Below are 57,174 nucleotides of genomic sequence, written 5' to 3'. Positions count from 1 at the left end.
CCCTAAATACGCGGGGTTCAGGGCATCCATATTTGAGACGCCCAAAATATAGCGGCTCGACTTTGCCAAAAGACAAGGCGGCGAGCCGCAGGCAGTATGAGTAATACGGCAAGGCGAGCCAACGCAGTATTTTGGCCAAGGAAGCCGTTATCTCAGGCCTCCGGCAAGATGCCTGCCTTGACCGAGGCGGCGATCAGACGGTTGGCCAGCGCGCCGAGTTCAGGCGCGCCGCGCGTGATGGATTCGGCGCGATGGCGCACCTGGCTGGCGACGACTCCGTTGGCGCGCCAGGCGCTGCCCTCGGTCAGGGCATTGTGGATCATCGGCATCAGCCGGTCGACGGCGAGCGCGTAGCGTGCTTCCGGCGTTTCTCCCGCATCAAACTCCTCCCAGAGCGTGCGGAAATCTTGCGCCTGTGCCGGCGGTAACAGCCCGAAGATGCGCTCGCAGGCGGCCTGTTCGCGTTGCCGCTGCGTGCTGATTCCCTGTGCGTCGTAGGCAAAGGTATCGCCGGCGTCGATCTCGACAAGATCGTGGATGAGCAGCATGCGCACGGCGTGGCCGACATCGATCGGCGCAGCCGCGTATTCAGCCAGTATCAGCGCCAGGAGCGCCACGTGCCAGCTGTGCTCGGCGCTGTTTTCGCGCCGGCTGCCGTCGGCCAGCGAGTTCTGGCGCAGAACGCCCTTGAGGCGGTCAATCTCGACGATGAAAGACAATTGCCGATCCAGCGCCGAAGCGTGTTCGTCCAAAGGTGGCAGGATGGCCGGTGATTTGGGATGCGTCATGGTGTAGGGATTTTGTAGGATGCAGGGGAAGTCTTGTCCTGATATTCGCACAGGTCGGCGATGAGGCAGCGCCAGCACTCCGGCCGGCGCGCCTTGCAGACATAGCGGCCATGCAGAATCAACCAATGGTGGGCGTCCCGCCGGAATGCTTTGGGCGTCGTCTTGAGCAGCCCCTGCTCGACGGCAAGCGGCGTTTTCCCGGGCGCGAGCCTCGTCCGATTGGCGACGCGGAAGATATGCGTATCGACGGCAATGGTCGGTTCGCCGAAGGCCGTGTTGAGGACGACGTTGGCGGTCTTCCGGCCGACGCCGGGGAGCGCTTCCAGCGCCTCGCGCTGGCGCGGAACCTCGCCGCCGTGCAACGCAAGCAATGCCCGGCAGGTGGCGATGACATTTTTTGCTTTGGTGCGGAAAAGGCCGATGCGGTTGATATATTCGGCCAGCTTTTCCTCGCCCAGCGCCAGCATGGCCTGGGGCGTGGGGGCGTCGGCAAAAAGCTTGCGCGTGGCGATATTGACGCTTTTGTCAGTCGCCTGCGCCGAGAGGATGACGGCAACCAGCAACTGGAACGGCGTGGCATAGACAAGCTCCGTCGTCGGCGTCGGGTTGGCCTCGCGCAGGCGACGGAAGATTTCGGCACGCTTGGCGGCATTCATGGCAAATACCCTGGATCGAAGTTCAGGATCAGGCGCCTGGTAAGGCCGGCGCCGGTGCTGGTTGATGCCGGTGGGCGGCGCGGCGGGCTTCCAGCCAGTTCTTGGCGGCGATCAGGCAGCCAAGCAGGATAAATGCGCCGGGCGGCAGAATCGTCAGCAGAAAGCCGGGATAATCTTCCGGCAAGACTTGAAGCGGCGACAGGCCGGGAATGATCAGGTCAATGCCGGAAAACAGCGTGCCGCCGCCGATCAGCTCGCGCAATCCGCCGAGCAGGGAAAGCGTCCATAACATGCCGATCCCCATGAAAATTCCGTCGAAGAATGCTTGCAGCGGCGGGTGCTTGGAGGCATATGCCTCGATCCGCGACAGTGCGATGCAGTTGGTGACGATCAGTGGGATGAATATGCCGAGTATTTGATACAACTCGTGCAGATAGGCGTTGAAAAGCAGATCGACGATCGTCACCAGCGTCGCGAGAATCAGGATGAATATGGGAATGCGGATCTCATGCGGAATCCATCGGCGCAGGCTGGCGACGGCCAGGCCGGCCATGGCCATGGCCATAATCGTCGCCAGTGAAAGCATGGCGCCATTGACGAGATTGGTGCTCACGGCAAGCAGCGGACACAGGCCGGTGACTTGCACCAGGCTGGTGTTTTGTTCCCAGATGCCGTTGGCGGCAATCTGGCGGAATTCCTCACGGGTCATCGTGGTCATGATGTTGGTGCCTTATCGATGATGTCCAGCCGGCATCGGAGAGAACGAACACAGCGTACAAAGCGTGCAAAGCGTACAAAGCGCATAACACGCAATGCGGGTTCCGCTGCGGCGGACAGGATGCCGGGATGGGTTGCGGAAAGGGCTTCGGAAAGAGCCGATGTCAGCTTCAGTCTCATTGTCTGAACAGTGCCTCATGGTTTGCGGCGACGTACAGCGCCGCCTTGCGCACGGCCTTGATGACGGCGCGCGGCGAAACCGTTGCGCCGGCCATCGCGTCGAAGCGGCCCCCGTCTTTCTTGACGCGCCAATTGCGCTCACTTTCGGCCGCCGGGTTGGCGTTCGTAAACTGCCCGATCCACGGGCGTTTTTTGTTTTTATCCTTCTTCGGGTCAATGTAATCGCCCAGACCGGGGGTTTCCCGGTGTTGTAGGACACGCACCCCAAACAGCCTGCCATCGGGGGCGACTACCAGAAGCAGGTGGATTCTCCCGGCGTAACCATCAGGTGCGCTCGCCTGGAGTATCAAAGCGACCGGCTTGCCGTCTTTGCGGGCGCGGTATGCGATGCTGGCTTCATTCTGCCCGAGTGCCGATGTGGCGGGAATTTCGACCGTATCTTTGAGCAGCGTGTTGTCGTAGGCCGAAGTCGGGAGGATTTCATGAGCTAGACGCATGATTTTTGCGCTTCCCGACGATTCTTTGATGATGGGATGCGCCAAAGTGTACACGCCGGACAGTAACGCGGTGAACACGCTGACGAAAACCAGCAAAATGGTTGAACTATGTAGCGCTGTTTTCAGGGCGCTGGAGGGTTCGCCGGATGGGGGTGTCGGAGTCATTTTCTTAAGCCGAAAACCGGCGGTTGCGTATGCATATCGATGAGCGGTACGCAGATGTTGAGGAAGAGGACGGCGAAAGCGACGCCGTCGGGATAGCCGCCGAAAACACGGATGACATAAGCGATCAGGCCGGCGAAGAAGCCGAATAGCAACTTGCCGCGCGGCGTCGTGCAGCCGGAAATCGGGTCGGTGATGATGAAAAAGGCGCCGAGCATCGCGCCACCGGAAAAGAGGTGGAAGAGCGGGCTGGCGAAACCCTCAGCGTCAAAAAGCCAGAAGGCGCCGGCGATCAACGTAAGACCCGCAATGAAGCCCAATGGCTGCCGCCAGTCGATGATTTTGCAGCGCCAGAGCCACAGACCGCCCAGCAGATACGCGAGTGAAATCCACTCCCAGCCGCGCCCAGCGATGCTGCCAAATATTTTTTTATCCGCGACGATGGTTTCGATTGGCAGTAGAACTTTGCTGTACCTGAGCGCATTTCTCAGCTCGCTGAGCGCAGTTGCGCCGCTGAAGGCGTCGATGCGTGGCGCCCAGCCAAAAATCACCGCCAGCTGCTCGCTGAAGCTTGCTGAAAGACCGGCAGGCGGCCATTGCGACATCAGTACGGGAAAAGAGACGATGCAAACGGCAAAGGCGACCATTGCCGGATTGAACGGATTTTGCCCGAGGCCGCCGTACAGATGCTTGGCGACGATGATGGCGAAAGCCGTGCCGGCGACGATCAGCCACCACGGCGCCAGCGGAGGAAAGGTCAATGCGATCAACCAGGCGGTAACAACGGCGCTGCCGTCGCCCAGGAACAGCGCGAGCGGTTTGCCGCGCAGCTTGAGCATCAGCGCTTCCGATGCCAGTGCCGTGAGGGTGGCGAGCGTTATCTGGATGAGGATGGCCGGGCCGATCTGCCAGACGTAAGCGGCGATGCCGGGTAGCAGCGCGGCCAGCACGTACAGCATGATGCGCCGGACGCTGACGTTTTGCAGCAGATACGGTGAAGTCTGAAAATCCATCATCGCTGGGGTCCTGAATTTTCGGCGTCGGTCGCCGCAGTTTTGTCCCCGGCTGCGGCTGCCTGGGCGGCGGCCTGCCGCGCCTCGCGCATCCGCTGTGCGCGTTCCTTAGCCGCGGCGATAAGCGCCTGCTTGGCGGCTGCTTTGTCATCGGCGGATTGCTCGCCGGTCGATTGCCCGACAGCCGGTGCGTCGGATGGTGTGTCTGGCGGAGCGGACTGTTCTGCGACATGCTTGCCTGCACCATCGTAGCCGAGCGCCTGTTCGGCCGGGGCATGGGTATTGGCTGCGGCCATTTTGGCTTCGCGCATCCGCTGCGCGCGTTCCTTGGCTGCGGCGATAAGCGCCTGCTTGGCGGCCGCTTTGTCATCAGTGGATTGTTCGCCGGCCGATTGTCCGCCGGCCGGGGTGCCAGCCGCTGCAACGGGTGGCGGTGCCGCCATGTCGGGGGGCGTGGGCGGGTGAGGCGGCGGCTGGGTGTCGGTTTCCGCTTCATGCGTTGAGGCAGCTTTGGTTTGTGCGGCTTCGCGCTGTTTGCGGGCGCGCGCCATCGCGGCAGCAATGGCGGCCTTTTTGGCCGCTTCGGCATCGGTCGGTGCGCCGGCCGCCGATGCAGCGCCTGCATCTGCCGGTTTCGCCGCCATACGCGCCGCGGCGGCTTTGGCAAGCCGTTCGGCCTTCTCGGCCTTTTCACGTTCGCTGCGTTCGTTACGAAATTCAAAACGCGCCTTGGCGGCCGCAGCCTGCGCCTTTTCGCGTTCGCGCGTCCGGATTTCGTCTTTGGCGAAACGAAAGTACTGGACCAGCGGAATGTGCGACGGGCAGACATAACTGCAACAGCCGCATTCGATGCATTCGAACAGGTTGTAGGCCTGCGCTTTGTCGAAATTCTTCGCACGCGAGAACCAGTAGAGTTCAAACGGCTGCAATTCGTGCGGGCAGGCCTGCGCGCATGCGCCGCAGCGGATACAGGGCATTTCGGGCGGCGGCGGCGGGAACAGTGTCGGCGAACTGGCGATGATGCAGTTGCTGGCCTTGATCATGGGGGCGTCGAGGCCGGGCAGCTCGAAGCCCATCATCGGGCCACCCATGAGGTAGCCGGTGGTGTCCGGCCGCGGGCGGCCGAGCAGGGCGAAATCGCGCAGGGGCGTGCCGATCAGCGTTTCCCAGTTGCGCGGCGCATCGAGGTTGCCGGTCAGGGTGATGATGCGCGAGATGACGGGTTCGCCGCACGCGAGCGCCTTCCAGGCCGAATACGCCGTGCCGACGTTAAAGCACTGTACGCCCATGTCGGGCGAGCGGCGGCTGGCGGGCACTTCCTTGCCGGTGAGAACGCGGATCAGTTGTTTGGCGCCGCCTGCCGGGTACAGCGTCGGTACGGCAGTGACGCTGAAGTCGACGCCGAGTCGGGTAACGGCTTCCCGCATCGCCTGGAGGGCTTCCGGCTTGTTGTCTTCGATGCCGATGAACACCTGCTTGGGTTCGAGGAGATCACGAAAGATCGAAACGCCACGCACGATAGCTTCGGCGCGTTCGCGCATCAGCCGGTCGTCGCAGGTCATGAACGGTTCGCACTCCGCGCCGTTGATAATGAGCGCTTCCATTGCCGCCGTGCGGGAAGCGGAAAGCTTCGCATGGCTGGGAAAAACCGCCCCACCCAGACCGACAACGCCCGCGTCGCGCAGCCGTTCGCGCACGCGCTCCGGCGACAGGGCGAGATGATCGGTCGGTTGGCGGTCGATCCATGCCTCGTGTCCGTCCGGTTCGATAACGACGGAAAGCGTTGGCAGCCCGGAAGGATGCGCGGCCAGGCGTTCCTCAACGGCCAGCACGCGGCCAGAAGTGGGCGCGTGTACGGCGGCGGAAATCCATTGGTCGGCCTCGCCGATGCGCTGGCCTTTGAGTACCCGATCGCCTGTCTTGACCAGCGGTCGCGCGAAGCCGCCGATACTCTGGTGCAGCGGCACGATCAACTGCGCCGGCAGCGGCGCCTGCCCGATCGGAGCGCCTGCCGATTCTGCTTTGTGCGTCTGGGGCTTGACGCCGCCTTTGAACTTGAACAGGGAAAACATCAGGCGGCTCGCTTGACCTTGAGTTCAAATACGGGATAGCGCCGTTTCCAGGTTTCGATGCTTTCGCCGACCGCTTCCATGCGGATGCATTCGACCGGGCAGGGCTTGACGCACAGCTCGCAGCCCGTACATAGCGATTCGACAACCGTGTGCATCTGCTTGGGCGCGCCGACAATGGCATCGACCGGACAGGCCTGGATGCACAGCGTACAGCCAATGCAGCGCTGCTCGTCGATGATAGCGACCTGTTTGGGCTTTTCTTCCGCAGAGAGTGGCTTGACCTCGCGGCCTAGCAGATCAGCCAGCCTGCGCACGCCTTCCGCGCCGCCGGGCGGGCACAGATTGATGTCGGCTTCGCCGCGTGAGATTGCCTCGGCATACGGTCGGCAGCCGGGATAGCCGCATTGGCCGCACTGCGTCTGTGGCAGGATGGCGTCGATCTTTTCAACCAATGGATCGCCTTCGACCTTAAACCGGATCGAGGCATAACCCAGCGCCGCACCGAGCAGAACGGCGCCCAGCGCCATGATGAGGAGGGCGGCTAGCATCAGTGGTACTTGTCCAGACCGGCGAAGCCCATGAAAGTGAGCGACATCAGTCCGGCCGTTATCATGGCGATCGCAACGCCGCGGAAAGGCGCGGGCACGTCGGCACCATCAACCCGTTCGCGAATGGTGGAGAAAAGAATCAGCACCAGCGTAAAGCCGACGGCATTGGCGGCGCCGAAGAGCAGCGATTCGACAAAATCGTGCCGGTTGGCAACGTTCAGCAGCGGCACGCCCAGCACCGCGCAATTGGTCGTAATCAGCGGCAGATAAATACCCAGGACGCGGTAGAGCAGCGGACTGGTTTTTTGGATCACCATTTCCGTGAGCTGGACAATCGCGGCGATGGTGACGATGAACGAGATTGTGCGCAGATAGCCCAGGTCAAAGGGCGTCAGAAACCAGCGGTCGATGATATAGCTTGCACCGGAGGCCATCGTCAGCACGAAGGCGGTTGCCATGCCCATGCCCAGCGCCGTTTCGAGTTTCTTCGACACGCCCATAAACGGGCACAAGCCGAGAATCCTCACCAGCACAACGTTGTTGACGAGAACGGCGCCAACGACGAGGAATACATAATGGGTCATGGTTTGCATTGCTGCGGGAAAGGCTGGGAAATCGTCGCGCGCGGTACGATTCCGGGAAAAACTGGCGCGCGTTTTCAAAGGATCAGATTATCCCAGTTCGTCAGATCGCCTTCAACCCGCCTTCAACCCGCCTTCAACCTTGCGAAGGCGAGGGCATTCTAACGACTGGCAGTCAGGGTCAAATCGCCACCGGAGGCGAGCGCCAGACTGCTGCTGGCCTGCAGACGGCTGCTGTAGGCGAGTAGGGTTTTTTCAGCGGCAAGGATTAGATTGCCCGAAGTGTGCAGGGTGCTGGTTGAAACGAAAAAATTCGCCGGATGAGGAAGGGGCTTGTAGTATTAAACATCACTTAATCGTCGAATCAAATCAGCCTCGATCTGTTCTATGAACACGTTCTTAGTTTGACCGGGCACTCCTGCCTTAGCTGCCGAGTAATGGTGTCACCAAAGATACTGTAGCCGCGTTGTGCGGATACTGAGGATATACGCTGGCAACCGAGGGCTATGTGTGATGTCCCCGAAAAAACAGCAACGCCTTTTCCGGTTTTGCGCTGGACTTGATCTTTCCGATGTATTGATGCATAAACGACGCGGGGCGCACAAATTGTGCATAGGAAATCACGTTAATTCCCTGACTGTTTAAAGGAGAAAACAGCATGACCGAACAACCGGTATACGCCTTCAAATGCCTGAAACCAGGGGATATAGGCTGGCAAAGCGAACTGAACAAACGTATCAATGCCCCCTCCCAAATCCACCAGCAAGGCAGCCCCCTGTGCGGCCCGGCCGCCTTCATGTACTGCATCGCCCGCACCGCCCCCGAAACCTACCGAAAATACGTACAGGACCTGGCCTACCATGGCGAAGCCATGCTGGGCAGCCTACACGTCAAACCCCGCCCGGAATGCCTCAACGAAACGGCAAAAAATATCAGGGATATTGGCATTGACCCGGTTGACTGGATTGCACTGGCCAGCCTGCGCGATTCAAGCAACGACTTCCTGTCCGTTACCGCCGGCAGCAGTCTGGCCGGCATCACCCTGCCATCGACCCTGGCCGACTGGTTCAACCAGTCCGGACTCTTTTCCGGCGGCGTCAGCAAGCAGGCCAGCACCTCCTCCACCGAACACGGCCTCGATTCCCTGATCGAAGCGAACTGTCGCCATCGCAGCGGCAGTTGCGTCTGCCTGTTCCTGCGCGCCGCCATCATTGGCGGCGGCGGAAGCCTCGGGATTAACAAACTGGGCGGCAAAGACACCCCCAAAACCTGGTCGGGCGCGCCCGACCACTGGGTCGTCCTCGTTTCGGACATTCACCTGGGCCGTCAGCAGAACCTGATCCCTTTTAGCTGCAGCCTGCCGCGCACCGACGGTCTGGAAGACGAACCCCTGCGCGTACGCATCTACACCTGGGGCAGAGAGTGCCCCATGTCGGCCGGCCGGGTCGGCAACTTCCTGCCGTATTACTACGGCTTTGTCGGCGCCGCAAGGCGCTAATCCGGAGCGTAGGGCAAATGAACGAGGCAGGATGGAGGTGATGTATGCGACTCATGAAACGTAGGCTAGCGATCGGATTGATGGGAGTGATCATCGGCAGTGCGATGCTGCTTTCCGGCTGTCGTCTGGCGCAGTCGGCAGCCAATACGCAGGCGGAGGCGGCAGCGCCGGTCGCCGTGCAGGTGCCGAAAACCCTAGGGCCACGGATATTGAAGCGCTATGACAAACAATCTGGCCTCTTGACCCGCATGCGTTTTTCTCCAGACAGATCTTATTTTCTTGCTACAGGTCGTTATTCCCCATTCATTGACATCTACCGTACGGCCGACCCGCAACATGTCACCACCATTCGGCTGGAACGCGATCAATCAGGAAAACTGGAGACGGACTTCATTTCTAACGATCAGTTGTTTGCCAATCTGGAGTACGCCCTATTCCAGGTCTATCGGGTGCCGGACGGTATAAAGACCTTCGAATACCAGTTTGAACGTAACAATGATCCCATCTTCGCTAATAGGGAAGTTGCTCTGAGTGGGGAGAGCCTGCTGTACTGGCAGAGCGGGCAAACCTATACCATCCCTTGGGTGGGGCCGACTGTGGCCTATCTAGGTGTGACCCAGGATAACGCAGTGTTAACCGAGGGTGGGAATCCCTGGATTCGTGAAGAGAATCCGGTCACGGGCCGCAAAGTCGACTGGGAAACGACCGGTCAAAGGCGGGTTGAATACTTCATGAGCACGCCGGATCACCGGTATCTGGTCACGGTCAATTTTGACGGCGCCTGTGCGGTTTGGCGGCGCGGAGACAAGCCGGAATTGGTAGGGCGCTGTGGCGATAGCCAAGGCAACAAAGCCATTGAGTACGGTGAATTTTCCGGTCTGCCCGACCAATACCAGTTTGCCACGACGGCCGGGAACCGGGTGCGGGCCTATCGCATCGACCCGGCGACCGGCGTGCCGCATCAGTTCTTCGATCAGGACATGAGCGCTCCTGTCATGAGTGTGGCACTGAACGCCAACGGTCGGCTGGCGGTTTCGCTGTTCGATGAAGCCACACAAAGAACGGGGGTAGAAGTCTGGGACATTGCCGGTCGCCGGCCGATCGCCCGCTATATGACAGAGTCGAACGAACTGGCAAGGCAAATAAGCTTGAACCCCGATTTTGGGCTTTGGACTATCTTCCGGGAACTGGGCTTTTCTGCTGACGGGAAGCTGCTGCTGGCCATTGCCGGACAGTCGCTGCTTGCCTTTGATGTGCCGTGATGTACGCAGCCCGGTTTTAGGTCGACCTGCACTGGGCAAAGACACCCCCAAAACCTGGTCGGGCGCGCCCGACCACTGGGTCGTCCTCGTCTCGGACATTCACCTGGGCCGTCAGCAGAACCTGATTCCTTTTAGCTGCAGCCTGCCGCGCACCGACGGTCTGGAAGACGAACCCCTGCGCGCACGCATCTACACCTGGGGCAGAGAGCGCCCCATGTCGGCCGGCCGGGTCGGCAACTTCCTGCCGTATTACTACGGCTTTGTCGGCGCCGCAAGGCGCTAATCCGGAGCGTAGGGCAAATGAACGAGGCAGGATGGAGGTGATGTATGCGACTCATGAAACGTAGGCTAGCGATCGGATTGATGGGAGTGATCATCGGCAGTGCGATGCTGCTTTCCGGCTGTCGTCTGGCGCAGTCGGCAGCCAATACGCAGGCGGAGGCGGCAGCGCCGGTCGCCGTGCAGGTGCCGAAAACCCTAGGGCTGCGAATTGTAAAACGCTATGGCGACTGGGCACAGACTAATTCTTTGAGCCGCATCCGTTTTTCTCCCGACAGATCCCGTTTTCTTGCGACAGGCAGGGACTCTTCTGTCATTGACATCTACCGGACCAAGGGCACGGAGCGCATCGCGACCGTTCATCTGGAACGTCGCCAGTCACTCGAAATCAAGACGGACTTCATCTCCAATGATCAGTTTTATACCAATCTGGACAACGCTCGGTTCCAGGTCTATCGCGTGCCGGACGGGACCAAAATCTTCCAGCACCAGTTTGAGGATAATCCCCGGCCGATCTTTGCCAACCGGCAGGTTGCCCTGAACGAGGAGACCCTGCTGTACTGGCAGAGCGGGCAAACCTATACGATCCCCTGGGCGGGGCCAACGACGGGGTTTTTGGGGGTGACGCAGGATAACGCCGTGTTAACCGAGGACATGAACGCCTGGGTTCGTGAAGAGAATCCAGCCACGGGCCGCAAAGTCGACTGGAAAACGACTGGCAAATCCAGGGTCAGGCACTTCATGAGCACGCCGGATCACCGGTATCTGGTCACGGTCAATTTTGACGGCGCCTGTGCGGTCTGGCGGCGCGGAGACAAGCCGGCGCTGGCGGGACGATGTGCCGAAGGCATTGGCGAGGAGGACGCGGTGGAAGGCAACGTTTTCTCCGCCTTGCCCGACCAGTACCAGTTTGCCACGACGGTGGTGAACCGGGTGCGCGCCTATCGCATCGATCCGGCGACCGGCGCGCCGCATCAGTTCTTCGATCAGGACATGACGGCACGGGTCTGGTCGGTAGCATTGAATGCCAACGGCCGGCTGGCGGTCTCGCTGTTCGATGAGGGAACCCAGCGTGTCAGTCTGGAAGTCTGGGACATTGCCGGTCGCCGGCCGATCGCCCGCTATGTGTCAGACTGGGATGATCTGGTCAGGCAAACCGACGATCCCAATCCAGATTTCAGAAGCTCTGTCATTTTCCGGGAGCTGGGCTTTTCTGCTGACGGGAAGCTGCTGCTGGCCATTGCCGGACAGTCGCTGCTTGCCTTTGATGTGCCGTAAAAACTTCCGATTTTACCTGTTGGAACGGAAAAAGGGGGCAAATAGCCAACTGCCGAAAGGAAGTCGAAGGTTGTGATTGTCAATAAACAATTCATGTGAGGCTGTGATGCGAGGCAGGATTTTCTCTTTAAGGTGGTTCAGGTGTTCGAGGCGGCTGCGCGCCTTTGGCGACTGGATGTTTACTGAACTGGCAAACGATCGCCCTGCAGCCGGGTAGGGTCGATAAGCCGAGGAGTCTATCGGGCGTTGTTCTGCTTTACCGCATGTGTTGTTGTATGCGGTTGTGTATGGGAAGTATGAATTTCCGGTATGGGCTATGGATTGCTGTTTTACTGTCCAGGCTGGATTGCAGATGGCAAATGCCTGCCCGCAAACGCCCAATCCACGCGGGCTGCAGGGGTGCCTATATCGGCTTGTACTGAGGAAGTGGGCTGGCGTCGGGTACGGCGATGTCGGCAGAATGTGTGGACATCGAACGGCGCCGGACGGCGTTAAACGGAATGCGATGGCGTTGAGCACGGCATTGGGTGGGTTGGGCCGGGCTGCGCAAGCCCTGGCAGAAACGGGTGAGGCGGGGCGCCAGTTTTCGGAAAAGTAACAGAAAGCTCTGGGGCCATGCCTCAGCGGCATGGGCCGCGCCTTGCCGGCTCCCAGCCTGCACGCTGGCTAGGCGTGATTGGGCATTGCCGGCCGTTCCGCCTGTTTTTCCGGGCGATGGACGGGGAGGGTGGGTGTTATAATCACGCCCGTTTTTTTGCTCCCGCTCACGTTCCGGTTGCCGTTTCATTTCACCCATTTCTTTTTCCTTATTTTTTCCTGCTTCCGGCTGTGCCGGCTTTTTTATGGCTTTTTTCGTCCTTGGCATCAATCACCGCACGGCGCCGCTGCGCGTGCGTGAGCGGGTGGTCTTTCACCCCGAAGAGCTGCGTCGCGTGCTGGCCGATCTGACCGGCGATGCGGGCGTGCACGAGGCGGTGATCCTGTCGACCTGCAACCGGACGGAAATCTATTGTCAGGCGGAGGCGCCGCAGACGATCGGCCAGTGGATGGCGGCGGATCGGCGCGTTCCTTACCACGACATTGAGCCGTATCTTTATGTCCATGCGGAAAGCGAGGCGGTGCGTCATGCCTTCCGGGTGGCGAGCGGGCTGGATTCGATGGTCATCGGCGAACCGCAGATTCTCGGCCAGCTGAAGGAGGCGGTGCGCGCTGCGCGCGAGGAGCGGACGCTGGGGGTGGTGCTTGACAAGCTGTTTCAGCATGCTTTTGCCGTGGCCAAGGACGTGCGCTCGACGACGGCGATCGGCGCCAGTGTCGTCTCGATGGCGGCGGCGACCGTGCGCCTGGCTGAGGGCGTGTTTGAGCGCATTGCCGACCGGCAGGTGCTGTTTATCGGCGCAGGCGAGATGATTGAGTTGTGTGCGGCGCATTTTGCCGCGCGCCAGCCACAGCGCATCGTCGTTGCCAACCGCACGCTTGACCGCGGCCGTTCGCTGGCTGACCGCTTTGGCGCGACGGCGGTGCGTCTGGAGGAACTTGCCGGGCGCCTGCATGAATTCGATATCATCGTCACCTGCACGGCCAGCCAGTTGCCGATCCTTGGTCTGGGCATGGTCGAACGGGCGCTGAAACTGCGCGGCCGTGCGCCAATGTTCATCGCCGATCTGGCCGTGCCGCGCGATGTCGAGGCCGAAGTCGTCGATCTGGACAAGGTGTATTTGTACACGGTCGACGATCTGGCGCACATCGTCGAGGAAGGTAAGGAGTCGCGCCAGGCGGCGGTGGCCAATGCCGAGATGATTGTCGGCGCGCGTACCGAGCTGTTTATCAACTGGCTGGACGTCCGCGCCAATGTGCCAACGATCCGCGCCCTGCGCGACAACGCCGAGCGCATGCGCCGCCGCGAGCTGGAACGCGCGCTCAAGACGCTGGCGCGTGGCGGCGATCCGGTCGCGGCGCTCGATGCCTTGTCCCAGCGTTTGACCAACAAGCTGCTGCATGAGCCGACGCAGGCGCTGCACCGGACGGATGGCGAGCGCGGCGAGGTGCGTTCGCTGATCGCCCGGCTGTACCGTCTGCCGGTTGAATGAGCGGAATCAACCCACGAGACTGCGATGAAACAGGGGATTCTCGATAAGCTGGAAGGCCTTTCCGCTCGACTTGAAGAGCTTGACCGCACATTGGCAAGCGGCGAGGCGACGCGCGATCTGGATCATTACCGCAAACTGACGCGCGAACACGCCGAACTTGGCCCGGTCGTCGCCTTATACGCGGACTGGCGGCGGGTGCAGAATGATCTGCGCGCGGCGCAGGAAATCTTGGACGATGCGGCGTCGGACGATCCGGATATGAAGGCGCTGGCGGCGGAAGAAGTTGCCGCGGCGCGGGCGCGCTTGCCGGAAATCGAGCAGGAATTGCAGAAGCTGCTGCTGCCGAAGGATGACGACGATGAACGCAATGTGTTCCTCGAAATCCGCGCCGGGACGGGCGGCGACGAATCGGCGCTGTTTGCCGGCAGTCTGTTCCGCATGTACGCGCGTTATGCCGAGCGGCGGCGCTGGCAGGTGGAGATTGTTTCTGCCAGCGAGGCCGAGCTAGGCGGGTACAAGGAAGTCATCGCCCGGGTTGCAGGCAATGGCGTTTATGCCAGCCTCAAGTTCGAGTCGGGCGGGCACCGCGTGCAGCGCGTGCCGGAAACCGAGTCGCAGGGGCGTATCCATACCTCGGCCTGCACGGTGGCGATCATGCCAGAGGCCGATGAGCTGGCCGACGTGCACATCAATCCGAACGAAATCCGCATTGATACCTTTCGTGCCTCCGGCGCCGGCGGTCAGCATATCCAGAAGACCGACTCGGCGGTACGCATTACGCATCTGCCGACCGGCCTCGTCGTCGAATGCCAGGACGGCCGTTCGCAGCACCAGAATAAAGCGCGCGCCATGTCGGTGCTGGTATCGCGCATCCGTGCCGCGCAGGAAAGCGAACGGCACGCCCAGATTGCCTCGGCACGCAAGAGCCTGATCGGCAGCGGCGATCGTTCCGAGCGCATCCGCACTTACAATTTTCCGCAAGGGCGGGTGACGGATCATCGCATCAATCTGACTTTGTATAAGATCGACGCCATCATGGACGGCGACCTCGAAGAAATCATCAGCGCGCTGACGGCGGAACACCAGGCCGAGCAGCTGGCGGCACTGGCCGATGCGGAATGAACGGCGCAACGGCGCCGATGTCTGATGCCTGCGTGATGCTTTTCCCGTCTTCCGTAGTGCGTGAAAAATTTTCTGCTCGAACGCCTGCCTGAACTGCCTGTCCTAATCGCTCCAATCGTTTCAACCGTCCCTATCCGTTGGTATTTTTCCGGACTGCACGCGCTGTACTGTATGTCACATTCCTTGATGCCACCTGCCCAACCGCCCATCTTCTCGTTTCCGGCTGGTATTTGCCTCGGTGAAGCGTGGCGGCAGGCGGGCGCGCTGATCGGCCGCCAGGAGGCGCGCCAGCTACTCGAATACGTGACGGGCTGTTCCCATGCCGATCTGATCGCTGCACCGGAGAACGCATTGAGCGCGGGGCAGTCAGCGCAGTTTGCCGACCTGACGGCACGTCGTGCGGCGGGTGAGCCGCTGGCCTATCTGCTCGGTACCGCGTGGTTTTGCGGCCTTGAGTTTGTCGTGACGCCCGATGTGCTGATCCCGCGACCGGACACCGAAACCCTGGTCGATTACGCGCTTGACTGTGCCGCGGAGTGGCCGGCGCCGCGCATCGCCGATCTCGGTGCGGGGTCGGGCATCGTAGCGATTTTGCTGGCCCGGCGATGCCCGCATGCCCGTATCGTGGCAAGCGATATTGCCCCCGCGGCACTGGCGGTGGCGCGGGAAAATGCCGCGCGTCACGGTGCGACCATTGATTTTCGTTTGGGGACGTGGTGCGAACCATTGGCGGATGAGCGCTTTGACCTCATCGTTGCCAATCCGCCGTACATTGCTGAAGGCGACCCGCATTTGCTGTGCGACGGCTTGCCGTTTGAGCCGCGTTCGGCGCTGACCGACGGCGTGGAGGGAGGCGACGGCACGGCGTGTTTGCAGGCGATCATCACCCAGGCGGGCGCGCATCTGTCACCGGGGGGCTGGCTGCTGCTGGAACATGGTTATGACCAGGCGGACAAGGTACGCGCTTTGCTGCGTACGGCCGGATTTACGCAGGTCGCCTCCCGGCGGGATGGTGCGGGCATTGAGCGCGTCAGCGGTGGCCGCTTCGGCGCGCAGCTTGCATAGAATGGCAAGCGCACCACTTGCAAGCAAATGGGCGCTGGAGGCACAGAGGCGGCTGCTTTGAGCGCTTGGGGAAATTCTGCGGATCAGCGGTTTTATCGAGGCGTCTGGCTGTCCGGCTTATTGGAATTATCTGCGTGCCGGTGTCCCATGGTGCGCATTGCCAAGTACAATCGTCTCCTTTGCGCTGCATCCCGCATCTGGCCGCTACGGAGCGGGCGGGATAGGTGGGGATGTGAGGAGGTGAGGGTGCCCGACGGCTCCGGCACGGACTCGGCCCAATGACTATTCAAATTATTTAACCCGATCGAATCGCGGAGATTTTTATGGACGACGTACAGACTTTGATCAAAGAACAGATTAGCCAGCACCCGGTCGTGCTCTATATGAAAGGGTCGCCGATGATGCCGCTGTGCGGTTTTTCGGCGACTGCCGTGCAGATTCTGCGCGCCTGCAACCTGCCGCTTTTTTTCAGCGTCGATGTGCTGGAGGACCCGGCGATACGCGACGGGATCAAGATTTTTTCCGACTGGCCGACGATTCCGCAGCTTTACATTCGCGGTGAATTCGTCGGTGGCTGCGACATCATGCGCGAGATGTACCAGAGCGGCGAACTTCAAAAGCTGCTCGAAGGGCTGGCTGTCCCGGAGTGATCTATGGGGGAGGGTGTGCACGCAGGGTTTGATGGCACGCACATCCGGGCCGGGGCGCCTCGGCGCCTGTCGGTTGTCTCCGAAATGGCGCCGGCGTCAGGGCTTTGAAGGGTTGAGGATTGGCGTAGCGCGGTGAGTCAGCGTGCCGCCAGACGCGCGCTGGATAGCGCCAGGCGGGTGACCATGACGCTGAGAAATGCCTGATAAAAATGCATGCGGCAGGTTTCCGATGCTTTGCTGAGAATTTCACCACGGATGATGACGACCTGCGTTTCCGTCAAGGCAACGACATCGGCCGTCCGTATTTTTTCGCTGCTGATCGCAGCCATTTCGCCGAAGCAGTCGCCGTTTGTCATCAGGTTGAGAATGCGGCCGTGCTTGATAATTTTAAGTTCGCCTGAGATGAGGAAGCCGAAGAAATCGCCGTGTTCGCCGTCGCGGATGATCGTTTTGCCCGCGCGCACGGTTTCCCAGGTGGCAAAACGCAGGACTTCCCAGATTTCGACATCGGAAAATGCGGCAAAAAAAGCAATTTCACGCATGGTTTCAAACTGCTCTGTTTCGGTGAGATTGCGTTTGGTCAGCGGCAGCATCTTGTTACGGAAGGCTTGGGCGAGGGCATTGGAGAAATCACGCCAGCTTGGATAGCGGTTGTCAGCATCCCTGGCCATTGCGCGCATGGTGATTTCGTCGATGCCGGCCGGAATCCCGGCGCGGTAGTGCGACGGCGGCTTGGGGTCGGCGTTGATGATCTGGTAAATCATGTTGTATTTGTTATTGGCCTGAAAAGGCAAGCGGCCGCAAAGCAGCTGATACATCACGACGCCCAGCGAATAGATATCCGTCCGGTAGTCGAGCGGCAGTTCCTGCACCTGTTCGGGCGACATGTAGGCGGGCGAACCGATGCCGGAAACCTGGGTGTTGTCGAGCGAATCGATGATGGCCGCGCCGAAATCGGAAATCTTGATGTCTCCCGACGCTGCCGAATCGCCGGCGAACAAGATGTTGGCCGGCTTGATGTCGCGGTGCGTAATGCCGATGCCGTACGCAAAGTCGAGGGCGCGCGTACATTTGAAAATGATTTCGACAATGCGCTCGACCGGCAGCAGTTTTTCCGGTGCGGCGTAGGTTTCCAGCGTTCCGCCCTGTACGTATTCCATGACGATGTAACACAAGGAATCGTCAATCGCCGCATCGTAAATTTGCGTGATGTGCGGATGCGACAGCTTGCCGACCAGCGAGGCTTCGTTGAGGAAAAGATGTTTGTACAGCCGTCCGCGCGCGGGGTCTTTGAGAACTTCCGGCGAGGCGATCTTGACGGCGACCTGACGCTGGGCAAAAGCGTCCACGCCCAGATAAACCGTCGATGTGGCGCCTTTACCCAGTGCGCGGATCAGGTCGTATTTGCCGATCTTGTCCATGGCGTGCCGGCCGTTGGTGATATTCGGTTATGCCTGTGCGTGCGCGATGGGGCAGGTGATTTTCGCCCGCGCACGGCCAATGGCGGCGCGTACCTGCTGCGGCGAGGCGCCGCCGATGTGGTTGCGGGCCGCCAGGGAGCCTTCGATGGTTAACGCGGTGAACACATCTTTGTCAATTAACGGCGAAAAAGCCTGTAATTCAGAGAGCGCCAGTTGCGGGAGGTCGACGCCCAGTGCTTCGGCGCGTTTGACGGCCAGACCGACAACCTCGTGCGCATCGCGGAAGGGCAGTCCTTTGCGCGTCAGATAGTCGGCCAGATCGGTGGCGGTGGCAAAGCCTTGACGCAAGGCATCGCGCATGGCTTGCGGGCGGGTTTCGATGCCGCCGATTATTTCGGCGAAGATACGCAGGGTGTCGGTGACGGTATCTGCGGCGTCGAAGAGCGGTTCCTTGTCTTCCTGATTGTCCTTGTTGTAGGCGAGCGGCTGACCTTTCATCAGTGTCAGCAGCGTGATCAGGTCACCGTAAACGCGCCCCGTTTTGCCGCGCGCCAGCTCAGGTACATCGGGATTTTTCTTCTGCGGCATGATGGAGCTGCCGGTGCAGAACCGGTCGGCGATACGAATGAAGCCGAAGCGCGGCGTCATCCAGAGCACCAGCTCTTCCGAAATACGCGAGAAGTGCATCATCAACAGCGCGGCGGCGGCGCAGAATTCGACGGCAAAATCGCGGTCGGAAACCGCGTCGAGCGAATTTTTGCAGACGCCGGAGAAACCCAGCGCGGCGGCGACAGACTCACGGTCAATCGGGTAAGTCGTCCCTGCCAGCGCCGCAGCGCCCAACGGCAGCACGTTGGCGCGTCGGCGCGCATCGGCAAAGCGCTCGCCATCGCGCCGTGTCATCTCGAACCAGGCGAGCAGATGGTGGCCGAAGGTGACGGGTTGGGCAACCTGCATGTGGGTGAATCCGGGCATGGGCGTGTCGGCTTCGCATTCGGCGAGATCGAGCAGGCGGGTCTGAAATTTTCCGAGCAAGTCGAGGATGGCGTCGATCGTATCGCGCAGCCATAAGCGAATGTCGGTGGCAACCTGGTCGTTGCGCGAGCGCCCGGTGTGCAGGCGTTTGCCTGCATCGCCAACGAGCGCGGTCAGGCGCTTTTCGATGTTGAGATGAACGTCTTCAAGATCAAGCGACCAGACGAATTCGCCGGATTCGATTTCTGCCGTAATCTGCGCCATGCCCCGTTCGATGTCAGCCAGATCGGCGGCGGAGATGATGTTCTGGCGCGCCAGCATACGGGCGTGCGCGAGAGAACCGCGAATATCCTGTCGCCATAGACGTTGGTCGAAGTTGATCGAAGCGGTGTAGCGTTTGACGAGTTCGGACATCGGCTCGGAGAAGCGCCCGGCCCAGGTATAGGCGGTCTGCGGCGCGGCGTGCAATGCGGAAGAGGGTGCGGAAGAAATCGGCGACGTGGTATTTTTTGTCATATCGGGAGCCTTGCTTGGGCTAGAATGAATATGCGCTTTGGAATATGCGATAGGTTTCGCGGATGCAGCGCGCGTACAGCGATTGAGTCATAAGTTATGGGGCAGGTCAATAGTATAAGGCATTCACCGGAAGGGCAACGGCTCCCGAATTTCCGTAATTTGGGCGTTATGCTGCGCATCCTGCTGGGCGTTAACCTGATGGCCGCGGCGGCGGCGCTGGTGATGAGTACGGGCGTTGCCGACTGGCTTCAGCAGTATATCGGGCTGGCCGCCTGGGTTCAGCCCGTGCTGCTGCTTAGCCTTTGCCTGCTGGCGCTGATCGGCCCGTTGCTGTCGCGCCTGCCTGTATGGCCCGGCCGGGGCATCATCGTTGCCTTAGCCTCGCTTTTAGCCGCCTTGTTTGCCGATATTTGGCAACTGCTCGGGCTAGATTTCGCCGCACCTTCGGATCCGCTGAAATCCGCTTTGCTGGCGGCGTGTGCCGCTATTGCCTTGCTGACCTACTTCGACCTGCGTATGCGTGCATTTTCACCGGCGATTGCCGAAGCGCGCCTGCAGGCGCTGACGGCGCGTATCCGTCCGCATTTTCTCTTCAACAGTCTGAACGCCGTCCTCTCCCTTATTCGCGCCGACCCGCACCGGGCGGAGACGGCGCTGGAGGAATTGGCCGAGCTGTTTCGCGTTCTGATGCGCGATCCGCGCAACCTGCTGCCGCTGGCCGATGAAATTGCCCTGTGCCGGCAGTATCTCGACCTGGAAAAGCTGCGACTGGGCGATCGTCTGCATGTTAAATGGAAGCTCATCGACGTGCCGCAAACAATGCGGGTGCCGCCGCTGATGCTGCAGCCCTTGCTGGAAAACGCCGTCTATCACGGCATCGAGCCGATCAGCGAGGGCGGCACAATACGCCTGCGGCTGATGCGGCGCGGCAATGAACTGCATATCGATATGAGTAACCCCTGCACAAGCGATCCGGCCGACAAGGAGGGAGGAAAGAGCAGCGGTCACCAGATGGCGCTGGCCAATATCCGCGAACGGTTGGCGCTGTACTACGATCTGGAGGCGCGTCTGGAAACGCGTCTGCAACCCCTGCACAATGGGCAGCATGAATTTCGTGTGCATATTCTTCTGCCTTGCCGGAGCGAAGACCTATGAGCGAAGAGAAGATGCATGAGCCAACGAATGCCGCGGTTGCGTTGTCCGTGGTGCTGGTTGACGATGAGGCGCCGGCGCGCCGGCGCCTGCGCGATGTGCTGGCCGATGCCGCCGCACAGGTGCCGAATGAAGTCGTCGCCGAAGCGGCGGACGGTCATGCGGCCATTGCCGCGATCACGGCGCTGGCGGAACGCAGCAGGCGAGCGGTCGACCTGGTGTTGACCGACATTCGCATGCCAAAGATGGATGGCATTGAACTGGCGCGACACCTTGTTCATCTCGAAATACCGCCGGCCATCATTTTCATCACGGCCTATGACAGCTATGCGGTGCAGGCATTTGAGCTGAACGCCATCGACTATTTGGTCAAGCCGGTGCGCCTGTTGCGTCTGGTCGATGCCCTGAATAAAGTCAGCCAGCGTCGGGCAAGCATTCCGGCGCAAGCGCTGGCCGACATTCAGCAGGGCGCCCGCGCGCATCTTTCCTGCCGCGAACGCGGGCGGCTTTTGCTGATTCCGATTGCCGACATCCTGTATCTGCGCGCCGACCTCAAATATGTGACGGCGCGCACTGCCCAGCGCGAATATCTGCTTGATGAATCGCTGACCCAGCTTGAAGCGGAGTTTTCCGGATATTTCATCCGGCTGCACCGCAATGCCTTGGCGGCGCGCGAGGCCATTGTCGGTTTTGAAAAAGCGATCAAGGATGATGGCGAAACCCAATGGCAGGCGCTCATTCGCGGCGTCCCGGAAAAACTGCCGGTCAGCCGCCGCCAATGGACGATTGTCCGAGCCTGCATGAAATGATCCGGCCGTAAAGAAGACAGCCGCCAGGCCGTCAATTTTGCGGCAATGCCTTGCGTAAATAAAAGGTAGGTAAAACGCAGATAAAAAAATCCCGCATCGCTTAGGATGCGGGATAAATCTCATCATTGTGATGAGTCAGGGAGGATCAAACGTTTTCTGCAACACCCGCAAAAAACGTTGGATGAACTTTAGCGCGCACCGAGCGCGCTGTCTGTGCCGCTTATGCGTCATTCCGTGAATTTTTGTAAAGCCGGTACGGCAAAACAAAGCTTCCGTCTACTCCGCGCTGCACCGAAAAGCGGGTGATCAGTGATCCTCGTGTCCTGTCTGTAATGTGCCTTCCTCCCGCCATGCCGCGGGTTTGCCATGTTGTTACAATGCGCGCCGCGAACTCTCCAATTTCTGGACGATTCTGTGACGGTTCAGTGCCGGAGCCTGAACCGCCTGAACACGGGAGCGTGATTCATGGTTCATTTATTGACGGGTCTGGTATTCGCCTACGTTGCATGGCGCTTTATCGTGCCTATGCCGTGGGGCGGTACCGGCAAGTGGCTGGTGGCTGCGCTGCTCTTCCTGATTTCGCAGCACTATCTTTTCCTGCGTCTGCGCCCGGGCGGTCTGGCCTCGCCTGAACTGCCGTTTGGCGTGCATCTGCTGTTAGGCTGGCTGTTTGGCGCCTTTCTCCTGCTGGCAGCTTTTTTGCTGCTCAAGGATGTGGTGGCGCTGGTGTTTGCCCTGCTTCGCTATGCCGGGCTTGACATTGGACGTTCATTGATGTGCCCGTGCTGGAATTACAGCCTGGCTGCGCTGGCCGTCATTTTGAGCGCGCTTGGCGTGACGCAGGCCATTCGCATCCCCGATGTCAAAACGGTGGAAATCGTGGCGCCCCGTCTGCCGGCGGCCTTTGACGGACTGCGCATCGTGCAGATCAGCGACCTGCATGCCAGCCGCCTGCTGACGGCTTCCTGGGTGGAGGCTGTCGTCACGCAAGTGAATGCACTGAATCCCGATCTGATCCTGATCACCGGCGATCTTGTCGATGGCCGGGTAGACAAGCGCGCGGCCGATGTCGCACCGCTTGCCAAGCTGCGCGCCAGAAACGGTGTTTATGCCATTCTTGGCAACCATGAGTATTACTCGAACGCGGGGGAATGGGCGCGCGCTTTTGGCGATCTCGGTCTGCATCTGCTGATCAACCAGCATGCCGTCATTTCGCGCGATGGCGCGCAGCTGGTCATCGCCGGCGTCAGCGATCCTGCCGCTGCCCGATTCGACGCGGCCATGCCCAATCTGACGGCGGCGCTGTCGGGCGCGGATAGAAAGGCGTTCACCGTGTTGATGGCGCATCGCCCGGGCGATGCGGCAGCGCACGCCGCTGCCGGCGTCGACGTGCAGCTTTCCGGTCATACGCATGGCGGCCAGATTGCCGGCATCCATCTGCTGACACGGCTGGCCAATGAAGGCTTTGTGTCCGGACTGTACACGGTGGGCAGTATGCAGCTCTACGTCAGCAACGGTACAGGGCTCTGGGCCGGGTTCCCGCTGCGTTTGGGGCGTCCTTCCGAGATTACCGAAATGACTTTGCGTCGGGGTATTCAAAAATAGACCTGCCCGGAGATGCCCTAAATACGCGGGCTAGCGGGCAGGCACCCGGAAGAACCTAAAAACAAGGATTGAAAGGGTTGTTTGACTGTAAGTGCTGGCTCCGCCCGCAAGGCTTCTTTTGATGCTGTTGCGCTGAGCGGCAGCGCACCCCGCTGACTTTCTTTGCCTCGCCAAAGAAAGTCAGCAAAGAAAGGCGACCCCGAGGCGCAGAAAACTCCTTGCCGCGGGTTGCTTGGCGGCGGGCTTGATTAACTCGCTGCGCTCAAACAATCAAGCCCTTGTTCCCGCCAAACTGCCCCGCGCCTGCGGCTGCGCCTAAGGGGGTTTTGGGTGCTTCGTAGTGATCGAATACGCGAAAGGATATGCCCGGAAACCCTTATAAATAAAGGCGCTCCGGGTAGACGCCCCTGAAGCCCTTATAAATAGGGCGTTTGCGGGCGGGTGCTCTGAGATGCTCTGTTTATAAGGGGTTCCGGGCATCCTCGGAGATGTCCGTGCATAAAGGGTTTCAGAGGGTTTGTCGGGTACGGTGTTCCGGTTTATGTTTTTTGATGCCCTGAACCCCACGTATTTAGAGGGCTTCAGGGCATTTTATGTTTTCTACCCTGTTTTTATGGATTTCAGAGGGGTGCTACAGAAGCTTAATAGCGGCTCGACTTTGCCAAAAGGCAAGGCGGCGAGCCACTGACAGTACGAGTAGTACGGCAAGGCGAGCCAACGCAGTATTTTGGCAAAGGAAGACGCTATGGCTCGACGTTGCAAAAGACAAGGCGGTAAGCCGCAGGCAGACCACGCGACCACGCAGTACGGCAAGGCCAGGCCAACACAGCAACGCCGTAGTTTGGTAAAGGAAGACGCTATTCTGAGATGACGGTGGATCAAGGCTCTGCGAGCAAGGGTACGCGCGCATCAGCCTGTGTGGCGACGCAGGGCGCCGGTATAATGCCCGCTTTCAGATGACCGCGATAAAACACCATGACAGCACACATTCTCGACGGCAATGCGCTGGCCAAAACATTGCGCGCAAACTTCCGGCAAGAGGCCGAAGCACTGGCGTCTCGCGGCGCGCGCCCGGGCCTGGCGGTGATTCTCGTCGGTGAAAACCCCGCCTCGCAGGTCTATGTGCGTAATAAGGTCAATGCCTGCGCCGATGCCGGTTTTTACTCCGAAAAGCACGTTTTCCCCGGTGATGCGACGCAGGCCGATGTGTTGGCAAAGATCCGTGCGCTCAATGCCGATCCGGCCATTCACGGCATTCTCGTGCAATTGCCGCTGCCAGCGCAGTTCGACGCCGAAGCCGTGCTCGATGCGATTGTGGCGGAAAAAGATGTGGATGGCTTTCGCGCCGAAAATGTCGGCGCACTGGTGCTCGGCCTGCCGTGCTTTGTCCCCTGTACGCCGCGCGGTGCGATGCGGCTGCTGGAAGAGGCGGGGGTCGATGTCGCCGGCAAGGAGGCCGTCATTGTCGGCCGCTCGAACATCGTCGGCAAACCGATGGCGATGCTGTTGATGCACGCCGGCGCAACCGTCACCGTCTGCCATTCGCGCACGCGTGACCTGGCGGCGCACTGCCGCCGCGCCGACATTCTGGTGGCAGCCGTCGGCAAACCCCGCTTCATTACGGGCGAGATGATCAAGCCGGGCGCCGTGGTCATCGACGTCGGCATCAACCGCTTGCCGGATGGCAAACTGTGCGGCGATGTTGATTTTGACGCGGCCCGTGTCGTGGCCGGCGCCATCACGCCGGTGCCGGGCGGCGTCGGCCCGATGACGATCGCCATGCTGCTCGCCAACACGCTGGAGAGTGCGCGAAACAGCGTGCAGAATGGCGCAGGCAATAACGCGTAATCAGGAAATTCGTAGACAACCATGCCCAAGGAGAATCTTATGTCCAGACAGGCGCTCATCGGCATCGTAATGGGATCGGACAGCGATTGGCCGATCATGCGTCATTGCGCTGAAACGCTTGCCCAGTTCGGCATCCCTTACGAGGCCAAAGTGCTATCCGCGCACCGCACGCCGGACGCCGCGCTCGACTATGCCGCCCATGCCGGAGCGCGCGGCATGAAGGTGCTGATCGGCGCAGCGGGCGGCGCGGCGCATCTGGCGGGCGTGCTGGCCGCCAAAACCGAGTTGCCCGTACTGGCCGTGCCGATGCCTTCAAAATATCTGCAAGGAATCGATTCGCTGCTGGCGATGGTGCAGATGCCGGGCGGCATCCCCGTCGCCACCTTTGCTGTGGGCGAAGCAGGCGCCGTCAATGCCGCGCTGTTCGCGGTCGCCATGCTGGCGTTGAACGATGCCGAACTGGCGGCCAAACTCTCCGCCTTTCGCGCCCGGCAGAGGGAAAAAGTGCTGGCCAAGACCCTGTCCGATTTGCCCTGAACGCTTTTTGCCTTTTGCGCGCAACCCGAGGTTGCCCGTGACTGTTTCTTCATCTTTTGGTTCCAGGCCCTGTCAGATACTCCCAGACCCGTCATACCATGTCCAGAGTCCTTGATGACGCCGTGCGCGCTTCCCTCGACGCGGCCGTCCGCCTGCTGCAGGCGGGTGAACTGGTCGCCTTCCCGACCGAAACCGTTTACGGGTTGGGGGCGAATGCCGCCAATCCGGAAGCCGTCGCCAAAATCTTTGCCGCCAAAGGGCGTCCGGCCGACCATCCTGTTATCGTCCATCTCCCGGGCGCGGCACATATCGAGCGCTGGGCGGTCGATATTCCGCAAACGGCCTGGGATCTGGCGGAAGCCTTCTGGCCGGGGCCGTTGACGCTGATTCTTAAGCGCGCACCGGCAACGCCGCTTGCCGTCACCGGCGGTCAGGAAACGGTAGGGCTGCGTGCGCCGGCTCACCCACTGGCGCTGGCGCTGCTGCGTGCTTATGCGCAGGCGGGCGGCGGGCGGCAGGGCATGTGCGGCATCGCTGCGCCCTCGGCCAATCGTTTCGGCCGCATCAGCCCGACCGACGCCGCGCATGTGCGCGAAGAATTGGGCGATGCCGTCTCGCTGGTGCTCGATGGCGGCGCCTGCGATGTGGGCATCGAATCGACGATCATCGACCTTTCAAACCTGGACGTGCCGCCGCGCATCCTGCGTCCCGGGCATATTACGCCCGGGCAGATCGCTGCGGTCATCGGCCTGATGCCGGCAATGCCGGGGCAGGCGCAACCTACCGGATCCCCCCGCGTTCCGGGTGCGCTCGCCGCACACTATGCGCCGCGCACGCCGGTGCGTGTCGTGGCTGCGGCGGTCTTGGCGGAAACCCTTGCCGCATTGCACCACACTGGCCAGTCCGCCGCATTGATCGCGCATTCCTCATCGGCCGCCTCTCTGCCGGCACGCTCCTGGTGCTTGCTTCCGGACGAAGCGGAAGGCTTTGCGCGCGGCCTCTATGCCGCGCTGCGCACCGCCGATCGCGGAGGATGTGACGTGATCGTCGTCGAAGCCGTCCCCGATCGCCCGGAATGGGCGGCGGTCGCCGACCGCATCTGCCGTGCTGCCGCGGGCGCCGGCGGCACGCATCAATAGTCCAAAGCATTTGCCGGAAGCGCCTCTGGAGCCCGCGTCAATAAAGGCGCTCCGGGCAGGGGCCTGGAAACCTGCGTGGATAGGGTGTTTCCCGGCGCTTCCTCTGAAACCCGCGTGGATAAAGGGTTTGCCGGCACCTTCTCCGAAATGCCCTGTTTACGCGGGCTTCCGGGTGCCTCATCGGAGATAGCCTGTTTACGCGGGCTTCCAGGCAACCCCTCGGAGATGCCCTCGATACAAGGGGCTCCGGCCGGTGGTTTAGGCTGGCGTTAGCGGCTGTTCGCCTGGCCTGACGGGCTGCCTTGCGGCATAAGCGCTACGCTGGAGATGCTATTGGCCGGCGCGCCGTTGATCAGCTTGCGGCTGATGGCAAGGTAAACGAGCGTCTGGCGGGCGGCATCCCACAGGCGGATAACCTGGGTTTCCTTGAACAGCAAGGAGGTGTCTTTGCTGAAAACGGTGGCTTTTTTCGGCAGTTTCTCAGGCAGGACGATGGGGCCGGTTTGCGTGCAGGAGAGCGAAAATTGCGATGGATCTTGCGCGACACCGAACGAACCTTTGACACCGCCGGTACGCGCCTGGCTGACATGGCAGGTGACGCCGGAAATCTGCGGGTCGGCGAAGGCTTCCACGCACACTTTGTGATTGGCGCCGATCAACTTCCATTCGGTGGTGACGCAATCGAGTGTTTCCGCAGCAACGGGGACGGCGCAGAACAGGGTGCAGAGCAGGGCGCAGCGCAAGATGCCGGGGCGTGGCGTCAGATAGGCGCGATGAGGAACGGTGCGGCGCAACAGATTCATGCTGATTTCCTTGGCGTGTTGGCGAGATGATGTGAAGCGGGCGGCGCGGCCGGGCGGTGGCGGCGAGTGATATAGACGCCGATAAAAACGCAGAGTGCGCCGAAACTTTGCAGCGGGCCGAAAGGCTCGTCCAGGGCAAAGTGCCCGGCCAGGACGGCGAATACCGGGCAAATATTGTTAAAAATGGCGACGCGCGAAGTGCCGAGGATGCCAGCCCCCCAGATCCAAAGAAAGTTGCAGAGGCATAGTCCGAGCACGCCAGAAAATAAAAGACTTCCCCAGGCGGCCGCCGGAATATCCAGCCAGCGCACGGTCAGAATGTCAGGGAAGGTCGTCGGCAACATGAGCAGAGAGGTCAGCAGCATCTGGCCGGCGGTAATCTGGTAGATGGAATGGCTCGCCTGCAATTCCTTGGCGGCGATCATGTAGTAGGCGTAGCAGGTCTGCGCAACGAGGATAAACAGCGAACCGAGCAGATGCGGGCCGCTCAGGCTGAATTCCTTGCCAGCACCAACGACGATGAGAAGTACGCCGGCCAGCGAACAGGCGATGCCGGCGATCACCGGCCGGGAGAGGCGGTCCAGGCCATACAGCCGGTTGAGCAGTGCGACGCTGGCGGGCACCAGGCAGTGGATGAACGAGGCATTGCCGGCGGTCGTTCGTTGCAGGCCGGCGATCAGAAGAATCTGATAAAGACAAAAACCGAAGGCGGTGATGCGTAGCAAGGTGATCAATTCGCGACGTTCCGGCCGACGCCAGCTGCCGGACAAGGCGAGCGCAATCAGGGCAATGAGGCTGGCGATAATCATGCGCGCCAGATTGAAGGTTTCTGGTGGCAGGTATTGCATGCCGATCTTGATGGCGACTGGATTAACCCCCCAGACGATGGCGACGAACAGCAATACGCCTTCGATAAGGTAGGTGCTGCTTTTGCGGGGAGAGGGGCGTTGCGGTGATGTCGGACCTTGTGCCGCGGAAGTGTTGATATTCACGCGTATTGGGGATTTGTAGAGGGGATGTCGAATGTGCGTCGAATCTCAACCATGCCGACTGATTGGCAAGATGTGAGGCAAACAATCTTCTGTCGCCGCCTGTTTGCACTGCGTTATTGGCATTTACGTGGCATTTGCGAATACGGGCCGATTCTAGCAAATACGCATCCCGCCGGATATGGCAGGGTCGGTGCGGATTGCAGCGGCAGCATGGTCTTGGGCGCGCTGTTGCACACGGAAGTGCACGATATGGATCGCGCGGCATTTCAAGGCTTGAAAAATCCGGTGTTCGTCGCCATACTTAGGGCATGGTTGTAATTCCGGCAATCTGGAGGCGTTCTGGACGCGGGTTCGATTCCCGCCACCTCCACCCAAGCATTCTGGAAAACGTTGTCAGCAGGGGTTGAGTGTTTGGGTGGGGGTGTCCCGGTTTCGACAGGGCGGGCAAAGGTGCGCAGGCAACCCGAAAGGCGACGGACGTAATCCGCGCAAATCCATAAACGCCAACGATGAGCGTTTTGCACTGGCCGCTTAAGGCCTATGCCGAGGCCGCTTGAGCCTTGTCACCCAAGAAAAGCCGGCGGGGACTTCGGTCCCCGTCGTTATTTTCAGCCGTTGAAGGCATTCGAAGTTTGCAGTACCGATCTCCCCATATTTCATTTTTCTTGCCGCCTTATTTGATGCGGGAAGCAGTCTCTGTAATTGTGACGGCAGCCGGACCTGTACTTTTATTTATTTGGTTGGCGGCTTTATGGCTGCTGATTGGTTCAATATGTTGAACGATGAACGCGGCTGCTCTCGCTTTCCTCGAAAGCTCTGATCCGCAGTTGGCTAGGCTACACGGGCTATAGAATAAAAAAGGCCGGACAAAAAGAGTCCGGCCACTAAAAAACGCACAAAAATGCGTGCGAAAGGAGAAAAGAAAATTCTTTAAAAAGCCTAACCGCTTGGTGCGCGATACTGGGTTCGAACCAGTGACCCCCGCCGTGTGAAGGCGGTGCTCTACCGCTGAGCTAACCGCGCAACCGTGAGGCGCGATTTAATCATAAGCGGCACTGACGGTCAATTTTGGTGAGGCTTGTTACTACATCTATTACAATATTGCCGATTCCGGAATACCAGAAGAAGCAGGATTTATGTGATGACATACACGGATATGTCGCGCATATCTTGTGTTTATGTTTTTCGCGGTAGTCTCTGCGGAGTTCGTTCTCTTTTATTTGGCTAATAATTTTTAACGATGAATACAGCAACAACCACCGTTCGCACCCGTTTTGCGCCTTCACCGACAGGCTTTCTCCATATTGGCGGCGCGCGCACCGCCTTGTACGCCTGGGCGTATGCGCGCCACTGCAATGGCAGATTTATTCTGCGTATTGAAGATACCGATGTTGCCCGTTCGACGCCAGAGGCCGTGCAGGGCATTCTTGACGGTATGCAATGGCTTGGGCTAACGCCCGACGAAGGCCCGTTCTACCAGATGCAGCGCATGGAAAGGTATAAGGACGTGCTTCGTCAGATGCTTGCTGAAGGTTCGGCCTATTACTGTTACACCACGCCTGAGGAACTGGAGCGTATGCGTGAGGAACAGCGTGCCAAGGGTCTGAAGCCGCGTTATTCCGGCATTTGGCGACCCGAACCCGGCAAGACGCTTCCGCCGGTACCTGCGGACAGGCAGCCTGTCATCCGCTTTAAAAATCCTATCGACGGCAGCGTTGTTTGGGATGATCTGGTCAAAGGACGCATCGAAATCGCCAATGCCGAGCTTGACGATTTGGTTATTGCGCGCGCCGATCTGACGCCGACGTATAACTTCTGTGTCGTAATCGACGACTGGGATATGGGCATTACCCATGTCATTCGCGGCGACGATCATGTAAATAACACGCCGCGGCAGATCAATATTTTTCGGGCGCTGGGCGCCAATATTCCACATTTTGCGCATTTGTCGATGATTCTTGGCGATGATGGGCAAAAACTTTCAAAACGCCATGGTGCGGTGAGTGTCATGCAGTACGATGAGGACGGCTATCTGCCAGAAGCCGTGCTCAACTATTTGGCTCGGCTCGGTTGGTCACATGGAGACGACGAAGTTTTTTCCATGCAGCAATTCTGCGAATGGTTCGACCTCGACCACATTACGCCGTCGGCGGCACAGTTCAACACCGAGAAACTAAACTGGCTGAATGCCCACTACATCAAACAGGCTGACAATGCACGGCTGGCAGCGCTGATCCGGCCGCGTCTGGCCGATCAAGGCATCACCGTCAGCGAGCTACCGGCGCTGGATGTTATCGTTGGCCTTTATAAGGAGCGCGTTGATAACCTCAATGCCCTGGCAGCTGCTGCACGGGCGTTTTACACCGAACCGGCACCTGCCGCAGAACTGCTCGCACAGCATCTGACGCCGGAAAGCCGCCCGCTGCTGGCCGATTTTATTGCCGGTTTGCGCGATGTTGCCTGGGAAGTGCCTGCCATTAATGCCTTGATTAAACAATGTATTAGTCAGCACGGTGTCAAGATGCCCAAGCTGGCTATGCCTTTGCGCATCCTGCTCACCGGGCAGGCGCAGACACCTTCGGTTGATGCATTGATAACGCTCTTCCCGCGCGAAATCGCATTGGAGCGCCTAGTGCGCGGAATTTCAGAAAAAAACTGAAGCCCGGCGGTAATACCGTTTTTGCTAGAAGCACATTTTGAATGTGACGCGGGTGGTGTGTTGGCAAGGCTCATTCCAAAATGCTTTACAAGAGGCGGTGTCCTCTCTATAATTCGCGCTTCTTTCGGGCGGGGGTATAGCTCAGCTGGGAGAGCGCTTGCATGGCATGCAAGAGGTCAGCGGTTCGATCCCGCTTACCTCCACCAAACGCAGAAAGAAATGTTTCGTCCAGGTCCCCATCGTCTAGAGGCCTAGGACACAACCCTTTCACGGTTGGTACCGGGGTTCGAATCCCCGTGGGGACGCCAGAATGCTCAAAGCTGTCTGTTTTGTAAAACAGACGGCTTTTCTTTTTTTGGTTGATGAAACGAAATGCGGCATAGATATTTCCTAACCTGACATTGCCGCAGCCCCCGTGTATTCCCACAGTTTCGGGGCAATCGAACGGATGGCAATCTGTTCTAGATATTGCGATGTATTGATGTATATAACTGGCCGCAAGCCGGGGCGGATTGTGCCTGGGGGTTGAAAATTTCTAAGTAATTCGTTGAGGGCGTTTTTTGTGCTCCTAGTAATAAAAGGAGCGCCTCAAACGCCCTGTCGCATATCGTCATACCATCGGCTTTTCCCATGCGCCGCGTGTATCTACACCAGCGGCTTCGGACAATGTTTCCAGCTCTGCGATTTCCGTAGCACTGAGTACGATGTCTGCGGCTTGAACGGCTTCTTTCACGTGGTGCGCTTGCGTTACCCCGATGAGTGGCAGTGTGCCTCGGGCGATTGCCCAGGCAATGGCAATCTGCGCCACGCTTGCGCCGTCGTGTCGGGTGCCAATTTCCGCCATTTTGCAGGTCAGTTTTGTCAGCTGCGGCAGAATTTTATTGTAGGTTTCGGCGCGCTGACTGCCTGCGGGCAGCGGGGCTTCCGGCGTGTAGTGACCGCTCAGCGCTCCCTGTTCCAATACCATGTAGGCAAAGAAGTCGATGCTGTTTTTCTGGCAGAAATCGAGAATGCCTGCACGTTCGGATGCGCGATAGAGCAGGCTGTAATGGTTTTGCACGGCAGAGACCGCGTAACCTGCGGCAGTCAGGAGTTCATGGGCACGCTGGATTTGTGCCAGGTTGTGGTTGGAAACGCCCACGCGTTTTACCTTACCGCTTTGCAGGAGCGGGATGAGCAACGGCGTCCATTTTTCTACATTTTGCGGGTTGTGAATCCAGTAGATGTCGATATGGTCGGTACGTAGTCGTTGCAGGCTGGCTTCGAGCATTGTTGCAACTGGATTTTCTGCGGTTTTATCAGCAATCTGCGGCGTGAATTTAGTGGATAAAATTACTTCGTTGCGTCGGTTACCGATCGCTTTGCCAAGTGCTGTTTCAGAGCTGCCCATGCCATAAACGGCAGCGGTGTCCCACAGGTTCAAACCGTGCTGCATGGCGGCGTCGAACGTTTCCTGAATTTGGGCTTCACTCAGGTGGTTGCCGAATACCTGGTCGCCGCCAGCGAAACCTGCGCCCCAGGACCAGGTGCCGAGTGCAATTTTGGGTTGGTTATTCATGATGTTTTCCTTGCAAAAAATTAAGTTGAAAACTTCGTTTAAATTATCGGCGGGAAAGCGTACGTTTCTTTTTTAATGACTCTCTTCGCTGGGAGGCCAGCAGACGAAAGGCTGGCTGTGTCTGATGGGCCTCTTGCGGGTAAGGGACTTAAAGCGCGGATTTTGATGTCCAAAGGAGTCAGTGTGTCAGCCCGGATCCAGATCCAGGTACCTGGATATCATCTTTCTCGCTGTCGTACAGGTGATATTGATTTTTGCCGGCCTGTTTGGCTCGGTACATCGCCTGATCGGCACGGCGTGTCAGGGTTTCGGCATCTTCACCGTCATGCGGGAACAGCGCAGCGCCAATGCTGATCGAAAGCTGTAGCGTATGTTGCCCAATTTCAAAGGGTGTGTTTGCTACGGCAAGCAAGCGAGAAAGCGCCGCTTCGCATTCATTGGGTTTTTTCAGGTCGGAAAGTACCGCGATGAATTCATCGCCGCCAAGGCGTGCCAAAGTGTCGCTTTCACGCAAAGTGGTGCGTAACCGATGGGCGATGGCGACAAGTAACTGGTCGCCGGTTTCATGGCCATGCGTATCGTTAATTTCTTTAAAGCCGTCAAGGTCGAGATAGACCAGTGCCAGTTCATTCTGGTTGCGGCGGGCGTGTGCAATAGCCTGATGCAGGCGATCGGCGAGCAACACACGGTTGGGAATGTCCGTGAGTGCGTCGTAATGCGCCATGCGTTCAAGCTGCTGCTGTTGTCGCTTACTTTCAGTAATGTCCGAGGTGAAGGCGATATAGTAAGGTGAGGCGCAAGCTTCCATGCTCTGGATTGCGGTAATACTGAGCCGCTGGGCATAAGTTTTTCCATTTTTGCGGCGATTCCAGACCTCACCTTGCCAGTATCCTGTCTGTATCAACTTCTTCCACATCGTTTTGTAAAAACTATCGTTATGTTGCCCGGACTTGAGAATGCGGGGATTTTTTCCGATGGCCTCCTCGCGTGCATAGCCGGTGATTTGGCTGAATGCGGCGTTGACGTCGATAATTTTTCCTGTGAAATCAGTGATGACGATTCCTTCGTGGGCATGGGAAAAAGCGTTGGCAATAAGCTTCAATCGTCTGTTTTCGGTCTTGTGCCGAGTGATGTCGGTAAAAAAAAGAATGCACCCGGTTTGCCGCCCATCCTGTTGAATGGGGTGAGAACGGAATTTGATGCAGCGGCCGTCGTTGAGCGTGAGTTCTCGTATTAAATCATGTGCTTTGCCAGAAATATTGCTGGCGCTCCAATCGTTTGCCTGCCATTGCCGGCAGATTTCAGGTGAGCGGATTTGCGTGGAAAAGTACGCGAATATATCCGTAGCGCGTATGTTTTCGTGCGTAGGCAGCAGCGACTCGGGCAGTTGCCAAAGCGAGGTAAGCTGACGGTTCATCCTGATGATTTCACCGCGCTCATCGAGCATCAGAATGCCGTCTTCGCAAGCATCAATGACTACCTGCAGTTGTGCATCAGCCCAACTTGGTCGATTATCAATATCCTTGTGCGTCATACGTTTGATTGCTGGGTTTTTTTGGGAGGCAGAGTTTTTCCTGCCACCCTATCAGTATTCTTGCTTTTGTTGCCGGAATTTCCGTGAATTTCTGTGCATTGTATCTCCCCACATACGGCTTGACAGGTTTTTATGCGTATTGATACGGAGGCGTAGTAGTTGCTGGAGGTTTATCCGGTTCAAATACCTGATTTTTGCTGTAATTCATTTACGGATAACGGCTTTTTGAGTATAATTCAAAGACTTTCGTTACCCCTTTGGGGGGGTGGTTTGCGGGGATGGGCTGTTCGCCCATTTTTTATTTGTAGCCATGGACTTACACGAACTTCTTGAAAAAACAGTGAATGGACTGGGCTTCGATCTGGTCGATGTCGAACAGAGTCCGCGCGGACGTATCTTGCGCGTATTTATTGACAAGCCGGAGAAAACCGGTGGCGTCGATGTGGAGGATTGTGCTGCCGTCAGCGACCATTTGTCGCGTGTGCTGGCGGTCGAAAACATCGATTACGACCGGTTGGAGATTTCATCGCCGGGGCTTGACCGGGTATTAAAGAAGCCGTCTGATTTCGAGCGTTTTTCCGGTTCGGAAGTCAATCTGCGTTTGCGTGTGCCGTTGTCCGGACGTAAAAATTTTAATGGCGTTCTGCGTGGTTTGCAGAACGGTACGGTGACGTTGGCGCTGGAAACGGGGGATGTTGCGCTGGCTTTCGACAATATCGACAAGGCCAGACTGGTGCCGAAGTTTGATTGATACCAGGGCTAGAAACGGGAAATAGGGCAATAGAGGATTGCGAAAATGAGCCGGGAAATTTTGTTGCTGGTCGATGTGCTGGCGCGTGAAAAGAACGTCGACAAGGAAATCGTCTTCGCCGCGCTGGAAATGGCACTTGCGTCGGCGGGTAAGAAACGTGTCGACGAAGAGGCCGATCTGCGCGTCGCGGTCAATCGTGAAACGGGTGATTTTGAAACTTTCCGCCGCTGGGAAGTCGTTGCTGATCAGGATTATCTGAACGAGGCGCTGACAATTCCGCTTTCCGAGGCACAGAAGCAGGATCCGGATGTTGCCGTCGGTGATTTTCTTGAAGAGACGATCGAGCCGGTCGATTTTGGCCGGATTGGCGCACAGGCGGCCAAGCAGGTCATCCTCCAGAAAATCCGTGATGCTGAGCGCGACCAGATTCTCAACGATTTCCTGAGTCGCAAGGAAAGTCTGGTAAATGGCACGATTAGGCGTATAGAGCGCGGCAACGCCATCATCGAAATTGGCAAGGTGGAAGCGATTTTGCCGCGTGATCAGATGATTCCACGCGAGAACCTGCGCGTTGGCGATCGCGTCAAGGCGTTCCTGCTGCGCGTTGACCGTCAGGCGCGCAGCCCGCAGTTGGTTTTGTCGCGCACGGTTCCGGAATTCATCGTCAAACTGTTTGAGATGGAAGTGCCGGAGATCGAGGATGGCTTGCTGGAAATCAAGGCGGCAGCGCGTGATCCAGGACTGCGCGCCAAGATTGCCGTCAAGTCGAATGATCAGCGCATCGACCCGATCGGCACTTGTGTCGGTATGCGCGGTATGCGCGTGACAGCGGTGACCAATGAACTGGCGGGCGAACGCGTCGATATTGTGCTCTGGTCGGCGGATCCGGCGCAATTTGTCATTGGCGCGCTGGCGCCGGCGGAAGTCATCTCCGTAGTAGTTGACGAAGATAAACACAGCATGGATGTTGTGGTCGATGAGGCGAATCTGGCGGTGGCGATTGGCCGCGGTGGTCAGAATGTGCGTCTGGCCTCGGAAATGACCGGCTGGGCGATTAACCTGATGACTGAAGAAGAGTCGCGGACCAAGCTGGAGGCCGAATCGGCAGCCATCCGCGTGCTGTTCATGGAAAAACTCGATGTTGACGAAGAAGTGGCGAACGTGCTGATCGACGAAGGTTTTTCGACGCTGGAAGAAGTTGCGTATGTCCCCCTGCAGGAAATGCTGGAAATAGAAAGCTTTGATGAAGCCATGGTGCAGGAACTGCGGGAACGCGCCCGTAACGCATTATTAACTGAGGCGATTGTGACCGAAGAACGTATTGGCAGCGTCGATGAACAGCTGTTGAATATGGAAGGCATGGACAAACCGCTACTCGGTCAGCTGGCCAGCCACGATATCAAGACCCTTGACGATCTGGGTGATCTTTCCGTGGATGAGCTGGTGGAAATGAGCGGTATCGACGAGGCGCGGGCGAAGCAGCTCATTACCACGGCGCGCGCGCACTGGTTCGAATAAGGAAAGAGGAGGGGGAAGATTCTTATGGCGCAAATAAGCGTTGCCCAATTTGCCGACAGTCTTGGGATGCCGGCGACATCCCTGCTGGAGCAGTTGAAAAAGGCAGGTGTTAGCAAAAGCGCCCCGGATGAACTGCTGACTGAACAGGATAAAAGCCGTCTTTTGGATTTTCTACGCAGCGCACATGGTGCGGCCGAGTCAAGAACCAAGATTACGTTGACGCGTAAGGAAACGACGGAAATCAAGTCGCAGGATGCTCAGGGAAAATCACGCACGGTGCAGGTTGAGGTGCGCAAGAAGCGCATCCTGGTCAAGCGTGATCCTCTTTCACTCAAACCAGCGGCAAAACAGCCTGCCAGTGCCCAGACGGCGGTGGCGGACGCAATGCGGTCGCCCACGATGCCTAAATCGGCAGATCCAGAAGCCCCGGCTACTGCGCTGGCGGCATCGGAGGTTCCTGTGTTGCAGGCCGGTTCCGTAGATTTGCCCTCGCCTGGGCCGGCAGCTACCCCAGCGGCCGAATCCGCAGCGCCGGCGGCAATGCCGGTGACGCCAGCCGCTGAGGCAGAACAAGAACCATCGACAGTCACTGCGCCGGAGGCGCTGGCGCCGGCTGTAGAGGATCATCCTGTCGCCGCTAAAGTACCGAAAAAAGCGGCAGCTGATGCTAAATCCAGCAAATCGACCAAAGCCGATAAGGCATCAGTAGATAAGGCAGGAGAGGTTAAAGCGAAAGAGGCAAAGCGCGGCGATACAAAACCGACAGTTAAAAAGGTAGTCACACGCGCTTCGATCATTAGTGAAGAACAGCAGCGCCTGCGTGCCGAGGAAGAGCGCCGTAAGGCTGAATTGCGCGCGCGCCAAGAGGCCGAATTTATTGAAAAACAGCAGCGCGCTGCCGAACTGGCGCGTCTGAAGCAGGAAGCCGAGGCAAAGGCTGAAGCGGCGCGCGCTGCGGAAACCGCCAAAAAAGCCGCGGCGGCGGCGGCCAAGACCCTTGCTGAACGTCCGGCAAGCGAAGAAAAACCAACGAAATCCGCCGGCAAACAAGGGGCCTCCGACAAGGTGGATAAGAAGGGGGACAGGAAAGGCGGCGATCGGAAAAACAATCAATGGAAGGAAGAAGGTAGCGGCAAGCGCCAGGGATTGAAAGTGCGCGGCGGTGCGACCGGTACCTCCGGCTGGCGCGAAGGCAAAGCGGGCGGCAAACGGTCGGGACGGCGTGATGCCGTGGAATCGACGCATGGCTTCCAGCAACCGACCGAAGCAGTCGTGCATGATGTGCATGTGCCCGAGACGATTTCAGTCTCCGATCTGGCGCACAAGATGGCTGTCAAGGCAACGGAAGTCATCAAGACGTTGATGAAGATGGGGTCGATGGTGACCATCAATCAAGTGCTCGATCAGGAAACGGCGATGATCGTCGTCGAGGAAATGGGGCACCGTGCCTTTGCCGCTAAACTGGACGATCCCGATGCTTTCCTTGATGAGGCGACCAACAAGGATGCGCCGCAACTGCCGCGTGCGCCGGTGGTGACTGTCATGGGGCACGTTGATCATGGCAAGACCTCACTGCTCGACTATATCCGTCGCACGCGCATTGCTTCGGGGGAAGCGGGGGGGATTACCCAGCATATCGGCGCCTATCATGTCCATACGACACGCGGTATGGTGACTTTCCTCGATACGCCGGGGCATGAGGCATTCACGGCGATGCGCGCGCGCGGCGCCAAAGCGACCGACATCGTTATTCTGGTTGTCGCTGCTGACGATGGCGTGATGCCGCAGACGCGCGAAGCCATTCACCACGCCAAGGCGGCGGGGGTGCCGATTGTTGTAGCGGTGAACAAGATCGACAAACCGGAAGCCAATCCGGAGCGCGTCAAGCAGGAACTGGTGGCCGAGGAAGTGGTGCCGGAGGAATATGGCGGCGATTCGCCTTTTGTTTCGGTGTCCGCCAAAACCGGGCAGGGGATCGACGATCTGCTGGAAAACGTGCTTTTGCAGGCGGAGGTGCTTGAATTGACCGCGCCGCAGGATGCGCCGGCCAAGGGGCTGATCATCGAGGCCAGTCTTGACCGCGGGCGCGGCCCAGTGGCGACGATGCTGGTGCAGTCCGGGACATTGCACCAGGGCGATATTCTGCTTGCCGGCCAGGTGTTTGGCCGTATTCGCGCTATGATCGATGAAGATGGCAAGCACATCAAGGAGGCGGGGCCATCGATTCCGGTCGAAGTGCTTGGGCTTTCCGATGTGCCGGCGGCCGGTCAGGAAGCCGTGGTGCTTGCTGATGAACGCAAAGCACGCGAGATTGCCCTGTTCCGCCAGGGTAAATTCCGTGACGTGAAGCTGGCTAATAAACAGGCGGCCAATCTGGAAAATCTGCTTGAACAGATGGGCGAGTCCGATGTGAAGACATTGGCGCTGATCATTAAGGCCGATGTCCAGGGCTCACAGGAGGCGCTCGTGCAATCGCTGCAAAAATTGACAACCGACGAGGTCAAGGTCGATGTCATTCATGCGGCCGTCGGCGGTATCACCGAGTCCGATGTGCATCTGGCGCAGGCGTCCAATGCCGTCATCATCGGCTTCAACACGCGTGCCGATGCCGGTGCGCGCAAGACAGCGGAAAACGTTGGCATCCAGATCCGTTACTACAATATCATTTACGATGCCGTCGATGAGGTCAAGGCGGCGCTTTCAGGCATGCTCTCGCCAGAGAAACGCGAAGAAGTCACCGGGCTGGTCGAAATCCGTCAAGTCTTCCGTGCCAGCAAGATCGGTACGATCGCGGGCTGTTATGTGCTGGAAGGCGTGGTCAAGCGGACTTCGCGTGCGCGTTTGTTGCGCGACAATGTGGTGATCTGGGAAGGCGAACTGGAGTCGCTCAAACGCTTTAAAGACGATGTCAAGGAAGTCCGCGCTGGCTTTGAATGCGGAGTGTCGCTGAAGAATTACACCAACTATGAGGCGGGCGATCAGCTTGAAGTGTTCGATGTAACCGAAGTGGCGAGGACGCTGTAAGTGAACCGTCATAAAGGTCATCACAGCTCGCATGGATTTTCACGCCAGGAACGTGTGGCCGAACAGATTCGCCGCGAACTAGCGGCATTGATTGATGGTGAGCTGAAAGATCCGCGCATTGGCATGATCAGTATCACCGGTGTCGAAGTGACGCCCGATTACGCGCACGCTAAGGTGTTTTTCAGTACGCTGGCTGGCCACGAGCATGTCGATGGCGTGCTGTCCGGGCTGGCAAGCGCTGCGGGTTTCTTGCGGCGTGAGCTAGGTCGGCGCATCCGCATTCATACGACGCCGCAACTGCATTTTCTCTTTGACCCGTCGCTGGAACGCGGCGCGGAACTTACAAAGTTGATCGAAGAGGCCGTGACGAGTTCGCAAGACGCCGAGGCGGAAAACGCTTCCGACGAACCTTGACTGCTACAACGCGCCCAGCGCGCCGCTGGCAGCGCGTCGATGGGGTCGTGCTGCTCGATAAACCGGCGGGGATGACTTCCAACGCTGCTTTGCAGGCCGTTCGCCGCCTGTATGCTGCTGCCAAGGGCGGCCATACGGGGACGCTTGATCCGTTGGCTACGGGGCTGTTGCCGCTCTGTTTTGGCGAGGCGACCAAGTTTTCCGCCGATCTGCTCGACGCGCCAAAGACTTACGAAGCCAATGTTCTGTTCGGCATCAGCACCTCGACTGGCGATGCCGAGGGCGAAGTGTTGGCGCGCCGCTGCGTCGAATTCTCGCAACCTGAGCTTGAACGGGCGCTAGCTTCGTTTCGTGGCCCGATCCGCCAGATCCCGCCGATGTATTCGGCATTGAAGCGCAATGGTCGCCCGCTGTATGAGTTGGCTCGGCAAGGCGTTACGGTCGAGCGCGCTGCGCGCACCGTGACCATTCATTCGCTGGAATTGCTGGCATTTTCTGGTCAACGTTGCAAGGTGCGTGTGGTTTGCAGCAAGGGGACTTACATTCGCGTGCTGGTCGAAGACATTGGAAAAATGCTTGCCTGTGGCGCCCATTTGACGGCCTTGCGGCGTACTGCTGTGGGCGATCTAACGCTCAATGCTGCTGTTCCGTTATCGGTGCTAGATAGCGGCGGTGAAACGGTGCGCCGACAGGCACTGCTGCCAGTGGATACCTTGTTGCAAAACCTGATACCGGTGAGTCTCGATGCGCCGACCGCCCAGCGGTTTTTACACGGCAACCCGGTCACGCTGTCCGAAACCAAGCTGCGCAATGCATTGAGGGGAAACGATCATTATGAAAAATGCCGCGTTTATTATCATGACACTCAGTTGCTAGGCATTGGTGCGCTTGATTTCAATGGTCAACTGAAACCGGTCAGGTTGTTGGCTGCAGAACAGAAATTTTCCTGAATTTTTGGCGGTATGCTTTCCAAGCGTGGCCATTGCTCACTAGGGCTGGGAGACCTATCGAATCACAATACGCAATGGTGTTCTTGCTCCCTTTGGCATGTAGATTACGGATTCCCCGAGAAGCGATCATTTTCAGTTTTTTCCAGACATGATGCGTCAAGTGATCATTAGCTTTGTAGATAATCTTGGCGAATTCATGTCCCCAAACTTGGTTGTCGCATCTTGGCGGCTAGGCTATAATGCCAACCCCCGCTCAAGCCGGAGCGGGATTTTCTTTTATTGATCAATATCGGACGTTAGCTCTATCAAACTGGGGCGCGTCGTTTTCTAGAGAGAGTTTGACATGGCAATTACTGTGGCGCAGAAAGCGCAGATTATGGCTGATTATCAGCGCGCCAAGGGCGATACCGGTTCGGCTGAAGTACAGGTGGCATTGCTAACCGCACGTATCAATGACTTGACTGTCCATTTCAAGGAACATGCCAAGGACCACCACTCCCGCCGCGGTCTGCTGCGGATGGTGAGCCGTCGCCGTAAGTTGCTGGATTATCTGAAGCGTACGAATGTCGATTCATACCGCGCGCTGATTCAGCGTCTCGGTTTGCGTAAATAATCTGTCTGCAAACGCCGCACTGCGGTTGGAGAGCAGACAATGATGATTGACTGGCAGCGGCCAACCCGCAAGGGTTGTGCCGCTGTTTTTGTTTTGCTTTGGGGTTTGTTGTGTTACGCAGTAGGGGTATATAGATGTGTATAGATGGCACATGGATTTTGCCGATGTGCCGAACTGTCGAGAAAGGAAGAAATGTTTAATTTTGTCAAAAAAACTTTTACCTACGGAGCGCACCAGGTTACGTTGGAAACGGGCGAGATCGCCCGTCAGTCGGGCGCTGCCGTGCTGGTGTCGATGGATGAGACAGTCGTTCTGGTGACCGTGGTCGGTAACAAGTCGGTTAAGCCCGGGCAGGATTTTTTTCCACTGACTGTCGATTACATTGAGAAAACCTATGCCGCCGGGCGCATTCCAGGCGGATTCTTTAAGCGTGAAGGCCGTCCGTCAGAAAAAGAAACGCTGACCTCGCGTTTGATTGACCGTCCACTGCGCCCGCTTTTCCCTGACGGTTTTTTTAACGAAGTACAAATTGTGGCGATGGTCGTTTCGCTCAACCCTGAGGTCGATCCGGACATCCCGGCAATGATCGGTGCTTCGGCGGCGCTGGCGGTTTCCGGTATTCCTTTCAATGGACCGATTGGCGCTGCGCGCGTGGGTTACATCAATGACCAGTACATACTTAATCCGACCCAGACGCAGCTCAAGGATAGTCGCCTTGATCTCGTTGTCGCCGGTACACAGGCGGCCGTACTGATGGTCGAGTCGGAAGCGGATATTCTGCCGGAAGACGTTATGCTCGGTGCGGTGGTTTTCGGCCATGAGCAGATGCAGACTGCCATCAATGCCATCAATGAGTTCGTTGACGAAGGGGGTAAGCCTGAATGGGACTGGACACCCGCGCCCAAAGATGAAGAACTTGTCGCCAAATTGAATGCGCTGGTTGAGGCGGATGTTCAGGAAGCTTTCCGCATTACCAGTAAACAGGAGCGTACGCAGCGACTTAGTGAAATTTCTGCCCGGGCGATCGAAACGCTGACAGTGGGTGAGAATGCGCCGGATGCGGCAACCATCGGCAACCTGCTGTTTGATATCGAATCACGCATCGTTCGCGGCCGTATTCTGGCCGGAGAGCCGCGTATTGACGGGCGCGATACGCGCACCGTGCGTCCGATTGCCATTCGTTCCGGCGTCTTGCCGCGTACCCATGGTTCGGCGCTATTTACGCGCGGTGAAACGCAAGCCCTAGTTGTCGCGACGCTCGGAACGGGACGCGATGAGCAGATTATCGACGCACTGTCCGGTGAAACGCGCGAACGCTTTATGCTGCATTACAATTTCCCGCCGTATGCGACGGGTGAGTGCGGTCGTGTCGGGTCGCCGAAGCGGCGTGAGATCGGTCACGGACGTCTAGCCAAACGAGCGATGGTTGCCGTACTGCCGAAAACCGAAAATTTTTCCTATACCATGCGTGTCGTTTCGGAAATCACCGAATCAAATGGCTCCAGCTCAATGGCCTCGGTCTGCGGTTCGACGCTGGCGCTGATGGATGCCGGCGTGCCGCTCAAGGCGCACGTTGCCGGTATTGCTATGGGGCTGATCAAGGAAGGTAACCGCTTTGCCGTGCTGACGGATATTCTGGGCGATGAAGATCATCTCGGCGATATGGACTTTAAGGTGGCCGGTACTGATACAGGCGTGACCGCCTTGCAAATGGACATCAAGATCCAGGGCATTACCAAGGAAATCATGCAGGTGGCGCTGGCTCAGGCAAAAGAAGCGCGTCTGCATATCCTCGCAAAAATGCAGGCAGCAGTTGCTGCGCCGCGTCAGGAAGTTTCCAACTATGCGCCGCGCCTGTATACGATGAAGATCAATCCGGACAAGATTCGCGACGTGATCGGCAAGGGAGGTGCGGTTATCCGTGCGATTACCGAAGAAACCGGCACGACGATTGATATCAAGGAAGACGGTACGATCACGATCGCCTCGGTCAATGCTGAAGCGGCAGATGCCGCCAGATCGCGCATTGAGTCGATTACGGCGGATGTGGAAGTGGGCAAGATCTACGAGGGCACCGTGCTCAAGCTGCTGGATTTCGGCGCTATCGTCAGCATTTTGCCAGGGCGTGACGGTCTGCTGCATATCTCGCAAATTGCCAACGAGCGCGTCAATGCGGTTTCAGACTACCTCAAGGATGGCCAGAAGGTTCGCGTCAAAGTGCTTGAGGCGGATGAAAAAGGGCGTATTCGCCTGTCGATGAAAGCGATCACCGCGGAGGATAGCGGCGCGGCAGGGGGTTCCCAGTAGTTCAGTACTAAATTTTGCCTGAAGACGAAAAAGCCACCCTGTTCCGGGTGGCTTTTTCTTGGTAAGTTTCGGCGAGCGGTGCAGGAAAAAATACAGCCTACAGCCCGCAACCCACGGCCGTGTTACTTGGCGACTTGCTTTTCGCGCACTTCCTCGAGGGTTTTGCAGTCGATGCACAGCGAGGCCGTCGGGCGTGCTTCCAGGCGCTTGATGCCGATTTCAACACCGCAAGCACTGCAATAACCATAATCACCGCTATTGATCATGGCGATCGTGTCGTCGATTTTCTTGATCAGCTTACGTTCGCGATCACGGTTACGCAGCTCGATGGCGATATCAGTTTCCTGGCTGGCGCGATCGTTGGGATCGGCGAAAACGGTTGCTTCGTCCTGCATGGTTTGCACCGTTCGCTCAATATCCTTCATCAGGCCAGCCTTGAGTGATTCCAGAATATTCCGGAAATGGGCGAGCTGGCGTGGATTCATGTATTCCTCTCCCTTTTTCGGGACATAAGGAGGAATGTTTTTCTCTTTCGAGCGCGATCGTTCTGGCATATCTGAAAGTCAAGCAATCGTGGTGGAAAACCGGCTTCATATCAAAAAACAGCGCGTGCTGCAACTGGCTGAGCAGGCGATATTCAGATAGCAGCCAAATCAAAAGTGTACAATAACTGCTCTCTCCACTTTTTTCTAGTCAGCTGATGAGCGAAAAAATGTGTCACTGGTTTGACTTACCTTTTTCTCTGGGTCGTGTGCTTTTTTGCTCCAGGATTGACCAGAATCAATGCTATCGGTAAAATGCGCGCTTCTTCGGGGCGTAGCGCAGCCTGGTAGCGCATCTGCTTTGGGAGCAGAGGGTCGTGAGTTCGAATCCCACCGCCCCGACCAGAATAGAATGGCAAGTCCTCGCCGAAGGCTTGTGATATGTCCCGAAGGATGCGTATTCATCGGCACCTGGCGCCCGTAGCTCAACCGGATAGAGCACCGGCCTTCTAAGCCGGGGGTTGTGAGTTCGAGTCTCGCCGGGCGCGCCAGAAATAGATACGATGGCGATGTTAGCTCAGTTGGTAGAGCAACGGATTGTGATTCCGTGGGTCAGCGGTTCGATCCCGCTACATCGCCCCAACGAAGTGTTTGGGCCAATCCTTTGGGATTGGCTTTTTCTTTTTCTTTTTCTTCTTTCTTATATCGCATTCCCTGTGTGCTTTGCGCGTGTTTTTGCTAATCCTCCCATCCATCCTGTCGAATTTCCGCTGGTCCCGTGCAATCGCGCCAGACAAGCGCCTGATTTGCCGAGGCAATGAAAGAATAATCCATGCAGCGGCCTGAAATCGGGAAAATCTTGGTGCCCGTCAAACGGGTTATTGACCCCTGTGTGGCGATCCGCATCAAGGGCGATGGCACCGGCGTAGAGACGGCGGGTGTCAGGATGAGCATGAATCCGTTTGATGAAATTGCCGTTGAGGCCGCCGTTCGCGTCAAGGAAAGCGGGGCGGCAAATGAGATCATTGCCGTCTCCTGTGGTGTATCCGCCTGCGCAGAAACGCTGCGCACTGCACTGGCGATGGGGGCTGACCGCGCTATCCTTATTGAAACCGGCATCGAGCTTCAGCCGCTGGCTGTGGCCAGAGTGCTGGTAGCGCTGTGCCGGAAAGAATTGCCGGATCTTGTTATCTGCGGCAAACAGGCGATCGATAGCGATGCCGGTCAAACAGGTGCGATGCTTGCTGCCTTGCTTGACTGGCCGCTGGCGACGCGCGTTTCCCATCTAAATGTTTCTGAAGGGCAGGTTTTGGCGACGTGCGAAACCGACGATGGATGCGAAGTCTGGCAGCTGCGGCTCCCGGCGCTATTAACCGTTGAATTGGGGCTGAATACGCCGCGCTACGTGACGTTGCCCAATCTGATGAAAGCGAAGAAAAAGCCTTTGGATACGCTGAGGCTGGAGGCGTTGGGTATCAATGTTGGCTCGCGGTTGGCGCAGGTATCGATAAGCGCACCACCGCCACGCCGCGCGGGCGTTCGCGTCGCCGATGTCGGCGAGTTGATCAGATGTCTGCGCGATGAAGCGCGAGTGCTCTGATATGTCTCACATTTCTCCCAACCCTTTTGTTCCCGTCGCTTCTGGTATTTCTTCCGGGATTCGTGTACTGGTCATTGCGGAAAATACCGGGGACGGCCTCAGCAAAACGGTGCCTCCAATCGTGTCAGCCGCCCGGCAGCTGGGCGGCGAAGTGCATGTGCTGATCAATGATGGCAGTGATGCTGCTTCGGCCTCGGCCGCCCGCGCAGCGGCGGCGTTGCCGGGTGTTTCGCTGGTGAAAATTGCCGAAACTGCATACGTCTCTGCCAATGAGGCTGCCCCGAGAGTGGAGGATACGGCAGCGTTGATTCTGGCGCATGCAGCCGGTTATACGCATATTTTGGCGGCGGATTCAGGATATTTCCGCAATGTGTTGTCGCGCCTCGGCGCCTTGCTGGGGGTCGAACCGATCACTGGCGTGGTGCGTATTTCGTCGCCCGACACCTTTGTTCGGCCCGTCTATGCGGGCAATGCGCTGTTGACGGTGCGCAGCGGCGATCCGGTGAAAATTCTGACGCTTCGGGCGGCGAGCTTTGCAACGGCAAACAATGATGCGGAAGCGAATGGGGATAGCAAGTATGGCAGCCGGGATGAACAGCGCGGTCAGGCCACAATGACAGTCGTTGCGCCTGCCTCCGCGACCTTCTCGGCGGTTACCGCAGCGGCGGTGCTGCTTGAACGCCGGTGTGCGACGAACATGGAGGGCGGAAAAAACTCGCCATCCCTGGATGCTGCGCGTATCGTCGTCGCGGGTGGCCGTGGGCTGGGGAGTGCCGAGAACTTTTCGATGCTGCTGACGCCGCTGGCTGAGCAACTGGGGGCGGCGCTGGGCGCCAGCTATGGCGCGGTCAGCGCGGGATATGCCGCCAATGCGCTACAGATTGGTCAGACAGGGCGGATTATTGCCCCGGAGCTTTACATTGCCGTGGGAATTTCGGGCGCAATTCAGCATCTGGCCGGCGTTAAGGAGGCACGAGTCATCGTTGCAATCGACAAAGATCCGGAAGCGCCGATTTTCAAAGTCGCCGATTACGGGCTGATCGCCGATCTCTTCGATGCCGTGCCGGCGCTGACGCGAGCGCTGGCTGCAATGAGTAAAAAAGCGTGATGCCATGGGCCGTGAGAGCGTCGAATTTGATGTCGTCATCGTGGGCGGCGGTCCGGCGGGATTATCGGCGGCGATTCGCCTCAAACGACAGGCGCAGGCGGACGGGCGGGAAATCAGCGTTTGTCTGATCGAAAAAGCCGCCGAAATTGGCGGACACACGCTTTCCGGCGCCATCGTCGATCCGCGCGCATTGGATGAATTGCTGCCTGATTGGCGGGAACAGGATTCGCCGCTCAAACTCGCCGTATCGGAAGAGGCGTTTTTCTGGCTATCCGAGCGCGGCAGCATCCAGATCCCGCATCGACTGTTGCCTGCCTGTTTCCGTCAGGCCGGCACTTACCTTGTTTCGCTTGGCGATTTGTGCCGCTGGCTGGCGCAGCAGGCCGAGACCCTGGGGGTCGAGATTTTCCCCGGTTTTGCGGCGACTGAAATTCTTCTGGGAGATACCGTGGATGGCGAACGCGTCGTCAATGGCGTGATTACTGGGGATTTCGGGCGTCTCCGAGACGGTTCGCCGGGTCCGGACTTTCAACCGGGAATGGCGCTGCGCGGCAAATACACGCTGTTTGCTGAAGGGTGTCGCGCGTATCTCGGAAAGCGACTGATCGAGCAATATCGCCTGGATGAGGGTGCCGCGCCGCAAACATATGGACTGGGGATCAAGGAAGTCTGGGACGTGCGGCCGGAAAACCATGCTCCGGGCCGTGTCCTGCATACCTGCGGTTGGCCGCTGAAGCCGGATACCTATGGCGGCGGTTTTTTGTATCACCAGCAAGATCGGCGGGTTGCTGTCGGGTTCGTCGTCGGGCTGGGGTACGCCAATCCTTATCTATCCCCTTTTGAGGAATTTCAGCGCTTTAAGACACATCCGCGTATCCGCGCCTGTTTACACGGGGGCCGGCGCATTGCCTATGGGGCCAACAGCGTTGCATCCGGCGGGCTGCAGGCCATGCCCCGGCTGGTATTCCCCGGTGGTGCGCTGGTCGGCGATGCAGCTGGTTTTCTCAATGCGGCGCGCGGTAAGGGCGTGCATGGCGCCATGTTGTCCGGCATGCTGGCGGCGGACGCCTGTTTTGCGGCGCTGAGGGCAGGCCGCGCGGGCGATGAGCTGAGCGCGTATCCGCAGGCATTTTGCCGCAGCTGGCTGCACGATGAACTGTGGGCGACGCGCAACTTTAAGCCCTGGTTGACGAAAGCGGGGCTGTATTTCGGCAGCGCACTATTTGCCGCCGAGCAGAAACTGTTTGCCAGCAATGTGCCGTGGACGTTGCGTGTCAACGAGCCGGATCATGCCGCTTTGCGTCCGGCGGCTGCTTTCTCGCCGATTGCCTATTCGCTGGCGGATGGCGTATTGACGTTCGACCGGCCGTCGTCCGTGTTCCTGGCAAATCTGCGTTATGAAAAAGATCAGCCCGTTCATTTGCATCTTAAGGATGAGCGTTTGCCGGTTTCCGTCAATCTCGCCAAGTACGATGCCCCGGAGCAGCGTTACTGCCCGGCCGGCGTGTATAGGGTTCTGCACGAGGGGCCGGAGCGCACGCCGCGTTTACAGATTGATGCGCAGAATTGCCTGCATTGCAGAACCTGCGATATCAAGGACCCGCTGCAAAATATTAAATGGACGCCGCCGCAAGGCGGCGACGGGCCGGCATATACAAGTTTATGAAGCCGAAGATGCCGAACGGAGCGTTACCCAAGCCGCTTTTTTCTTACCGCCCGTATTGGGCGAAGCGTTTTGGCATTGCGCCGTTTTTGCCGATGTCACGTGAAGAAATGGAGGCGCTGGGTTGGGACTCCTGTGATGTGATCATCGTTTCCGGCGATGCCTATATTGACCATCCGAGCTTCAGTACGGCGCTGATCGGGCGCTTGCTCGAAGCGCAGGGCTTTCGCGTGGGCATTATTGCCCAGCCTGACTGGCATTCCGCCGAGCCTTTCCGCGTGCTTGGCCGGCCGAATCTCTTTTTCGGCGTGTCGGCCGGCAACATGGATTCGATGGTCAACCGTTATACGGCTGATCGCAAGATTCGCTCCGATGATGCCTATACGCCGGATGGCGCGCCGAATCGCCGCCCGGACCGAGCTGTGATCGTCTATGCGCAGCGCTGTCGGGAGGCGTATCCGGAGGCAAATGTCGTGATCGGGGCGATTGAAGCCAGCTTGCGCCGCGTTGCCCATTACGATTACTGGTCGGATACCGTGCGGCGTTCAGTGCTGCCGGATGCAAAGGCCGATCTGTTGGTCTATGGCAATGCCGAGCGTGCCATGGTCGCGCTGGCGCATCGCCTGGCGATGGGTGAGCCGATTGCTGCCATCCGTGACCTGCGCGGTACGGCTTTCATGACGGCGCGGGGCTGGTTGCCGGCAGATGATTGGACGGAAATCGATTCAACCCGTGTCGATACGCCGGGACGGCTTGACCGCCCCGCCAATCCTTATGGCGAGACGGTGCGCCAGGATTGCCCGGCAATGGCCAAAACGGCAGAAAGCTCCGTGCCATATGAAAAAGCGGAAAAAGCATCTGTGAAAAAAGCGGCGGCACAACCGCTGATTTTTTATACGCAAGATCGTCAGGCGCGCCGCCAGGATCGTGGCAGTAAATCCGCCGTGGAGTCCGGGAAGGCAGAAAATGCCGGGCATATTGCTGCACGTTCGCGTACCGTGATTCGTCTGCCCTCCTATGAACAGGTGCGCGATGACCCGGTGCTGTACGCACATGCTTCGCGTACCTTGCATCTGGAATCGAATCCCGGTAACGCGCGTGCTTTGGTTCAGGCGCATGGTGCGCGCGATGTCTGGCTCAATCCGCCGCCGATACCGCTGACGACGGCGGAAATGGATGGCGTCTACGACCTGCCTTTCCAGCGTAAACCGCATCCTGCTTACGGGCAGGCCAGAATTCCCGCCTACGAGATGATCCGTTTTTCGATCAATATCATGCGCGGCTGCTTCGGCGGTTGCACGTTCTGTTCGATTACCGAGCATGAAGGGCGCATCATCCAGAGCCGCTCGGAAGCTTCTGTATTACGGGAGATCGAGGATATCCGCGACAAAACGCCGGGCTTTACCGGCATTATTTCCGATCTCGGCGGGCCGACAGCCAACATGTACCGTATGGCTTGCCGGGATAAGCACATCGAGTCGGCCTGTCGACGGCTGTCGTGCGTTTTTCCTGATATTTGCCACAATCTCATCACCGACCATGCGCCGCTGATCGATTTATATCGCAAGGCGCGCGCTGTGCCAGGCGTCAAGCGCATTCTGATCAGTTCCGGGTTGCGCTACGATTTGGCTGTGCGTTCGCCGGAGTACATTAGAGAGCTGGTGGCGCATCATGTCGGCGGTTATTTGAAAATTGCGCCGGAACACACGGAGCCGGGACCTCTTGCGTACATGATGAAGCCAGGTATCGGTGCATATGATCAATTCAAACGGCTTTTCGATAAGGCATCGCGGGACGCGGGCAAGGAACAATACCTGATTCCTTACTTTATCGCGGCGCATCCGGGGACGGGCGATGAGGATATGCTCAATCTGTCCCTCTGGCTCAAACGGAACGGTTTCCGACTCGATCAGGTGCAAACTTTCCTGCCGACGCCCATGGCGCTGGCGACGACGATGTTCCGCAGCGGACGTAATCCGCTGAAAAAGGTAACGCGTGATGCACCACGGGTCAGCACTGTACGCGGTGCGCGCCAGCGCCGTCTGCATAAAGCTTTCTTGCGTTATCACGATCCCGATAATTGGCCGTTATTGCGCGAGACGCTGAAACAAATGGGGCGTGCTGACCTGATCGGCAATGGCAAGCGGCATCTGGTGCCGAATTTTCAACCAGCAGAAACAGGAGATAAGCGGTACGGGAATCCGATCAAAAAGCTGAAAATGAGGATCTTGCCGCCGCGTGGGGGGCGATCATCAAAATGAGCGCAAGGCACGATTGGTGTCCGAATCGTGTGAAAAAAGCAGAACGCCGGCAAATGCGCGATGGAGCCGTATATGATGCCGTAAGTCCGCAAGCTGAAATGGTATTTCCAATGGTGTTACATTGACCGGAACTGGGGGGCATTGATAAAATCGCATTTTTTCGACAGGTGTGCCATGCGTCAAAAATTGGTTGTAGGTAACTGGAAAATGAACGGTAGTTTGCAGGCCAACCAGTCGCTTCTCAAGGAACTATCGGCAGGTATTACAGATGCGTGTGGCGTTGCTGTTGCTGTCTGCGTGCCGTTTCCCTACCTGGCGCAGGCGCAGGCGTTGCTGGCTAAAACGTCTCTGGCGTGGGGGGCACAGAATCTGAGCGAAAAGGATTCTGGTGCATTTACTGGCGAAGTTGCCGCATCAATGCTGCGTGATTTTGCCTGCCGCTATGTGCTGGTTGGGCATTCGGAACGGCGTACACTGTATGGTGAAAATAATGCGCTGGTTGCCGAGAAGTTTGCCGCGGCGCTGGCGGGCGGTTTACAGCCGATATTGTGCGTTGGCGAAACGCTGGCTGAACGCGAAACCGGAAAGACGGGGGAGGTTGTCGCAAAGCAGGTCGCCGCTGCGATTGATCGCGCCGGCATTGCGGCTTTTTCCAAGGCTGTTGTCGCGTATGAGCCTGTTTGGGCAATTGGTACCGGTAAAACAGCCAGTAGTGCGCAAGCGCAGGAAGTCCATGCCGCTATTCGGGCGCAGGTGGCGTGCGCTGATGTCAAGGTTGCTGAAGGTTTGCAGATTCTTTATGGTGGGAGCGTTAAGCCGTCGAACGCCGCAGAGCTATTCGGCATGCCCGATATCGATGGTGGGTTGATCGGTGGTGCTTCGCTGGTGGCGAGTGATTTTCTGGCAATTTGCCAAGCTGCGACCCCGGCTTAATAAGGCAAGGATTATTTATGGAGTTTCTTTTTTCGTTAGCGCTGACGCTGCACGTTTTGGCAGCAGTCGGGATCGTTGGGCTGGTGCTAGTACAGCACGGCAAAGGTGCGGATATGGGCGCGACTTTTGGTAGTGGCGCTTCGGGTAGCCTGTTCGGTGCCGCCGGTTCAGCCAACTTTCTTAGCCGTACGACGGCAGTGCTTGCCGTCGTGTTCTTCTTGACGAGTCTGTCTCTGGCGTATTTTGCCTCAAATACGCCAAAGACAACTGGTAGTGTGATGGAGGATGCGGTAAAATCCGCCCCAGAAGCTGTGACTGCTCCCGCAGCGGGGGAAGAAGTTCCGGCTCCTGCGGATTCTGCTTCAAAGGCTAAAGATATTCCAAAGTAACAGCTTATTTTTTAAGGTGACGGATCTCTCTCGCAGTACCGTTGCCTGTTGTTTGGGTGTGCCGACGTGGTGAAATTGGTAGACACGCTATCTTGAGGGGGTAGTGACTTCGGTCGTATGAGTTCGAGTCTCATCGTCGGCACCAAATAAAAAGAAAAGGTCGGTTAGGCGCGCTTATTTCCTTATTTGAACAAAAACAAAAAAACGCTCGCCCCAAAAAAGTAATTCGCCCAAGAAAACCGTTTCACGGCAATAGATTTAATTATATTCGCTGGTGAAATTGGTTTTTTTACAAAGCGGTCGGCTAATAACAGCACAGATTGTGCGACAAGGAGCAGTATCGGGACTGTTGTGTCCAGCGATTAATTACTGTCTTGTATTTCTATTTTTTGTCGATGTGTTTTTCCCTATTTATTAGGATGTTTTAGGGGTTATGAATAATCATCTGGTATCTCGCACTGACGAGAAGCATCTCATAGAAGTCGAACTAGAAAGCACCCAAGCGTATCACGGCCACCTGCTTGATGTGCGCGTGGATCGTGTACGCCAGCCCGATGGCCGCGAGGCGACGCGCGAATACATTCGGCATCAGGGAGCGGTCGTCGTTGTTCCCATTCTCGATAATGGCGAGCTGGTTTTTGAACGGCAGTTCCGTTATCCACTGCGACGTGTTTTTCTTGAATTTCCGGCGGGAAAAATTGAAGCGGGTGAAGATGTTCTGATGACCGGCCAACGCGAGCTTCTGGAAGAAACGGGCTATATGGCGAGCGACTGGCGACATCTGGGTGTATTACATCCCTGCATTGGTTATTCTGACGAGCGAATTGAGATTTTTTCTGCGCGCGGTTTGCAGCGGACCCCCGAAGGGCAGCGGCTCGATGAGGGTGAGTTTGTCGAATTGCTGACATTAAGCCTGGATACGGCGCTGGAGGCAGTGCGTCATGGCGAGATTACGGACGGTAAAACGATTGCTGCGCTCTTCTGGGCAGAAAAAATTATGCGCTCGGGCTGGTAGCCAGATACTGCTTGTGATACCGCCCGAGGCTTCGTATATCGCTCTATTTCTGGACTGAATCTCGTTCTTCAGAATGCGGTGATTGCCCTGAGCAACATGCTAGAATCCACCGGTTTTTATCTTGTGGAGAAAGTCTGATGTTCCAGTCCGCCCTGATCCAGGATTTACATGATCGCGGCCTGATCGCCCAGTTGACCGATGCGCGCGGGCTTGATGCCTTACTGGCAAGCTCATCGGTGACACTGTATTGTGGTTTTGATCCGACGGCGGATAGTCTGCATCTTGGGCATCTGGTGCCCGTACTGGTGCTCAAACGCTTTCAGCAGGCGGGACATAAGCCGATTGCACTGGTTGGTGGCGCAACGGGCATGATCGGTGACCCCAGCTTCAAGGCGACTGAACGCAAGCTTAATACCCCCGAAATTATTGCGGTCTGGGTTGTGAATATTCGTGCCCAAGTTGCACCGTTTCTGAATTTTGATGGCGTCAATGCAGCAATCATGGCCAATAACTACGACTGGTTTGGCGGCATGAGCGCACTCGATTTTTTGCGTGATATCGGTAAACATTTCTCGGTCAATGCGATGATCAAGAAAGAGTCGGTGCAGCAACGCATCAATCGCGACGAGCAGGGTATTTCCTATACGGAATTTTCCTATAGCCTGTTGCAAGGCTATGATTTTGTCGAGCTGAACCGACGTTATGATTGTGTATTGCAGATTGGCGGTTCAGATCAATGGGGCAACATTACCGCCGGTGCCGATCTGACACGGCGGCTGAATCAGAAGCAGGTGTATGGTCTGACGCTCCCGCTAGTGACGAAATCCGACGGGACCAAATTCGGCAAGACGGAATCGGGCGCCATTTGGCTGGATGCAAAAAAAACTTCGCCCTATGCTTTTTATCAATTCTGGATCAATACAGCCGATGCAGATGTCTATAAATTCATGCGCTATTTCACTTTTCTGTCTGTCGAGGAAATCGACGCTATTGAAGCGGCGGATAATGCGGGCGGGAAGAAGCCGGAAGCGCAGCGTATCTTGGCCGAGCAGGTGACCGAACTGGTGCACGGACAGGCGGCGCTGCAAGCGGCACAGCGTATTTCGAAGAGCCTGTTTTCCGGCGATCTCGACGCACTGACCGAGTCGGATTTCGAACAGTTGGCGCAGGATGGTGTGCCGGGCCTTACGTTGGAAAAATCGGCGGATGGTCTGGTTGATGCACTGGCGGCGGCGGGCTTAGCCAAATCGAAGAGTGAGGCGCGCGGCTTTCTGCAAAGCGGCAGTGTCCAGGTGAATGGTGTCAGAATCGACGCCATTGATTACTGTTTTACCGAAACCGACCGACGTTTTGGCCGCTTTACTCTCCTGCGCCGTGGTAAAAAGAATTACGCGATGCTGCGCTGGCAATAATGTGGACAATCGCCGCCCTTAACGGACAGGGTTTTTTATGAAGCTGCAACAACTTCGCTATCTAGTTGAAGTTGCGCGTTCTAATCTGAATATTTCAGAAGCGGCGGAAGTTTTATATACCTCCCAACCCGGCGTATCCAAGCAGATCAAATTATTGGAAGACGAGCTGGGCATCATTATTTTTGAGCGTAGCGGCAAACGGCTGACGGCTATTACCGAGCCAGGAAAACGCGTGCTCGAAATTGCACGGCGGCTTTTGCGCGAGACGGAGAATATCAAACGTGTTGGTGAAGAATACGCCAGCGGTAAATCAGGCTGTCTGGCGATTGCAACAACGCATACCCAGGCGCGCTATGCTTTGCCGCGCATTGTCAAGGAGTTTGTTGGGCGCTATCCGAAGGTTCGATTGACCCTGCACCAGGGCAATCCCGCGCAGATTGCCGAATGGACTTTACAAGGAAAGGCGGATCTGGCGATTGCTACCGAACTTGACCAGTATCCTGAACTTGTCGTTCTACCCAGTTACCAATGGGGACTTTGCCTCATCGCTCCGGATGGGCATCCGGTGCTTGCGGAAAAAAACCTGACACTATCCGTGCTGACCAAATGGCCGTTGATTACTTACGATACGGTATTTTCCGCGCGCATCCGCGTCGATCAGGCGTTCGAACGGGCGCAGCTTACGCCGAACATTGTACTGGCGGCGATCGACACGGATGTGATCAAAACCTATGTTGAACTAGGGCTGGGGCTTGGCATCATTGCCGATATTGCCCACGATGCTGAGCGTGATTTGGGTCTGTCCGCCATAGGCGCTGCGCATCTGTTCGGCTCAAATATCACGCGGATCGGTTTGCGCCGCGGTACCTATTTGCGCTGTTTTGAATACGACTTTATCAGCCTGTTTGCGGGGCACCTGACCCGAAAGGCCATTGATATGGCAATGTCCGGCACGGGCGTCGGTGACGATTATGCCCTTTGAACAAAGAACGTTTAAAGGTCCGCTTGCCCGGCTGGTGACATACATGACCGGTGTGTTGTCCATGGTTGCCGCCGTGATTTTTTCCCTATTCCTGCTGACAGTCGCGGCGGTTGTTGGCTTTGGTGCCTGGGCTGGCTTCTGGTGGAGAAAACGCAAACAGCGCCGCTCGCCGGACGGGCAGGGAAGAAATGGCGTACATACCAACATCCCCGGGCGATCTGCAAAAAGTAGAGTCGACGATGGCGATATTATTGAAGGTGAGGCTACGCGCATCGCCGATGAACATGACGCAGAGCACACTTCGTCTTCTTAAGGACGGATACGGCTATTGCTGTGTGGATGCCCACTCAGCGCGCAATGCTTCGCTATCTTCGCGGCCGGATAGCCAGTTCTGGTAATTGGCCATATCGAAACGCACCAGCTTGACGGTATCGAACGTGCCGAGCAAGGCAGCGCAAACAGACTGCTGTAAACGCCACATCACGGGGTCACGCTTGGGCAGCGTCATCCAGTCGTCGAGTGTGTCGTACCAGATGACAAAAATCGCTTTCGGTGCTCCGCCTTTTTCCCGCATCTGGATGCGAATATTGTCAGCCGTAGCATCGAGCGCCAGAGACCGCCATTCATTGAGCTCTTTCATCCGGACGATGAGGCTTTCTGGAATCGGACTTTCCCCATTTTCCCATTCCCGCCAACGCTGCTCGGAAGTGCCTTGCGGCGTATCATGACTGGTTGTGATAAAGCGCGCTGCTTCGGGAACGGTAAAGAAAAACAGGCGTCGCAGTCCTTTCAACATCGTTGGTGTCATAACTTTCCTCGCAGAGATGAAAATGAGCAGTTTTCTGAATATTTTAGGAGTACGCTGAGTAATAATTGGTTTTCTTGTCGGAAAAATCCCGCTATCATGATGCCGGAATGACGATTGATCGTGCCGGAAAAGGGCAGAAATGTCAGGAAGGTTTTAGATGATTTTCCGTAAAAATGAAAAGGGGTTGCGAAAAATGATTTCTTCGCAACCCCAAGTGTTTCTGGCTCCTCGACCTGGGCTCGAACCAGGGACCTACGGATTAACAGTCCGGCGCTCTACCGACTGAGCTATCGAGGATCAACGAGGAGCGCATTGTAGATACTTATCTTTTTAGCGTCAACATGTTTAACGATGAATTTAGAACTTGTCTTTGTTAAAACAGCAGCAGGAGAAGAAGTCCTCGCTTCGCCGGATAAAAATGGCGGGGAAGGCGGAAGATTGCCGCGTGCCTTCCGGACGGTGCTCATTCTTGTCGATGGGAAATTGACCGTTGCCGATCTCGGCGAAAAAATGTCCAGTCTTGACTTTGTCAAGATGGCGTTGGCAGACCTTGAGGATCGCGGGTATATCGTGCGGTGTAGGACCAAGGCGGGAGATAGTATTGCCGTTCCGGCAAATGCGCGTATTGGCGCCGCAACAGGTGCGGTTGCAGGTGCGACGAGAACCCCGGCTGTGCGTGTCAAATCCGACGAGGCTGATGATGCCGAAAAAATGTCGGTTGAAACCATTGAGTTATTTGGTGTGGAAGGCGCGACTGAGTCGGATTTCGATTGGGCATATGCAAAACCCCAGGCGGGAGGAAACCGGGCATCGCCGAGCAAAATGGCCTCAACCGTCAACGATAATGATGATGTTGGGAATGTGGATGGCTTGCCGATCTTGATGGAGGTCGTCGATCCTTCACAAACGGCCGAAATCGGTGAGTTTTCCGAGCAGGT

49 protein-coding genes, 8 tRNA genes and 1 other RNA gene (1 of these 58 running past the window's edge) are annotated in these 57,174 nt (G+C 57.8%); 40 read left to right on the top strand and 18 right to left on the bottom strand.

Annotated elements, in window-relative coordinates:
- Positions 1–152 precede the first annotated feature (152 nt).
- The 8 genes from ABCS64_RS06260 to rsxA form a co-directional block, all read right to left on the bottom strand.
- A complete protein-coding gene (locus ABCS64_RS06260; RefSeq protein ID WP_418891017.1) occupies positions 153–788 on the bottom strand; it encodes an HD domain-containing protein in 636 nt (211 codons plus the stop codon).
- Complete coding sequence (nth, locus tag ABCS64_RS06255) at positions 785–1,444, bottom strand: endonuclease III (RefSeq protein WP_418891016.1); 660 nt, start codon at positions 1,442–1,444, stop codon at positions 785–787. The genes ABCS64_RS06260 and nth overlap by 4 nt, the downstream gene beginning before the upstream one ends.
- 28 nt (positions 1,445–1,472) lie before the next feature.
- A complete protein-coding gene (locus ABCS64_RS06250; protein WP_418891897.1) occupies positions 1,473–2,153 on the bottom strand; it encodes an electron transport complex subunit E in 681 nt (226 codons plus the stop codon).
- Between the two features lie 184 nt (positions 2,154–2,337).
- The gene (gene rsxG / locus ABCS64_RS06245) at positions 2,338–3,003 is read right to left on the bottom strand and encodes an electron transport complex subunit RsxG (protein WP_418891015.1); all 666 of its coding nucleotides are present in this window, start codon (positions 3,001–3,003) and stop codon (positions 2,338–2,340) included.
- A complete protein-coding gene (locus tag ABCS64_RS06240) occupies positions 3,000–4,013 on the bottom strand; it encodes an RnfABCDGE type electron transport complex subunit D (RefSeq protein ID WP_418891896.1) in 1,014 nt (337 codons plus the stop codon). Before ABCS64_RS06240 ends, rsxG begins: the two co-directional genes overlap by 4 nt.
- Complete coding sequence (rsxC, locus tag ABCS64_RS06235; protein ID WP_418891014.1) at positions 4,013–6,085, bottom strand: electron transport complex subunit RsxC; 2,073 nt, start codon at positions 6,083–6,085, stop codon at positions 4,013–4,015. Before rsxC ends, ABCS64_RS06240 begins: the two co-directional genes overlap by 1 nt.
- Complete coding sequence (rsxB, locus tag ABCS64_RS06230) at positions 6,085–6,633, bottom strand: electron transport complex subunit RsxB (RefSeq protein ID WP_418891013.1); 549 nt, start codon at positions 6,631–6,633, stop codon at positions 6,085–6,087. Before rsxB ends, rsxC begins: the two co-directional genes overlap by 1 nt.
- Entirely contained in the window at positions 6,633–7,217 is a 585-nt protein-coding gene (gene rsxA, locus ABCS64_RS06225; RefSeq protein WP_418891012.1) for an electron transport complex subunit RsxA, read from the bottom strand. The genes rsxB and rsxA overlap by 1 nt, the downstream gene beginning before the upstream one ends.
- Positions 7,218–7,872: 655 nt before the next feature.
- On the opposite strand from rsxA, the gene ABCS64_RS06220 reads away from it, so the two are divergent.
- The 8 genes from ABCS64_RS06220 to grxD all read left to right on the top strand — a co-directional run bounded on the left by ABCS64_RS06220 (position 7,873) and on the right by grxD (position 16,458).
- A complete protein-coding gene (locus ABCS64_RS06220) occupies positions 7,873–8,712 on the top strand; it encodes a hypothetical protein (protein WP_418891011.1) in 840 nt (279 codons plus the stop codon).
- Positions 8,713–8,756: 44 nt separating this feature from the next.
- Complete coding sequence (locus ABCS64_RS06215; RefSeq protein WP_418891010.1) at positions 8,757–9,974, top strand: WD40 repeat domain-containing protein; 1,218 nt, start codon at positions 8,757–8,759, stop codon at positions 9,972–9,974.
- The gene (locus tag ABCS64_RS06210) at positions 9,955–10,257 is read left to right on the top strand and encodes a hypothetical protein (RefSeq protein WP_418891009.1); all 303 of its coding nucleotides are present in this window, start codon (positions 9,955–9,957) and stop codon (positions 10,255–10,257) included. The genes ABCS64_RS06215 and ABCS64_RS06210 overlap by 20 nt, the downstream gene beginning before the upstream one ends.
- A 44-nt stretch (positions 10,258–10,301) precedes the next feature.
- A complete protein-coding gene (locus ABCS64_RS06205) occupies positions 10,302–11,531 on the top strand; it encodes a WD40 repeat domain-containing protein (RefSeq protein WP_418891008.1) in 1,230 nt (409 codons plus the stop codon).
- An 842-nt stretch (positions 11,532–12,373) separates the two neighbouring features.
- Positions 12,374–13,621 carry a glutamyl-tRNA reductase gene (gene hemA, locus ABCS64_RS06200; RefSeq protein WP_418891007.1) on the top strand — a complete coding sequence of 416 codons (1,248 nt, stop codon included), beginning with the start codon at positions 12,374–12,376 and terminating at the stop codon, positions 13,619–13,621.
- Between the two features lie 24 nt (positions 13,622–13,645).
- Complete coding sequence (gene prfA / locus ABCS64_RS06195) at positions 13,646–14,743, top strand: peptide chain release factor 1 (RefSeq protein ID WP_418891006.1); 1,098 nt, start codon at positions 13,646–13,648, stop codon at positions 14,741–14,743.
- Between the two features lie 171 nt (positions 14,744–14,914).
- Complete coding sequence (gene prmC, locus ABCS64_RS06190; RefSeq protein ID WP_418891005.1) at positions 14,915–15,808, top strand: peptide chain release factor N(5)-glutamine methyltransferase; 894 nt, start codon at positions 14,915–14,917, stop codon at positions 15,806–15,808.
- A gap of 323 nt (positions 15,809–16,131) precedes the next feature.
- Entirely contained in the window at positions 16,132–16,458 is a 327-nt protein-coding gene (grxD, locus tag ABCS64_RS06185; protein ID WP_418891004.1) for a Grx4 family monothiol glutaredoxin, read from the top strand.
- Positions 16,459–16,595: 137 nt separating this feature from the next.
- Here grxD and ABCS64_RS06180 read toward each other — a convergent pair whose 3' ends face one another.
- Together ABCS64_RS06180 and argH are read right to left on the bottom strand one after the other, a co-directional pair.
- On the bottom strand, positions 16,596–17,879 hold the full coding sequence (locus ABCS64_RS06180; RefSeq protein ID WP_418891003.1) for a protein kinase domain-containing protein: 1,284 nt from the start codon (positions 17,877–17,879) through the stop codon (positions 16,596–16,598).
- A 27-nt stretch (positions 17,880–17,906) separates the two neighbouring features.
- Positions 17,907–19,370: an argininosuccinate lyase gene (gene argH, locus ABCS64_RS06175; RefSeq protein WP_418891002.1), complete on the bottom strand. Its 1,464-nt coding sequence runs from the start codon at positions 19,368–19,370 to the stop codon at positions 17,907–17,909.
- Between the two features lie 168 nt (positions 19,371–19,538).
- Between argH and ABCS64_RS06170 the strand changes: the two genes are divergently transcribed.
- The 6 genes from ABCS64_RS06170 to ABCS64_RS06145 all read left to right on the top strand — a co-directional run bounded on the left by ABCS64_RS06170 (position 19,539) and on the right by ABCS64_RS06145 (position 26,460).
- Positions 19,539–20,525, top strand: coding sequence for a sensor histidine kinase (locus tag ABCS64_RS06170; RefSeq protein ID WP_418891895.1), 987 nt, complete (start codon positions 19,539–19,541; stop codon positions 20,523–20,525).
- Positions 20,522–21,331 carry a LytR/AlgR family response regulator transcription factor gene (locus tag ABCS64_RS06165; RefSeq protein WP_418891001.1) on the top strand — a complete coding sequence of 270 codons (810 nt, stop codon included), beginning with the start codon at positions 20,522–20,524 and terminating at the stop codon, positions 21,329–21,331. The genes ABCS64_RS06170 and ABCS64_RS06165 overlap by 4 nt, the downstream gene beginning before the upstream one ends.
- A gap of 465 nt (positions 21,332–21,796) precedes the next feature.
- Positions 21,797–22,936: a metallophosphoesterase gene (locus ABCS64_RS06160; protein WP_418891000.1), complete on the top strand. Its 1,140-nt coding sequence runs from the start codon at positions 21,797–21,799 to the stop codon at positions 22,934–22,936.
- Positions 22,937–23,911: 975 nt separating this feature from the next.
- Complete coding sequence (folD, locus tag ABCS64_RS06155) at positions 23,912–24,784, top strand: bifunctional methylenetetrahydrofolate dehydrogenase/methenyltetrahydrofolate cyclohydrolase FolD (RefSeq protein WP_418890999.1); 873 nt, start codon at positions 23,912–23,914, stop codon at positions 24,782–24,784.
- A gap of 39 nt (positions 24,785–24,823) precedes the next feature.
- Positions 24,824–25,321, top strand: coding sequence for a 5-(carboxyamino)imidazole ribonucleotide mutase (gene purE / locus ABCS64_RS06150; protein ID WP_418890998.1), 498 nt, complete (start codon positions 24,824–24,826; stop codon positions 25,319–25,321).
- Between the two features lie 98 nt (positions 25,322–25,419).
- Positions 25,420–26,460, top strand: a complete 1,041-nt coding sequence (locus ABCS64_RS06145; RefSeq protein WP_418890997.1) for an L-threonylcarbamoyladenylate synthase — start codon at positions 25,420–25,422, stop codon at positions 26,458–26,460.
- Between the two features lie 269 nt (positions 26,461–26,729).
- Here ABCS64_RS06145 and ABCS64_RS06140 read toward each other — a convergent pair whose 3' ends face one another.
- Entirely contained in the window at positions 26,730–27,263 is a 534-nt protein-coding gene (locus tag ABCS64_RS06140) for a CreA family protein (protein WP_418890996.1), read from the bottom strand.
- Positions 27,260–28,255 carry a DMT family transporter gene (locus tag ABCS64_RS06135; RefSeq protein ID WP_418890995.1) on the bottom strand — a complete coding sequence of 332 codons (996 nt, stop codon included), beginning with the start codon at positions 28,253–28,255 and terminating at the stop codon, positions 27,260–27,262. The genes ABCS64_RS06140 and ABCS64_RS06135 overlap by 4 nt, the downstream gene beginning before the upstream one ends.
- Positions 28,256–28,514: 259 nt before the next feature.
- Between ABCS64_RS06135 and ssrA the strand changes: the two genes are divergently transcribed.
- Positions 28,515–28,860: a transfer-messenger RNA gene (gene ssrA, locus ABCS64_RS06130) on the top strand.
- 343 nt (positions 28,861–29,203) lie between these two features.
- On the opposite strand, the gene ABCS64_RS06125 is transcribed toward ssrA, so the two are convergent.
- A tRNA-Val gene (locus ABCS64_RS06125) sits at positions 29,204–29,278 on the bottom strand.
- 217 nt (positions 29,279–29,495) lie between these two features.
- Here ABCS64_RS06125 and gltX point away from each other — a divergent pair.
- The 3 genes from gltX (at position 29,496) to ABCS64_RS06110 (ending at position 31,222) form a co-directional block, all read left to right on the top strand.
- Positions 29,496–30,914: a glutamate--tRNA ligase gene (gltX, locus tag ABCS64_RS06120; protein WP_418890994.1), complete on the top strand. Its 1,419-nt coding sequence runs from the start codon at positions 29,496–29,498 to the stop codon at positions 30,912–30,914.
- Positions 30,915–31,044: 130 nt separating this feature from the next.
- A tRNA-Ala gene (locus ABCS64_RS06115) sits at positions 31,045–31,120 on the top strand.
- A gap of 26 nt (positions 31,121–31,146) precedes the next feature.
- Positions 31,147–31,222: transfer RNA gene (locus ABCS64_RS06110), tRNA-Glu, on the top strand.
- Between the two features lie 302 nt (positions 31,223–31,524).
- Here the strand turns inward: ABCS64_RS06110 and ABCS64_RS06105 are convergent.
- Positions 31,525–32,472, bottom strand: coding sequence for an aldo/keto reductase (locus ABCS64_RS06105; RefSeq protein WP_418890993.1), 948 nt, complete (start codon positions 32,470–32,472; stop codon positions 31,525–31,527).
- Between the two features lie 178 nt (positions 32,473–32,650).
- Entirely contained in the window at positions 32,651–34,006 is a 1,356-nt protein-coding gene (locus ABCS64_RS06100) for a diguanylate cyclase domain-containing protein (protein WP_418890992.1), read from the bottom strand.
- A gap of 310 nt (positions 34,007–34,316) precedes the next feature.
- Between ABCS64_RS06100 and rimP the strand changes: the two genes are divergently transcribed.
- The 7 genes from rimP to pnp all read left to right on the top strand — a co-directional run bounded on the left by rimP (position 34,317) and on the right by pnp (position 43,583).
- On the top strand, positions 34,317–34,757 hold the full coding sequence (rimP, locus tag ABCS64_RS06095; protein ID WP_418890991.1) for a ribosome maturation factor RimP: 441 nt from the start codon (positions 34,317–34,319) through the stop codon (positions 34,755–34,757).
- A 45-nt stretch (positions 34,758–34,802) separates the two neighbouring features.
- Complete coding sequence (gene nusA / locus ABCS64_RS06090; protein ID WP_418890990.1) at positions 34,803–36,275, top strand: transcription termination factor NusA; 1,473 nt, start codon at positions 34,803–34,805, stop codon at positions 36,273–36,275.
- Positions 36,276–36,299: 24 nt separating this feature from the next.
- On the top strand, positions 36,300–39,299 hold the full coding sequence (infB, locus tag ABCS64_RS06085; protein ID WP_418890989.1) for a translation initiation factor IF-2: 3,000 nt from the start codon (positions 36,300–36,302) through the stop codon (positions 39,297–39,299).
- Complete coding sequence (gene rbfA, locus ABCS64_RS06080; protein WP_418890988.1) at positions 39,300–39,713, top strand: 30S ribosome-binding factor RbfA; 414 nt, start codon at positions 39,300–39,302, stop codon at positions 39,711–39,713.
- Positions 39,710–40,663 (top strand): tRNA pseudouridine(55) synthase TruB, encoded by a 954-nt coding sequence (gene truB / locus ABCS64_RS06075; protein ID WP_418890987.1) that lies wholly within the window; start codon positions 39,710–39,712, stop codon positions 40,661–40,663. Before rbfA ends, truB begins: the two co-directional genes overlap by 4 nt.
- Before the next feature lie 343 nt (positions 40,664–41,006).
- A complete protein-coding gene (gene rpsO, locus ABCS64_RS06070) occupies positions 41,007–41,276 on the top strand; it encodes a 30S ribosomal protein S15 (protein WP_418890986.1) in 270 nt (89 codons plus the stop codon).
- Positions 41,277–41,468: 192 nt separating this feature from the next.
- Positions 41,469–43,583, top strand: a complete 2,115-nt coding sequence (gene pnp / locus ABCS64_RS06065) for a polyribonucleotide nucleotidyltransferase (RefSeq protein ID WP_418890985.1) — start codon at positions 41,469–41,471, stop codon at positions 43,581–43,583.
- Between the two features lie 122 nt (positions 43,584–43,705).
- Here the strand turns inward: pnp and dksA are convergent, their stop codons facing one another.
- Positions 43,706–44,068, bottom strand: coding sequence for an RNA polymerase-binding protein DksA (gene dksA, locus ABCS64_RS06060; protein ID WP_479686652.1), 363 nt, complete (start codon positions 44,066–44,068; stop codon positions 43,706–43,708).
- 325 nt (positions 44,069–44,393) lie between these two features.
- Here dksA and ABCS64_RS06055 point away from each other — a divergent pair.
- The 14 genes from ABCS64_RS06055 to ABCS64_RS05990 all read left to right on the top strand — a co-directional run bounded on the left by ABCS64_RS06055 (position 44,394) and on the right by ABCS64_RS05990 (position 55,741).
- Positions 44,394–44,470 (top strand) — tRNA-Pro (locus ABCS64_RS06055).
- Positions 44,471–44,539: 69 nt separating this feature from the next.
- Positions 44,540–44,616 (top strand) — tRNA-Arg (locus tag ABCS64_RS06050).
- Positions 44,617–44,631: 15 nt separating this feature from the next.
- Positions 44,632–44,707, top strand: a tRNA-His gene (locus tag ABCS64_RS06045).
- Between the two features lie 190 nt (positions 44,708–44,897).
- Positions 44,898–45,665 (top strand): electron transfer flavoprotein subunit beta/FixA family protein, encoded by a 768-nt coding sequence (locus ABCS64_RS06040; protein ID WP_418890983.1) that lies wholly within the window; start codon positions 44,898–44,900, stop codon positions 45,663–45,665.
- Position 45,666: 1 nt separating this feature from the next.
- Positions 45,667–46,773 (top strand): FAD-binding protein, encoded by a 1,107-nt coding sequence (locus ABCS64_RS06035; RefSeq protein ID WP_418890982.1) that lies wholly within the window; start codon positions 45,667–45,669, stop codon positions 46,771–46,773.
- 4 nt (positions 46,774–46,777) lie between these two features.
- Entirely contained in the window at positions 46,778–48,439 is a 1,662-nt protein-coding gene (locus ABCS64_RS06030) for an electron transfer flavoprotein-ubiquinone oxidoreductase (protein WP_418890981.1), read from the top strand.
- 92 nt (positions 48,440–48,531) lie between these two features.
- Complete coding sequence (locus ABCS64_RS06025) at positions 48,532–50,697, top strand: YgiQ family radical SAM protein (RefSeq protein ID WP_418891894.1); 2,166 nt, start codon at positions 48,532–48,534, stop codon at positions 50,695–50,697.
- A gap of 174 nt (positions 50,698–50,871) precedes the next feature.
- Positions 50,872–51,630 (top strand): triose-phosphate isomerase, encoded by a 759-nt coding sequence (tpiA, locus tag ABCS64_RS06020; protein WP_418890980.1) that lies wholly within the window; start codon positions 50,872–50,874, stop codon positions 51,628–51,630.
- Between the two features lie 17 nt (positions 51,631–51,647).
- Entirely contained in the window at positions 51,648–52,019 is a 372-nt protein-coding gene (secG, locus tag ABCS64_RS06015; RefSeq protein ID WP_418890979.1) for a preprotein translocase subunit SecG, read from the top strand.
- Positions 52,020–52,079: 60 nt separating this feature from the next.
- Positions 52,080–52,164: transfer RNA gene (locus tag ABCS64_RS06010), tRNA-Leu, on the top strand.
- Positions 52,165–52,452: 288 nt separating this feature from the next.
- A complete protein-coding gene (locus tag ABCS64_RS06005; RefSeq protein ID WP_418890978.1) occupies positions 52,453–53,034 on the top strand; it encodes an NUDIX domain-containing protein in 582 nt (193 codons plus the stop codon).
- A 137-nt stretch (positions 53,035–53,171) separates the two neighbouring features.
- Positions 53,172–54,446: a tyrosine--tRNA ligase gene (gene tyrS / locus ABCS64_RS06000; RefSeq protein ID WP_418890977.1), complete on the top strand. Its 1,275-nt coding sequence runs from the start codon at positions 53,172–53,174 to the stop codon at positions 54,444–54,446.
- A gap of 37 nt (positions 54,447–54,483) precedes the next feature.
- Positions 54,484–55,428: a CysB family HTH-type transcriptional regulator gene (locus ABCS64_RS05995; protein ID WP_418890976.1), complete on the top strand. Its 945-nt coding sequence runs from the start codon at positions 54,484–54,486 to the stop codon at positions 55,426–55,428.
- A complete protein-coding gene (locus tag ABCS64_RS05990; protein ID WP_418890975.1) occupies positions 55,418–55,741 on the top strand; it encodes a hypothetical protein in 324 nt (107 codons plus the stop codon). The genes ABCS64_RS05995 and ABCS64_RS05990 overlap by 11 nt, the downstream gene beginning before the upstream one ends.
- A 12-nt stretch (positions 55,742–55,753) precedes the next feature.
- On the opposite strand, the gene ABCS64_RS05985 is transcribed toward ABCS64_RS05990, so the two are convergent.
- Together ABCS64_RS05985 and ABCS64_RS05980 are read right to left on the bottom strand one after the other, a co-directional pair.
- Positions 55,754–56,236, bottom strand: coding sequence for an Aca2/YdiL-like domain-containing protein (locus ABCS64_RS05985; protein ID WP_418890974.1), 483 nt, complete (start codon positions 56,234–56,236; stop codon positions 55,754–55,756).
- A 221-nt stretch (positions 56,237–56,457) separates the two neighbouring features.
- A tRNA-Asn gene (locus ABCS64_RS05980) sits at positions 56,458–56,533 on the bottom strand.
- A gap of 186 nt (positions 56,534–56,719) precedes the next feature.
- On the opposite strand from ABCS64_RS05980, the gene ABCS64_RS05975 reads away from it, so the two are divergent.
- Positions 56,720–57,174, top strand: partial view of an AsmA family protein gene (locus tag ABCS64_RS05975; RefSeq protein WP_418890973.1) — the beginning only. It continues 1,771 nt past the right edge of the window; 455 of the gene's 2,226 nt are visible here — the first part of the coding sequence; its start codon is at positions 56,720–56,722; its stop codon lies off the right edge, out of view.

The organism is Dentiradicibacter hellwigii (assembly GCF_041770905.1).
Taxonomy (GTDB): domain Bacteria; phylum Pseudomonadota; class Gammaproteobacteria; order Burkholderiales; family Rhodocyclaceae; genus Propionivibrio; species Propionivibrio hellwigii.
This window is presented reverse-complemented; position numbering and strand designations above follow the sequence as displayed.

Bases quoted from the DNA above. Each gene is read 5' to 3' on its own strand.
- ABCS64_RS06260 (WP_418891017.1), bottom strand. From the start codon at position 788: ATGACGCATCCCAAATCACCGGCCATCCTGCCACCTTTGGACGAACAC.
- nth (WP_418891016.1), bottom strand. From the start codon at position 1,444: ATGAATGCCGCCAAGCGTGCCGAAATCTTCCGTCGCCTGCGCGAGGCC.
- ABCS64_RS06250 (WP_418891897.1), bottom strand. From the start codon at position 2,153: ATGACCCGTGAGGAATTCCGCCAGATTGCCGCCAACGGCATCTGGGAA.
- rsxG (WP_418891015.1), bottom strand. From the start codon at position 3,003: ATGACTCCGACACCCCCATCCGGCGAACCCTCCAGCGCCCTGAAAACA.
- ABCS64_RS06240 (WP_418891896.1), bottom strand. From the start codon at position 4,013: ATGGATTTTCAGACTTCACCGTATCTGCTGCAAAACGTCAGCGTCCGG.
- rsxC (WP_418891014.1), bottom strand. From the start codon at position 6,085: ATGTTTTCCCTGTTCAAGTTCAAAGGCGGCGTCAAGCCCCAGACGCAC.
- rsxB (WP_418891013.1), bottom strand. From the start codon at position 6,633: ATGCTAGCCGCCCTCCTCATCATGGCGCTGGGCGCCGTTCTGCTCGGT.
- rsxA (WP_418891012.1), bottom strand. From the start codon at position 7,217: ATGACCCATTATGTATTCCTCGTCGTTGGCGCCGTTCTCGTCAACAAC.
- ABCS64_RS06220 (WP_418891011.1), top strand. From the start codon at position 7,873: ATGACCGAACAACCGGTATACGCCTTCAAATGCCTGAAACCAGGGGAT.
- ABCS64_RS06215 (WP_418891010.1), top strand. From the start codon at position 8,757: ATGCGACTCATGAAACGTAGGCTAGCGATCGGATTGATGGGAGTGATC.
- ABCS64_RS06205 (WP_418891008.1), top strand. From the start codon at position 10,302: ATGCGACTCATGAAACGTAGGCTAGCGATCGGATTGATGGGAGTGATC.
- hemA (WP_418891007.1), top strand. From the start codon at position 12,374: ATGGCTTTTTTCGTCCTTGGCATCAATCACCGCACGGCGCCGCTGCGC.
- prfA (WP_418891006.1), top strand. From the start codon at position 13,646: ATGAAACAGGGGATTCTCGATAAGCTGGAAGGCCTTTCCGCTCGACTT.
- prmC (WP_418891005.1), top strand. From the start codon at position 14,915: ATGTCACATTCCTTGATGCCACCTGCCCAACCGCCCATCTTCTCGTTT.
- grxD (WP_418891004.1), top strand. From the start codon at position 16,132: ATGGACGACGTACAGACTTTGATCAAAGAACAGATTAGCCAGCACCCG.
- ABCS64_RS06180 (WP_418891003.1), bottom strand. From the start codon at position 17,879: ATGGACAAGATCGGCAAATACGACCTGATCCGCGCACTGGGTAAAGGC.
- argH (WP_418891002.1), bottom strand. From the start codon at position 19,370: ATGACAAAAAATACCACGTCGCCGATTTCTTCCGCACCCTCTTCCGCA.
- ABCS64_RS06170 (WP_418891895.1), top strand. From the start codon at position 19,539: ATGCTGCGCATCCTGCTGGGCGTTAACCTGATGGCCGCGGCGGCGGCG.
- ABCS64_RS06165 (WP_418891001.1), top strand. From the start codon at position 20,522: ATGAGCGAAGAGAAGATGCATGAGCCAACGAATGCCGCGGTTGCGTTG.
- ABCS64_RS06160 (WP_418891000.1), top strand. From the start codon at position 21,797: ATGGTTCATTTATTGACGGGTCTGGTATTCGCCTACGTTGCATGGCGC.
- folD (WP_418890999.1), top strand. From the start codon at position 23,912: ATGACAGCACACATTCTCGACGGCAATGCGCTGGCCAAAACATTGCGC.
- purE (WP_418890998.1), top strand. From the start codon at position 24,824: ATGTCCAGACAGGCGCTCATCGGCATCGTAATGGGATCGGACAGCGAT.
- ABCS64_RS06145 (WP_418890997.1), top strand. From the start codon at position 25,420: ATGTCCAGAGTCCTTGATGACGCCGTGCGCGCTTCCCTCGACGCGGCC.
- ABCS64_RS06140 (WP_418890996.1), bottom strand. From the start codon at position 27,263: ATGAATCTGTTGCGCCGCACCGTTCCTCATCGCGCCTATCTGACGCCA.
- gltX (WP_418890994.1), top strand. From the start codon at position 29,496: ATGAATACAGCAACAACCACCGTTCGCACCCGTTTTGCGCCTTCACCG.
- ABCS64_RS06105 (WP_418890993.1), bottom strand. From the start codon at position 32,472: ATGAATAACCAACCCAAAATTGCACTCGGCACCTGGTCCTGGGGCGCA.
- ABCS64_RS06100 (WP_418890992.1), bottom strand. From the start codon at position 34,006: ATGACGCACAAGGATATTGATAATCGACCAAGTTGGGCTGATGCACAA.
- rimP (WP_418890991.1), top strand. From the start codon at position 34,317: ATGGACTTACACGAACTTCTTGAAAAAACAGTGAATGGACTGGGCTTC.
- nusA (WP_418890990.1), top strand. From the start codon at position 34,803: ATGAGCCGGGAAATTTTGTTGCTGGTCGATGTGCTGGCGCGTGAAAAG.
- infB (WP_418890989.1), top strand. From the start codon at position 36,300: ATGGCGCAAATAAGCGTTGCCCAATTTGCCGACAGTCTTGGGATGCCG.
- rpsO (WP_418890986.1), top strand. From the start codon at position 41,007: ATGGCAATTACTGTGGCGCAGAAAGCGCAGATTATGGCTGATTATCAG.
- pnp (WP_418890985.1), top strand. From the start codon at position 41,469: ATGTTTAATTTTGTCAAAAAAACTTTTACCTACGGAGCGCACCAGGTT.
- dksA (WP_479686652.1), bottom strand. From the start codon at position 44,068: ATGAATCCACGCCAGCTCGCCCATTTCCGGAATATTCTGGAATCACTC.
- ABCS64_RS06040 (WP_418890983.1), top strand. From the start codon at position 44,898: ATGCAGCGGCCTGAAATCGGGAAAATCTTGGTGCCCGTCAAACGGGTT.
- ABCS64_RS06035 (WP_418890982.1), top strand. From the start codon at position 45,667: ATGTCTCACATTTCTCCCAACCCTTTTGTTCCCGTCGCTTCTGGTATT.
- ABCS64_RS06030 (WP_418890981.1), top strand. From the start codon at position 46,778: ATGGGCCGTGAGAGCGTCGAATTTGATGTCGTCATCGTGGGCGGCGGT.
- ABCS64_RS06025 (WP_418891894.1), top strand. From the start codon at position 48,532: ATGTCACGTGAAGAAATGGAGGCGCTGGGTTGGGACTCCTGTGATGTG.
- tpiA (WP_418890980.1), top strand. From the start codon at position 50,872: ATGCGTCAAAAATTGGTTGTAGGTAACTGGAAAATGAACGGTAGTTTG.
- secG (WP_418890979.1), top strand. From the start codon at position 51,648: ATGGAGTTTCTTTTTTCGTTAGCGCTGACGCTGCACGTTTTGGCAGCA.
- ABCS64_RS06005 (WP_418890978.1), top strand. From the start codon at position 52,453: ATGAATAATCATCTGGTATCTCGCACTGACGAGAAGCATCTCATAGAA.
- tyrS (WP_418890977.1), top strand. From the start codon at position 53,172: ATGTTCCAGTCCGCCCTGATCCAGGATTTACATGATCGCGGCCTGATC.
- ABCS64_RS05995 (WP_418890976.1), top strand. From the start codon at position 54,484: ATGAAGCTGCAACAACTTCGCTATCTAGTTGAAGTTGCGCGTTCTAAT.
- ABCS64_RS05990 (WP_418890975.1), top strand. From the start codon at position 55,418: ATGCCCTTTGAACAAAGAACGTTTAAAGGTCCGCTTGCCCGGCTGGTG.
- ABCS64_RS05985 (WP_418890974.1), bottom strand. From the start codon at position 56,236: ATGACACCAACGATGTTGAAAGGACTGCGACGCCTGTTTTTCTTTACC.